We start from the raw sequence: 41,363 nt of genomic DNA on the forward strand, positions 1-41,363 counted from the left end.
GTTTTGAATATAATCTTCGAGTTTATACTGAATAGACAGTAATTGATTCGTTAGTATTCGTTCTTTAGATTGTTTAGAAGAATGCTGTAAAACAGCTTTTTTAATATCTTCTTTCTTTTTGTCATTCCAGATATCTTCAAATTTAATTTCTTTATTTTTCATATCCATTAATTTAAAAATTCAGTTATTAATTTTTGTCCTCCTTCTGGAGGTATCAGCATAGTGGTACTCTCTCCTAATCTTAAAGCGTTATATTTAGCTGAATAAACTTTCATAAGTTTAGTCTCATCTTCTTTAATTTCTTCCAAAACATCAAAGGCCAGCCATCCTTGAAAATGATCCTTCCCATTAATAAAACTCAAACGACAGGCAAAAGCTATTAAACAACCTGCTACATTTTCATATTCTTTTACTATACCTTTATTATGAGGAGCTATTTCAACAAAGGCCATATAAGGCTCAACTTTATCCTTCATTTCAAATGTTAAGCAACCTTCAATTCTTTCAGAAGTCTCTTCAGTAACCAAAACATAAGTATCGAAATTCTTTTTTTTCGAATGTTTTTTAAAATCAAATCTCCAACCGTCAACTAGAGATGGAAGATTTATTTTAAGTGCTTTAGAATTTAAAATTTTAGCATCAACTAAATTATTCCCCTCAATCTTTACTATTTTTACATTCATCATTTGGGCTGATTCATAATTAGCAAATATACAAAAAAAAATGTACAAAATGTACAATTTTAACCGTTCTGTTTTTTAGGATTGTATATTTTTAATTCAAGTAAAATCTGGACTATCTTTTAATAATTAAAAGTGGACTATGGGGATTTTTTATAATGAAGGTAAATTTGCTCTAAATTTTGAATTTGATGAACATACATTTTATACAACACGAAATATTTGAAGCTCCGGGAGCGTATTTAAACTGGGCAAAAGAGAGAAATTATCAAATTTCTTTTTCTAAAGTTTATGAAAACGAACCCCTGCCCGATTCAGCAGATTTAATCGATTTGCTAATTGTCATGGGCGGTCCTCAAAGTCCGAATACTACTTTGGAGGAATGTCCGCATTTTAATGCTGCTGCCGAAATAAATTTGATTCAAAAATGTGTTTCTGCTGGAAAAGCTGTTGTTGGTGTATGTTTAGGTTCGCAGTTAATTGGCGAAGCACTTGGAGCAAAAGTCAATCAGAGTCCCGAAAAAGAAATTGGTATTTTTCCTATTACCTTGACAAAACTGGGTACCGAAGATGAAAAAATAAACCATTTCGGCACACCGTTAAACGTAGGACATTGGCACAATGATATGCCAGGGCTGACACCAGAAAGTAAAGTTTTGGCTTTTAGCGAAGGCTGTCCGGTTCAGATTGTTTCCTATTCTAATCTGGTTTATGGTTTTCAATGTCATATGGAAGTAACCACAGAAGTCGTATCGCTTTTAATTGAAAGTGAAGATGATTTAGCCGCTGCAAGTAAAAAATACAAATTTGTTCAAAATCCCGAAACGATTCTGGCTTATGATTACAGCGAAATGAATGCAAAACTTTTTGAGTTTTTGGATAAACTTACTGCTGCATATAAAGCTCTATAATTATTGCAATTCATTGATTCTGTCCAGTAATTCAAATTCATCTACAGGAAGTAACTGAAGCGCCATTTCGAGCATTAAGGCAATATCTGTGTCTTCATTTGCATTTTGTTCTAATGTCAAAATACATGATTTCAAAATTTGTGTAATCATACAGCTCAATTCAGTATAACTTGTCAATTCAATTTTTACTTCATACCTATTTTTTTCTACCGAAATAGGTTTTAAAGTATTTAAATATTGAACGGCTAAGTTTTTAAATTTCTCTAATTCTTCATTCATTTCCATTTCTTTATTTTTTTACAAACATAAGAGTAAGAAAGCTAAAAAATAGGAACGTATTTATCCAGTCAGATTTAACTGTTTTTGTTTTTCATTAAAAAAACTTAACTAATAAATCTTGAAAATTCTCATTAAAAAATGTTACAATTAATAACAACGAAAAAATAAATTTTGTTGCAAATTATACTTATATTTGCAACCCATTTATTTTCATTTAAAAATGAAAATTTAAATATCCAAAACAATTTAATATGGTTTTATTCTGCAAGGGTAAATGATAATTTATATTTACTTAGGACTTAATATTTGCATCAAAATCAAAACCAAAAACCATAATTATCAACAGTAACTAACCATTTATCAATTAAATACAGTTATTTTGATACGCATCAAATTGTTAATAACCTCCTTTAAAAGTTAATAACTAACGAAAAAAATCGTAAATTTGCAATATGAATATCGCTACAAATAAAATTATCAATTCTATTTTATTCTTTACTAATAAGTCTGAGAATAAATCTATTAACAGATTAAAGTTAATGAAACTTCTTTGGCTGTCAGATAGAGTTCATTTAAATAAGTATGGACGATTGATTTTGAAGGACTCTTACCGAGCTTTACCTCATGGCCCTGTACCTTCTGCAACGATGGATTTCACCAAAAGCAGTAATCCTGATAACTTCAATGTTGTTGGACACGATATTAAAGCCGAAAAAGAATTTGACGAAAGATATTTTTCAAAATCTGATATAGAAGTAATGAATTCTATTTGGGAAAAATTTGGCAATCTAAATCAATTTGCTTTGAGAGATTTATCACATAAGTTTCCAGAATGGCAGAGATTTGAAAAAGACTTAAATATAGATTACTTACCAAACAGCTACAGCATGGTTATGGAAGATTTCTTTGTAATTCCTCAAGATTTAATCGACGAATATAAGACAATCTTTTATATTGAAAATGCTGTAGAATCATTAAGTCATTTTCGTTCATACAATGAAATTCAATCAAACTTAGATGCATGTCATTAATTCCGGCTCAATTTGTTATTCAAACTACATTAAAAGTCGGAGTAATTTATAAATTTATTGCCCCAGAACTTATTGGTACTGCGATTCCCCATTATTTTATAGTTGTTGCAATTGACAATGAAGATAACTATATGGTATTATGCACAACTCAATTAGATGCTAAACTAATGCATATTGCTCATAAAAGATATCATTCAGACACTTTGGCCTTTATAGCTCCAACTGAGAAAAACGGATTAACTGAAAAAACGTATGTAAATTGTAATGATTATTATACAATTACTAGAACTGAACTTATCAGAAAAATTGAAACGTCAAGCTTTGAGATTAAAGGAAATTTAACTAAAGAGGAATATGATAAAATTAGATTTTCAATTGATCTAAGCCATGTAAATGATATACCAACATTTATGCTTAAATATCCAGAGGATTTATAGATATTCAGCTATAAAAATTCAGTCATTTATACTCTAGCAAAACTGACTTGCGTTAGGTAAGAAAAAATTCATTATTTTTAAACTAACCTTCATTTTTGTACTATGGCTGATAAATCAAAATTTTTAAGTTCTATTTTTAGGCATCTTGATGGCCTTGTAACTGCTCCTGTGGCAATTGCATTTAAAAATAAATCTGTTTTAGAATTTATCTTAAATAAAGAAAAACTCACTTTATCTGAGCTTACTGCTGCTTTTAATGCCAATGAAGGATATCTGAATGTGGGTTTAAGAGTTTTGGCGTCTCAGGGTTTTCTGGATTATGAAGTTGATAATCAAACACAGGAAATTACAATTTCGGTAAACGAAAAAACCGAAATGGCTTTTTCATTGTTTCATCTTTATGAAGATGTTGTGGCTTTACTTCATTTATCGATTCAGTTCCATCCTCGTTTGTTTGAAGATGTTCCGTTTGAGAAACTCAATCTTATTTTTGAAAAATATAAAACGAGATACGGAATCGAACCGTCAGCTGATCCGTTGAAAAACAGCATTCAGGAACAGATTTTAAAACATATCGAAGGTTATTTAATTGGACCTACAATAGTTCGTCTGGCAATGAACGGCATGTTTCATAAATATTTTATGGAAACTTCTTTCAGACCCGAAGAGTTTCATAAATCGCCGGAAAACTTCAAAAAAATATTAGACTTTTTTGTTCATCTGGGCTGGTTTATCGAAAAAAACGGCAATTATCAGTTTACCGAAGCTGGTTTGTTTTTTGCCAAAAGAGCCAGCGCTTACGGCGTTACGGTTTCGTATTTACCGACATTTGCCAAAATTGAAGAATTAATTTTTGGTAATCCGGATGTGTTAAGAACCGCCGAAGGTGAAAACGAACTTCATGTAGATCGTGAAATGAATGTTTGGGGAAGCGGAGGCGCTCACGACACTTATTTTAAAGTCGTAGACGAAATTTTGATCAAGCTTTTTAATCTTCCAATTGAAGAACAGCCAAAAGGAATCCTGGATATGGGCTGCGGTAACGGCGCCTTCTTACAGCATATTTTTGAAGTGATCGACAGGCAGACTCTTCGGGGAAAATATTTAGATGAATATCCCCTATTTCTCGTTGGTGCCGATTATAATCAAACCGCTTTAAAAGTTACCAGAGCCAATTTAATAAAAGCTGATATTTGGGCAAAAGTAATTTGGGGCGATATTGGACGTCCGGACATATTGGCCAATGATCTCAAAGAAAACTATAATATTGATTTGAAAGACCTCTTGAATGTAAGGACTTTTTTAGACCATAACCGAATCTGGCAGAATCCAATTCATGTTAATAAAAACAGAGTCAGTAAATCTACAGGTGCGTTTGCTTACAGAGGAAAAAGAATCAGTAATAATCTCGTTGAAGATAATCTGCTGGAACATTTACAAAAATGGTCTCCGTATGTGCATAAATTTGGTCTGCTTTTAATTGAACTTCACACCATAAATCCTAAACTTACTGCCGAGAATATAGGCGGAACTCCTGCAACGGCTTATGATGCCACTCATGGTTTTTCTGATCAGTATATTGTTGAAATTGATGTCTTTAATGCCATTGCAGCAGAAGCAGGATTATTTCCGGATAAATCTGTTTTTAAGCGATTCCCAAATGCCGATACCGCTACAGTAAGTATTAATTTGCTGAAAGGAAAATAGAGTTCAAAAACCTTTTTAAAGCATACAAATACAAAGTTTCTATGTGTTTAAAAAAATTACTTTCGCAAAAACATTTTCAATATAGTTGACAAAAGCAACTAATTATATATATTTGCATTTCTATAATGCAATATTTTAAATTATGACTACTACAACTTCAAAAATTAGAAGTTTTAACCGTTTTTATACTTCTCATTTAGATTTATTAAGCCAGCATTATCTAGAAAGTGATTACTCAGTAACTGAAGTTCGAATTCTTTACGAAATCAGCGAGAACAAAACTATTACCGCTCAAAATATAACCGAAATCCTCAATCTCGACAAAGGATATGTAAGCCGGATTATGAAACGTTTTTTAAAAGACAATCTTATCAAAAAAGCGGCTTCACCAGATGATAAACGTGCTTTTAATATTGAACTCAGCAGTTTAGGAAAACAATTGCTAAGTTCGTTGAATGCCAAAGTAAATGAACAGATTGAAGATAAAATTGAAAATCTGAATTTCTTCGAGAAAGAGAATCTTGTCAATTCGATGCATACTATAAAAAACCTGCTCTCTGAAAGTAAACCGCTTCGAAGTGATATTACGTATCGTCATGAAATTAAACCGGGCGATTTTGGTTATATTATTTATCTGCATGGAATTATTTACAGCAATGAATCGAATTTTTCTAATGAATTTGAAAAATATGTCATTAAGACTTTCTATGATTTCTTAGAAAATTATTCTCCAGATTATGACCGTATCTGGATAGCAGAATATAATAACAAAATTGTGGGCTGTATTGCTATTCAGCATCAATCAAAAGACGAAGCGCAGCTACGATGGTTTCTACTTGATCCGTCATTTAGAGGTTTGGGAATTGGTAAAAAACTATTGACAGATGCGGTAGATTTTTGCCGTGAAAAGAAGTTTAAAAACGTGTTTCTGCTTACAACAAACATGCAGGACAAAGCGCTTGAAATGTATAAAATAGCTGGTTTTAAACTCACAGAATCTACAGAAGTAAACCAATGGGGAAAAACGTTTAAAGATGAACGTTACGATCTTGATTTAGCGTGATTTTAGTTTTTTTTAAAGCTTCAGAGAAGCTTAATATTTATAGCAATATACATTTACAATATAAAGGTCCAGCGGAGTGACCTATTTTCTAATATAGATATGCCGCTCCCCTGGGGTTTATGCAGATAAAAAACAAATATTCCTCCAGCCAAAAAAATAAAAAAGAAGCTGTTCTACATTTGGAACAGCCTTTCTTATATACAAAAATCTAAGCCAAAGAAAACCAACTTTTGACATCGTCTTCAATGGTTTCTTTTACCAAAAGATTATCAAATTCGTTGGTTGCAGGATTATATTGATACGCTTTCTGCCAATCCTGAATATTTAAAACGATTTGTTCAACGGCTTTACAAATAAACAAAAGTTCTTCATTTTTCATAGTTGGATGAAGTGAAACCCTTACCCAGCCCGGTTTTTCGGTTAAATTTTTCTGAAGGATTCCGTTTGTGATTTCGGTTGATTTTTCTTCATCAATATTCAATAAAAAATGAGCGTATGTACTGGCACAAGACCACCCGCCACGTACCTGAATTCCGAAACGGTCATTTAATAATCGTACGATTAAATTGTAATGAATATTCTTGATTGTAAACGAAACGCAGCCAATTCTTTCTGTTTTTAAATCTCCCAGAATGGTTAAACCCTTTATTTTCTGCAATTCAAAAAAACAAAGATCAAGCAGTTCTTTTTCTCTGTTTTTCATGTTTTGAACATTCATTTTATTTTTCAGTTCCAGACACAAAGCAGTACGCATAACCTGTAGAAATCCCGGTGTTCCGCCATCTTCTTTTACTTCAATCGCATCGCTGTAATGGTATCCGCCCCACGGATTGGTACATTTTACATTTCCTCCGCCCGGATTATCCGGAAAATTGGATTGGTATAATTTTTCATTGAAAATTAAAATGCCGCACGTTCCGGGACCGCCCAAAAATTTATGAGGCGAAAAGAAAATCGCATCCAATTGTTCTTTGGGATCTTCCGGATGCATATCAATTGAAACATACGGTGCTGACGCTGCAAAATCTACAAAACAATAACCGCCGTTTTGATGCATTATTTTGGCTAATTCATGATACGGCGTAATAATTCCCGTAACGTTCGAACAAGCGGTAAATGAGCCAATTTTAAGCGTTCTGTTTTCGTATTTTTTGATTTCTTCGGCCAATATCTCTGGATCGACTAAATTGTCTTTTCCGCAGGGTAAAACCACAACATCGGCAATGGTTTCGTACCACGGAACCTGATTGGAATGATGCTCCATGTGTGTGATAAAAACTACCGGCCTTTCATCTTCAAAATTGATTTTTACATTGAAAATATTGTCTTTAGAACGCAGTCCCATAATGCGCTGCAATTTATTTAAAGCCGCCGTCATTCCGGTTCCTGTTGCTACAAGACAATCGGATTCATTTGCATTTACATGCTTCTTTATCAGTTCTCTTGCGTGCTGATAAGCATAAGTTGAAGCTTTTCCGGTTTGGCTGGAAAAAGAGTGCGTATTGGCGATCATTGGGCCAATTTTTCGAAGCATAATATCTTCAATCGGGAAATATAATCTTCCGCTGGCAATCCAGTCTGCATACAGTACATTCTGCGGGCCGTAAATCGATTCGAAACTGTGATTGACTCCAATTGTATTTTCTCTAAATTCAGAAAAATAATTTTCGAGTTCGCTTGGTTTTGTATTCAAAATAGTATCCATTTCATTTATCATCTTAAAAGCATTTTACTTTTTAAAGTTTTTAATACCGCTTTGAAGCCAATTGTAATATTCTTCGATATCAGGATTATACGCTGAGGTTTCTGTTAAAGAATTATTTGCATGATCTACAATTACATAAAACGGCTGTGCATTTGCTTTATAAGTTTTAATCTGTAAATCGCTCCATTTGTTCCCGATGGTCTTAATTTTTTTTCCGGTTGTTTCAGAAACATATTGTTCACTTTCCGGCAGTTCTTTTTTATCATCAACATAAAGCGAAATCAGAACCACATCATTATTTAAAACATCAAGAACTTTAGAATCTGACCAGACTAATTCTTCCATTTTTCGGCAGTTTACGCAGGCATATCCGGTAAAATCTAATAAAACCGGTTTTCCGGCTTTTTTGGCAAATTCCATTCCTTTATCGTAATCATGAAAAGTAATGATATTCTGCGGTCCGTATTCTGCGCCTTCAGGCAAAGCAGATTTCGTTGTTTCGGCTGTATTTTTAGCACCTAATCCGTCTGGAGATTCGCTGTAATGCATTGACGGAGGAAATCCGCTGATTAATTTAAGAGGTGCGCCCCAAAGTCCCGGAATTAAATAAATGGTAAACGTTAAAACGATCAATCCGAAACTTAACCTTCCTACCGAAATATGGTTTAAAGGCGAATCGTGAGGTAAAGTAATTTTTCCGAATAAATAAAAAGCCAAAGCTCCAAAAACGGCAATCCAAATGGCAAGAAAAACTTCTCTTTCTAACCAATGCAATTGCAGAACCAAATCGGCATTTGATAAAAATTTGAAGGCTAAAGCCAATTCTAAAAAGCCTAAAACTACTTTTACGGTATTGAGCCATCCTCCTGATTTTGGCAATGCGTTTAACCAGCCCGGAAATGCTGCAAATAATGAAAACGGCAGGGCAATGGCGATTGAAAATCCTAACATTCCAACAATTGGCGCAATCCCGCCTTTTGAAGCGGCTTCGACTAATAAGGTTCCTACGATTGGTCCTGTACATGAAAAGGATACAATGGCTAAAGCCAAAGCCATAAAGAAAATACCGATTAATCCGCCTCTATCGGCTTGTGAATCGACTTTATTGGCTAATGCATTTGGCAGCATAATTTCGAAAGCGCCCAAAAAGGAACACGCAAAAACAACCAATAAAATAAAGAAAATCAGATTGAACCAAACGTTAGTTGAAAGTGCATTCAGCGAATCGGCACCAAAAACTGCAGTTACGATTGAACCTAATAAAACGTAAATAATTACGATTGAAAATCCGTAAATCATGGCATTACGAATTCCGGCTGCTTTGGTTTTACTCTGCTTGGTAAAATAACTTACCGTCATTGGAATCATTGGGAAAACGCAAGGCGTTAAAAGCGCTGCAAATCCTGATAAAAAGGCAATAATGAAAATACTCAATAATCCTCTGGACTCTTCTTTCTTAATGGGATTTACTGCTATTTTTTCTGGTTTATCTACGGCTTTTACAAATGTTACATCTTCAGCAACAGCCGAATCTTTTTTTGCGGCTGGAATTTCTTCGGCAGAAGCCAATTTCTTTTCTGCCGGAATTTTAAAAGTTAATTCTTCTGTTGTTGGCGGTAAACAATTGCTGTCATCGCAAACCATAAAATCAACATCGGCTGTAATGGATGAAACGTCAGAAATCAGTTTAATTTTTTGGGTAAAAACGGCTTTGTCTTCAAAATATTTGATTTTCATATCGAAGATTTTGTCGATCGTTTCATGACCTTTTTCTTCGGTTGTTTTTCCCACTAATTCGAATTTCTTAGGCGTATTTTTAAAGGTAAAAGCGGTTGGCGAAGGTCCTCCTTCTTCAATGTATTGTCCGTACAAATGCCAGCCTGATTGTATTACAGCTTTGGCTTTTAAAATATATTCTTTATCTGAAATTTTCTCTACAGATGCTGACCACTTTACGGGATTGTACATTTGACCAAACATACTCGCCGAAAGCAGTAAAAGGAAAGTTAATATGCTATTTTTCATTGTTTTTTGGTTTGCTTTTTTACAAAAAAGAGCTGTTGGCAAAAACAGCTCTCTTGAAGGTCTTTCATAGAAAATGGCTTACTAATTCAGATTTTAAAATGAAAATAATGAAAGACGACTATTAAAATAAATTTTAGATTGTTGATTTTAGATTTTAGATTTAGTCTCAGTATTCAGTCTCAGTTTTCAGTTGCAGTCTGCAGATTACAGCGAACTGAACACTGAGACTGAAAACTGAACACTGGAACTGTAAACTAAAAAGACTACTTTAAAGGATTCCCGTCTTTATCCAAAGAACCTGCTTTGATGATAATCATTTTGTCTAACTGGATGTATTTTTTAACGGCATCGTTTACCTGCTGCAAAGTCACTTTTTCGATATCTTTTGGATATTGCTCGATGTAATTTGGCTCCAAGCCTCTTTCTACAAAACTTAAAATAGTTCTTGCCATTCCGCTTGTGGTTGACATTCCTACTTTAAAGCTTCCAATTAAATTGGTTTTCTTGTTTTCTAATTCTGTTGCGGTGATTCCGTCTTTAACCCATTTATCTACCTGAACTTTTGTAGCGTCTAATCCTTTTTGAAATAATGCCGGATTGAATGAAGCGTTTACAAACCAGTAACCGCCTGTTGTAATATTTCCTCCTAAACCAGATGAAATACTATAGGTTAAACCGTCATTATCACGAACGGTCTGCATTAAACGTCCGGCAAAACCTGCTCCTAAAGTATAGTTAGCAATGTAAAACGGAATATAATCGACATCGGTTCTTTTTAAACCTGTGTATTGCCCAATGAATAATTCGGCACTTGGTTTTTCCGGAATTGTTACTACTTCTGTTTTTGAATTGGCTTTTACAGCTTCTTCAAATTTCATGTTTTCTACTACTCCGCCATTCCAGTTTTTGAATGATTTTTTTAAAGAAGCATTTAAATTAGAACCTTCTGTATCGCCTACAATAACTAAATGCATTGAAGCCGATCCGAAATATTTTTTATGAAAAGCTTTTACTTCGTCTAAAGATGCATTTTTAATATTGGCAATGTTATCTTCAACACTTAAACTGTAATTTGGATTTGCTTTTGGATAAATAGCCTGCGATAATGCAATGCTTCCTCTTTCGCCCGGATCGTTTAAATTCTGTTGTGTATTCCCGATAAACTGCTGTTTTAAGTTTTCAAATTCTTTGGCATCAAACAAAGGATTTCTTAATTCTTCTGCCAGTAAAGTAATCACCTGATCTAAATCTTTTTTCAGGCATTTAAATCCAATATTGATTTTAAAAGTTGAGGCATTTACGCTTAAGTTTACGCCCAATTTTTGGAGTTTTTCAGAGAATTTAAACTTGTCATTCAACGTAGTTCCTTTTGATAACATTGACGCTGTTAAAGACGGAATCATATTATTTTTACCTTCATTTGCATAATTTCCTAACGAAATACTTGCCGCAACGGTTACGAAATCTTTAGCCGAAGTTTTTACCGAAATGACATCAATTCCTGATACTTTTTCTCTTTTGTAAGCCGAAGCTGTTTTTTCGATTATTGTATCATCAAAAGCGATTTCTGTTGTGTTTTTTTGTTCCGATAAAATAGCTGATCCTGATTCTTCGTGTACATGTCCGTCTTCTGAATGTCTGTAATAAAACGGTCCGTTTTCAGGAATAAAGTGGTTTGCGTTTGCAGTATCCTGATTTTGGTTTCCTGATTGTTTCGGAATAAAATACCCCGTTGTGCTTTGGTCTTCAACTAAATATTTTTGTGCTACGCGAAGAACATCTGCCGGAGTTACTTTTTTCAATCTGTCAACTCCTGTTACATAATCTGTCCAGTCGCCGGCTGCAATGGCTTCGTTTAATTCTGATGCAATTACGCCAGAACCGTCTCTTGCTAAAATGGTCTGCGCACTAATTTTGGCAACTACTCTGTTTACCTCATCTTGTGTTACGCCTTCTTTTTGGATTTTTGCTACCACTTCGCTGATTTTTGCATCGATATCTTCATGTTTTGATGAGGATGGAAAACCAACTCCGATAGTAAAAAGACCGACTTCTTTGAAATTTGTTGCACTTGCATACGTATAAATTCCTAAACGGCTGTCAACGAAAGTTTTATTTAAAATTGCAGACGGCCCGGAACCTATAATTTCTCCTAAAATATTTAAAGCAGGAAGATCTTCGTGTAAAGCGCCCGGAATTTTATAAGCTTTGTTTATTACGCCTAATTCTCCCGGTTTTCTCACTACAATTTTACGCGCGCCATATTGCTGCGGTTCCTGCGTGTATGGCTGCGGCATTGCGTTTGGTGCTTTTGTAATTTTACCGAAATACTTTTCGATTAAGTCAAAAACGTTGTCTTTTTTAAAATCTCCAATAATGGTTAAAGTGGCATTATCAGGCCAGTAATAGGTATTATAGAAATTACGTAAAACTTCGATTGGTGCATTCTCAATATCCGATTTCCAGCCAATTGTCGAGTGATGATACGGGTGTGCAATGTATGCCGAAGCCCAGATTTCTTTGTCTAATAAGCTATTTGGATTATTTTCACCGCGTTCAAATTCGTTACGCACAACAGTCATTTCGGCTTCTTTATCTTCTTTTAATAATAAAGAATTACGCATTCTGTCGGCTTCAATTTGAAGTGCCAGTTCGATTTTATCGCTCGGAAGTGTTTCGAAATAATTCGTACGATCATACCAGGTTGTGGCGTTTAACTGCGCTCCTGTATTTTGCAAAACATCTGTAATTGTGTTTCCGTTTTTTTTGTTAAAACTCGGCGTTCCTTTAAACATTAAATGTTCTAAAAGGTGTGTCGATCCTGTGTTTCCTAAAACTTCATGTTTAGAACCTACACGATATACAATCTGCACTGTTGCAACAGGTGAAGCATTGTCCTGCAAAAGCAAAACATTCATACCGTTTGGCTGATATAAATATTCTTCTATTCCGCCTAATTCTTTTATTTTCTTGAAGTTAACTGATTTATTCTGCGCAGAAACAAGCGTGCAGAATGCTAGTGAGCAATAGCCCAGAAGGATGTGTTTTTTCATTTTTTTGAGAGATTTTTTCTTGAGTTTTCAGTCGCAGTCGCAGTTTTCAGTTATCGACTGAACAGATTAAACCAAACTGAGACTGAGACTGAAAACTGCGACTGAATACTAATTTACGATTTGCTGAAAATTTCTTTTAGTTTTGATTGTAATTCTGCTTCTCTAAGGTTTTTAGCAACAATTTTTCCGTCTGGACCAATTAAGTAATTCGTTGGTACCATTTTTACTCCGTATAAAACAGCAGCTTCGTTCTGCCATCCTTTTAAATCAGAAACATGAGTCCAGGTTAAACCGTCTTTTTCGATTGCTTTCTGCCAAAGGTTCTTTTTATCATCTAAAGAAACTCCCAAAACATCAAATCCTTTTTCGTGATAGGTTTTATAAGCTAAAACTACATTTGGATTTTCTTTTCGGCATGGTCCGCACCAAGAAGCCCAAAAATCTACCAGAACATATTTTCCTTTATAATCTGAAAGTTTCACTACTTTTCCGTCAATATCGGTTTGAGAAAACTCTGGAGCTGTAACGCCTACAGCTGTTTTTTCGTTAAGATCGATGGCTTCTTTTAACTGTTTTCCGTAAATTGATTTTTGTACGTCCGGAGATAAAACGGCATAATACATTTTTACCTGTTCCGGAGTTCCATACGATACAATTCGGTCATTGATTATTAAAGCAGCACCTACTTTATCTTTATTTTTTCGGATGTATTTATCGGTTAAATCATCAGCGAAAGCGGCAAGATCTTTCCATTTTTTATCCATCATGGTTTGCTGTTCAGCTGTTAATTTTACTTTTCCGTTTTGAGTTAAGGAATCAGATAATTTGTAGACTGGACCAGCGATATTCTGGATTTTTTTGAATTCGTTATCGTAGTATGATTTGTAAATATCATTTTGCGGCGCTCCACTGATTTTAGCTTTAAAAATAGAATCTTTTTTAGCTTCAATTTTAATGTCTTCGTTCTCTAAAAGAAAGAAAGCCCCATAATCTTCTCCTTTTAATTTAAGAGAATACAGTAAAGGTTCTGAAACTTTTCCTTCAAAAGTAAAAGTTCCTCCTTCTTTAATTTGTGCAGAATCTGCTATTTGTTTATTTCCTTTTTCATCTGTGTTTTCAAGATAAACCATTCCTTTGTCTAATCCGGCAATAGTACCGTTGATTGTGTAACCTTCTTTTTTAGAGCAAGAAGTAATTACAGATGCAAGTGCCAATACAATTAATGACGATTTTAAGATTGTACTTTTCATGTGAGTTATTTTTTTAGTTTTTTTGTCTCAGTTTTCAGTCCCAGTTTTCAGTTACAGTGTTGATTGAGACTGTAAACTGCGGCTATAAACTTAAAATTAAGATTTTAATAGTTCTTTTAATTTTGCTTCTAATTCTGCACCTCTTAAATTATCGCTGATAATTACACCTTTACTATCAACTAAATAGGTTGCCGGAATTGCTTTTACATTGAATGATTTGCTTACTTTGTCATCATCTAAAAGATTATGCCATTGCATATTTTCTTGTCCTAATGCTTTCTGCCATGCTTTTTCGTCTTTGTCAATTGAAATACTTAAAATTTCAAATCCTTTTCCAGAATATTCTGAATAGGCTGTTTTTAGGTTTGGAATTTCTTTTCGGCATGGTCCGCACCAAGAAGCCCAAAAATCAACCAAAATGTATTTTTTCCCTGCTGTAATATCTTTTGCAGCATATGGTTTTCCGTCTTTGTCTTTTAAACTGAAATTAGCAATGCTGGTTCCAATTAATGATTTCGGATTTAAATCTTTATCTAAAATTTGCCCGTAGTAACTTTTCTTTGCTGTTTCAGAAAACTGATCGTACAATGGTTTTTGTTCTGGTGTAAAATAACTGTAATTTGTCATCATAAAAAACGGTCCCCACCAGGTTTCTTTATGTTTTGCAATAAGATCTAATGTTGTTTTTTCTACTTTGGTAAAAAATGCTTTTTCTTTTGCTTCAAAAACTTTCCATTGTTCAGTGCTGTAAAGAGAGTCTAAAGCTTTTTTATTTCCTTCTTTTCTGGCTTTACCTACTTTATTGCTCAATTCATCGATTCCAACATGGTAAGCTGCATAATCTTTATCTAACTCTGTTTTAAAAGCGGTTTCTTTTACATAATAATCATGTGATTTTGAACCTGTAACTGCTATGTCTTTAAATTTAATATACTGTCCTTCATCATTTGAAACACTGCCGGAAGCAGTAATTTTTATTTTAGAATTTTCTGCCATTACAGAAATGTTTCCTTTGTTTTTGCCAAAGATAATATAGAAAAAACGCGGTTCTTTTAATTTTCCTGTAAAGGTAAATTTACCATCTTTCAGCGTAGTTTCTGCAACCGGCAGTTCTGATGAATGTGTACCGCCCGGAATTAATTTTACAGTTGTTCCTTCTTCAAGACCTGTAACGTTTCCTTCAATTGTATAAGATGCCGCTGCCGGAGCTGCTGTTTTTTTCTTTTGTGCCTGACTGTTTGAAACCATAAACAAACAGATGCACAAAGCTGTTATTTTATATTTAATTGTATTCATTTTTGATCGATGTTTTATAGAAAAGCTTCCTTTTCAGGATTCCTAATCGGGAAGCTTTTGAATTATTATTTATCTACATTTTGTGTTAATGTTCCGTTTCCTGGATTTTGTGTTGCTCCTTGTGGAAATGGCATTGTCCATAAATGAGAATCTGATTTTAAAGTATAGGTATTTCCGTTTGCTGTTTTAGTATAACTTACTTTATAAACACCTTCGGCATTTAAACGGCGTGCATCTGCAAAAGGAATCAGCGTATTAATCAGTTCGTTGTTTTTTGTTCTAAAAATAGCATCCAGAGCTGTTGTTTTATCTGAAGTTGAAATATCCTGATAAGAGGCAGGAAAAATACGGGTTTTACGTACTGTATTTAAAACTCCCAGCGCTTCACTGATCTGCCCTGCACGTGCAAGACATTCTGCTTTAATTAAATACACTTCTACAGTTGTAATACCACCAAAATTAAAAGCTCCGGACAGTGTTCTTCTATAATACGTTTCTGCTCCAACGGTGTAAATTTTCCAACGAGAAATAAAACGTGCATCTCCAGCTTCAAAACGTTGCGCGCGTTCTACCGGAATACTATTTTCTGTTGTTAAACTAGAATACGTTCCATGACGATAGGTATAGTTTTCTACATAATTATATCCCATTGGAGATACTGTTGTAGTATACGAATTAGGAATATCTATAACTGCTTTGTTTGTATTGTAATATCCAATCCAGTCGTACAATTTATTGTTTTCTGACAATGCTAAATCTGCATATTTCAGGGCTTCTGTATAATTATTCATCTGTAGATATACTCTTGCATAAAATGCGTAACCTGCCCCTAAATTTGGATGCAAAGCAGTTTGTGAAACTTTTGGCAGATATGGCAAAGCTTCTTTAACATCATTCAGGATAAAATCATAGATCTCCTGAATCGTTACTTGTTTACTTGGCGCATTAATATTGGCACTTGTAATTAAAGGAACTGATAATTTTGTTGAAGCTGTAGATGCAGTATAAGTATCTGCATAAAAATTAGCGAGATTAAAGTAATTCATAGCACGCAATACTTTTGCTTCTGCCCAGACTATTCTTTTTTCGGCATCAGTTCCGGTAGTTGTGGATAAGGCATTTTCGATAATTAAATTAAAAGTCGCAATTCCGGCGTAACCTGCATAATAAGCGGTTTCGTCTGATACTTTAAACGAAATACGATCTGCATTTTCGTCCCACATATAATTGGCATTATACAATCTATTGCTTGCTAAAGAGGCAACTGTAACATATTGATCATTTAATAATTGTGACGCTCCGGTAATATCAATTCTGTGATTGGTGTATTCGTCACGTAAAAAAGCTTCATAATCTGCTAATGTTGTGGGTGTTTTAAAACCCTTTGGCACATCATCCAGATAATTATCACAAGAGACTAAAGTCAATCCTAAAGCTATTAAGCATGCTGTCTTTTTATATATATTTTTCATCGTCTAGTCTTTAATAAATTAGAAATTAACATTTACACCCAAAACAAAACTTGGAGATATGAAACCGCCCAGCATATATTTAGCGTCTCTGCTTTTGGCAAAAGTGTATACATTTTCTGCATTTAAATTAAAACGCACTCCGTCTAGTTTTGCTCTTTTAATAAGGTCTTTTGGCATTTGATACGCCAATGAAACGTTGCTTAATCTCACATTTGATGCATCCAGAATATTAATGTTTGAATATGAATAAATAGTGTAAGAATCTGAATTAAATTCCGGATCATATTCATAAACTGCTCTTGGAACATTTGTAAATGCTTCGTCGCCTGGCTGCATCCAACGATTTGCGATATTGTTGTTTACTACTGAAATATCGGTTACGTAACCTCCTGCAGCTCCGTTATAACTATTTTTCAACATTGGCAGAAAAGTATTTCTAACTTTATGTCCTAACTCATAAACAAAAAGTGCCGAAAGTGAGAAGTTTTTATAATTAGCAGAAGTATGGAAAGAACCGCTGTGAATAGGAACTGTTGATCCATAATCCTGAATAGCATCCAGCTGGCCCGGATTGTATTTTACTGCTGTTCCAGATGCATCATAAACCTGAGGTATTCCTGTACTGCTTAAGCCTGCCCATTTATAACCATAAATTGTGTTGTAGCTGTTTCCTACTCTTGGGAAATCTTGAGGATAATCTAACTGCAGATAATAAACCGGAGCTTTTACATTGACGTAATCTACTTTGTTTTTGTTGTTAGCATATAAAACGGCTGCATCCCATGAAAATGAAGGTGTTTTTACAATAGTACCACTTAAACTGACTTCGATACCTTTGTTTGTCATTTCTCCATTGTTAAGCGTATAAGTAGAATATCCAAATCCTTCGGTTGGAATTCCCTGGCTTCTTGCTAATAGATCTTCTCCTTTTTTGTTGTACAAATCTAAGGTTCCGCTTATCCTTCTTTTAAACAATGAAAAATCTAAACCAATGTTTTTTGTTGTCGTTTTTTCCCAAGATAATTCTGGGTTTGGTCGTTTATTAACAGTTCCCTGATTTCCTCCAACATTTGAATTTGAATTGTAATAGGCTGTAAGATATGGCGCTGAATCTTTGGCAATATTTCCTCCAATACCATACGATCCGCGAACTTTTAGGGCATCTACCCATGAAACTGCAAAAAATGATTCTTTATCGATATTCCACGCTGCTCCTGCTGACCAGATGGGTTTATTTTGGTATTTGCTGTCTGTTCCCCAAAGATTAGAACGATCCCAGCGTACACTTCCAGAAACATTATATTTTTTATCAAAAGTATAACCTCCTGTTCCATAAACTGAAATATAACGATTTTGTAATTCTTTTTCCAAAGAAAACTCATCTTGCACCATGTAACCGCCAAAAACAGTTCCATAAACTTTTAGTAAATCAACCTGGTTAATAGGTGCAAAACCTAAAGTCTGGCTGTCATATCCGTATCGTGTATTGTTGCTGAACTCTTGTTTTGAATGACGAATTTCCATACCGGCAATAGCAGAAAAATCGTGTTTATCAGCAAAAATCTGATTGAAATTTAACTGCTGACGGAAATTATAAGCATTAGAAAACTGGTTGGTTTCTTTTATAATATCTCCGTAAGGCAAATTATAAACGGCTTTGTTATTGGCAATCGTTACCAATTGGTTAACTCTGTTTCTAACATAATAAGAATCTTTTTCATACAACTGGCTTGCACGATCTGAACTGTATTCGTATTGAAACATTACATTGTAAGTAAACGCTTTGCTGAATTTTACATTAAACTTGGCAAAAGTTCTGTTTAAGAAATTTTTAGTCTCATTTAAATTTCTTCCAAACTCGTCCATTGGTGTAATATCCATATTGTACAAGCCATAATTCTGCATCGATTGCAGCGTATAATTATTATAACGAGAAGCTGCTGTAGAAACAAAATTAGTTCCGTCGTTGTTTACTAACTGATTATACGGCTGATATTTAAAATACGAATTTGATAAATCAGGATTTAGTGCTAAAAAGCTTTGTGTATCGCCTTTTCCGTAATTAATATAAGTTCCTAAGTCTAAAGACAGCCAGTTATTAATTTCTGTTGAATTTTTTAAATTAATTCCCACTGACTGATTTTCAGAGTATCTGTTTTCAAGTTCATTATTTTTATAGGTAAGCGAAGCGTTAAATGTATTGTTATCTGTTGCTTTACCTAAACTAACATTATGCTGCATAAAATACTGATCGCGTTTTGCATATCTGGCAATATCATCGAAGTATTTATATCCCTGAGAACCCAGCTGGTTTAAACGATTGTTCATTTCTGTTTGAGAAATGTTTCCTGCATAACCGTTTAAAATAGTCTGCATTCCTAAACTGGTAAAAACTGCGTTATTTAATAATGATTGTGAATATGTCGCTGCATTTGCTCCTTTTAAATTAGGATTTCCATCTGCCCATCCTCTTTCTAAACCAATAATATCAGCAGAATCAGTAAGGTTTCCGGTGTAATTTCTATAAGGTGTAATGGTTAAATTACTAGAGAACGAAATGTTTGTTTTTCCTGCTTTTGCTTTCTTAGTTGTAATAACGACAACCCCATTTGCGGCACGTGAACCGTAAATAGACGAAGCTGCTGCATCCTTTAAAACCGTAATGGTTTCAATATCTTCTAAGTTCAGACTTGGAACATTTTCTTCTATTGTAGAAAACGGAGTCAATTTTGTATTTTCTATCGGAAATCCGTCAACAACATACAAAGGAGATGTTACGCCAAGCATAGATGTTGTACCACGAATTTTTCCATCCTGATAACCCACAATACGACCTTCTAAAATTTTATCTAAACTGCTTAAACGCTGTTCCTGAAAATCTTTTGCTTTTAAATTTGAAAAAGATCCGGTTGCCTGCTCAGCCGAAATATTTTGGTAACCTGTTGTTAAAACAATTTCACCTAGTTGAAGTGTTTCTTCTTTAAGCACAACATTGATTACGCTTCTGCCTTCAACTTTAATTTCTTGTCTTACGAATCCTAAATAAGAATATGCTAAAGTAGTTTCGCTGCTTACTGCAATAATTTGATATTCTCCGTTAAAGTCTGTATTTACGCCTCTTCCAGAACCATTATCAGCAACTGCGGCACCAACTAAAGGCATTCCTTTTTCATCGGTAACACGTCCTTTTACGATAAAATCTGCCTCTTCTTTTTGTGACGTTACAGGTTTTTCTGCCGGAGCTTTTTTTGCCATTAATACAATATGGTTTCCCGAAACTTTATAATCTGTTCCGGTATTGCCAAAAATGGTATTTAAAATCGTCTCGATCGAAACATTACTTTCATTTACATAAATAGTTCTGTTTAAATCAACTGATTTTACATTATAAACAAATCTGTAATTGGTAGTGTATTCTAATTTTTCGATGGCTTTTGCAACCGTCATATTATTAGCACTGAAAGACATTTTTGCTTTTTGCGAGTAGGTTACACCCGCCTGCATAACCGTGAGAGTGGTTAATAGAAATAATGTGGTCAATTTCATCTTCAAATCGAATTTCAAAAAAGGTTTGTCGAACCTAATTCTGTTCAATAGTTTTTTCATACTTTTAAAATGTTTTTTAATGTTGGTTGGTTAATTAACTGATCGCATTTATTCTACCGGGAAATGTTGGCGCATTTTCCGGTTTTTTTTATCTAATGCCGATCCTTCTTCTTTGGATTTTTGTTACATAGGCGTTTTTTTAATTGTTAATTATAAATTGTTAATTGATAATTTACTTTATTGTAATCTTGTCTCTGTCAATTATATAATCAATAGCATAACTGTCGCTGAAATATTTGAGCACCACTTCAATAGGTTCATTATCAAAACGGGCGTTAAAAATTTCTTTTCCAAGTACTTTGTTTTTATTGATGAAAGTTACATTGTAACGTCGTTCCAGTTTTTTAATAATATCATCAAACGAAGCATTTTTGAATACTAAACTTCCTTTTATCCAAGCTGTATAATATTCTGTGTTAACCTGCTCTGTTGTAATTTCTGACTGTCCTCTTTCGTTTGAGCCTTTTTCTCCAGGTTTTAAATACACTTGGTTTTCTTTGGTTTTCTGATCTTTGTATAAAGACACTTTTCCTTCAACCAAAACAACATCAGTTCTTGGATTTTCACTATACGTATCTACATTAAATTTAGTTCCCAAGACCTCAACATTTACATTCTGCGTGTTTACATCAAACGGATGTTCTTTGTCTTTTTCAACTTCAAAAAATGCTTCTCCAAGAAGATAAACTTGTCGGTTTTGATTTTTAACAAACTGAACCGGATATCGCAGCGATGTTCCTGCATTTAAATGCACAAGTGTCCCATCTGACAATTGTACCTCAAACTTTTTTCCGTACGGAATTTTGATTGTATTGTAAACTAATGCGCCTTTGGCATAAGCTTTCGTATAAACCAATCTGTCTTTTTCCTGTTTTCCAATTACATTTCCGTCTTTATCAGTTATAGTTCTGGCTTCGTTTGGGTCAAGATTCTGCGATTCGTCACCCAGCTGCAGCACAATTTCATCTTCTCTCGGAATTATTACATTTTGTTTTGACTGTATTGCAGTGGTTGAATTTTTGTAAAAATAAAATCCGCCCAAAGCCACGATCAAAATCGCTGCATATTTGTAATACGATGAAAATCTTCTTTTATAAAAAACGTTATTCTCTTTTCTGATTCTTTCTGAAAGTTGTTTTCTGACTTCGGTAGAATCAAAATTGTTCAAAGCGGTATCTATTGCGTAATTGGTTTTTACAAAATCCTTAAACACAAGCTGATTTTCATCCTCTTTTAACCATTCGGTCAAGGCTTCGATTTCCTCCTGACTCGCCTGATTTGTGATAAATTTAACAATTAGTCTCTCTGACTTTTTTACTGTCATTTTAGTTATTTTTAATATTATTACGAAGCCAAAAAACAAAACCCTAACAATTTGATAAAGTTTTTTTCATTTTGATGAATTTTTTATTTTTCACAAGTTTTTTCTTTCAATAAATTCTACTAATTTGATAGAAATAAAAGAGTAAATGTTTTTATCTTTGCATTTTTTCAGTTTTTTATTTGTAATAATTTTCAAATAGAAAATGAAAAAAACAGCTAATTTGCCTCAAATACAGCCTCTATTTAAGCCTTAAAAATTATAATTTATATATTTGTTTCTATGATAAATGCCGACTACAACAATAACGCTGTATTAATTGAGTCTCTTAAAAATGGAGATGAAATGGCATATACTTATTTAATCGATACCTATCATCATAAACTTTGCGTTTATGCTAACAGCTTGGTAAAGAATGTTTACAGTGCAGAAGATATTGTACAGAATGTTTTTATTAAGGTTTGGGAACAGCGCACGAGATTAAAACCGGAGCATTCGTTAAAAAGTTTTCTTTATAAAATGACTTATAACGAGTTTATCGATTTGTATCGAAAAAACCAGTCTTTGTTTTCATTAGAAAAATCGTATTATGACGCTTTGAACGGAATTGTTCAGGAAGAAGATTCAGAAGCTTTTCAGAGGGTTTTAAATGCGGTAAATAAAGAAATTCAGAATCTGCCTCCAAAATGCAAAGAGGTTTTTATTTTGAGTAAAAAAGAAGGTTTGACTAATATCGAAATCGCCGAGCATCTAGATGTTTCTATAAAAACCGTTGAGGCTCAAATTACTAAAGCTTTTTCTATTCTAAGAACTTCCTTAGAAGAAAAGGTAAAAAGTGTTTTGTTTCTTTTGTTTTCGGCTAAAAAAAAATTCAGACTAAGTAAATTAATCTGAATTTTCCTTTTATTGTTTTAAAGCATAAATAAACCCTGTTCCCTTTTCTCCGTTTTCGAGTTCATATTCCGTTTGAATTCGCGTATAACCGTCGCCTTCAAATTCGTCGAGATAATCCCAGTTTGCTGTGAGATCTTCAGAGAAAAGTACATAACAATTGATGGTTTCTGCTTCTTCTATATTTACAGGGATAAAACCATGATATCCTAAAGATGATCCCCAGCCTCCTTCCTGCAGTTTCCCTTTTATAATTGCTTTCTGCCATTCTCCTTTAATAGAATCCATAACCGAATGATTGGATTCGCCCGGTGCCAGCGAACCATAAATAATTAAAGCCGGCATTGATTGTAAATCTTTCATTTATGACACGTATTCCATTTTTTGTTCAAAAAATTCCAAAACCGGCATTTTCATATCGTGGTAAAAAAGCACTTTCCAGTTTTCGTCTTTTGCCTGCAGTTCCCATTTTTTTCGGGATTCCATAGCGCGTTTTCCATCAAAGTCGGTTTTGTAAGCAACGTGCATTGACCAGTATATTTTTTGAGGCAGATCGTCTGCGCCGTAAAAAACAATTTCATCATTGGCTTTGATCCAGAAAACCTGATGATATTTGGTATGTCCGGCCGAAACTTCGTAGAAAATTTCATTAGTAATCTGTCCGCTGTCATCATGCATTAATTCAACATTAGGCAGTTTTTTGAGCTCATTTAAAATCTCAAAAACATAAGACGGATTATTGATTTGTTCTAAAGCAAAATCTATTTCTCGCTCCTGAATGTAAATCTTAGCATTTGGAAAATTACAAACAAAGTTTCCATTCTCAAAATAACCAATTCCTTCGATATGATCTTTGTGCAGATGCGAAACCAAAACCTTTGTTATTTGCTCCGGAGCAATATTATTCTTTTTCAGCATTTCATGAATAAACGGGATTCCGTCATTCATAAATCCTAGACCAAAATCTAATAATATGACATCGTTATCTGTAATAATCACAAAAGGCTGAATTGCCATTTTAAGGCCTGTCTCGGTTGTTTCTTTTGTAATCAGCTTAAACTCTTTTTTAGAATCAGCTATATAATTTCCTTCTTGTAAAGCTATAATTTTCATTTTTGTTCTGCTTTAATTTTGCGACACTACAAAGTTCTTAAGATTTTCTATATTTGTAAAACCTTATTTTTCGATAAAATCAATCGATAAAACCGATTTAGAAATGGAACTTCGACAGCTTAAATATTTTCTAAAAGCAAAAGAATTACTGAATTTTACCGAAGCTGCAACTGCACTTCACATCAGTCAAAGCACTTTATCACAACAAATTAAACAATTGGAAGATGAATTGCAGGTACCGCTTTTTAATAGAATTGGAAAACGAATTACACTTACGGAAGCTGGAGATTTATTTTCGGTTTACGCGCAACAGTCTGTTAACAAAGCAACGGACGGTTTTGAACTTTTAAAAGATTTGAATAATCTTGAAACCGGAAAAGTAGCGATTGGTGTGACATACGCACTTCGTCATGTGGTTACAAAAGCGCTTATTTTATTTAGTTCTGAATATCCTAAAATTCAATTCGAAATCGTCTTTGGAACTTCGCAGGAACTGATACAGAAACTAAATCTTTTTGAGCTTGATGTGATTCTGACTTTTGAAGAAATTGCTTCTGAGGCGCATTTTAAATATAGGGAATTATTTACGTCTCCTATGGCTTTGGTTACCTCAACAGAAACATCATTTACCAACAAAAAAAGTATTTCTTTGAGTGAAGTCAGTTCCCTGCCGCTCGCACTTCCTTCAAGTGGTTTCAGTACTACACAGTTTATAAATAAAGCTTTTAAAAAAGACAATCTCAATCCGAAAGTTACGATTGAAATTAATGACATTCCCACTTTGCTGGAATTAATCAAAACGGGAAAATGGCATACCATTTTAACTAAAACAACAATCGAAAACGAAAAAGATTTGCATGCTATTCCCATAAAAGGAGAAAACATGACCAGAACCGCAATGCTGATTTCTTTGAAAGAAGTGTATGAGAAAAAAGCGGTGATTGCGTTTTTGAAAACGCTGATGGAAAATTTGAAATAAGTTTTTACGTCATTATTTAAAACTTATCATGCTTTAGTAAAAAAAAAGCCCCTTTCAATGCGAAAAGGGCTTAACTGCGTGTTGTATTTAGAGTTTAGAGATTCATTTTTTTAGCATCTTCAACAAATTGTTTCAAACCAATATCTGTTAATGGATGTTTTAGTAATCCTTTAATTGCCGAAAGCGGTCCGGTCATTACATCTGATCCTACTTTAGCACAATTTACAATATGCATGGTATGCCTTACCGAAGCTGAAAGTATCTGGGTTTGGTAATTGTAATTATCATAGATTTCTCTGATTTCTTCAATAAGATGCATTCCATCTGTTGAAACATCATCTAAACGGCCTAAAAATGGAGAAACATAAGTCGCTCCTGCTTTTGCTGCCAATAATGCCTGACCAGCAGAAAATACTAGAGTTACATTGGTTTTAATTCCTTTAGAAGAAAAATATTTACAGGCTTTTACACCGTCGCCAATCATAGGCAGTTTTACCACAATCTGCGGATGTAAAGCTGCAAGTTCTTCACCTTCTCTTACCATTCCTTCAAAATCAGTCGAAATTACTTCAGCCGAAACATCTCCGTCAACGATATTACAAATGTCAAGATAATGTTTTAAGATGTTTTCTTTTCCTGTAATTCCTTCTTTGGCCATTAAAGACGGATTGGTGGTTACGCCGTCTAAAACGCCTAAAGCCTGCGCTTCTTCAATATCCTGAAGGTTGGCTGTATCAATAAAAAATTTCATGTTTTTTAGTTTAAGTTAAAAGTTTTTTTGCGTAAAAAAACTTTGTCAAATTTTAAACTTTGACAAAGTTCTCAGCATGCTGCAGTGAGTGAAAAATGTGCATTTCGATCGATTCTAATCTTCAAAAAACCTTTAATAAAAAAATAACTCACTTATTATTTTATTAAACTGACTTTGTTTCTTTTGTTTGATTTTCAAAATAGTAACTAAACCTTCAACCTATTTTTTTAAATCTCACTTTCAAAACAAATCATAATCTTAATACACATTCTCTCAATTTTATCTCACTATATTTTTGATATTAAAATCTAAAACCAATTAAATATATTGGTTGATGATATTTTCAAACAATTCTTGTTTACCGCTTTGAAGATTTAATTCTCCGTTTTCGTGAGCGATAGTATAAAGATCTTTAAGGCTTAATTTTCCATCAGCAAAATCTTTACCTTTTCCAGAATCAAATGAACTGTATCTTTCTTTTCTTAATTTTTCGTAAGGAGAAGAAGTGATGATTTTGTCTGCAGTCAGTAAAGCTCTTGCAAAAGTATCAGCACCGCCAATGTGCGCTAAGAAAACATCTTCTAAGTCTGTAGAATTTCTTCTAATTTTAGCATCAAAGTTAACTCCACCACCTTGCAATCCGCCAGCTTTTAAGAAAACCAACATCGCTTCAGTAGTTTCTTGGATATTATTTGGGAATTGGTCTGTATCCCATCCGTTTTGGTAATCTCCTCTGTTCGCATCGATACTTCCTAACATTCCGGCTTTTGCAGCCACTTCCAATTCGTGTTGGAAAGTATGTTGTGCCAATGTAGCGTGATTTACTTCAATGTTGATTTTGAAATCTTTGTCTAAACCATAATTTTTCAAGAATCCAATTGCAGTAGCCGAGTCAAAATCGTATTGGTGTTTTGATGGTTCCATTGGTTTTGGCTCGATAAAGAAAGTTCCTTTAAAACCTTGCGCTCTTGCGTAGTCTCTAGACATTGCAAGGAATTGTGCCATGTGGTCTAATTCTCTTCCCATATCTGTGTTTAGTAAAGACATATAACCTTCTCTACCTCCCCAGAATACATAGTTTTCTCCGCCTAAAGCGATTGTTGCATCAAGCGCTAATTTTACTTGTCCTCCAGCTCTTGCTACTACATTAAAATCTGGATTTGTAGCCGCTCCGTTCATGAATCTTGGGTTTGAGAAACAGTTTGAAGTTCCCCAAAGTAATTTAATTCCAGAGTCTGCTTTTTTCTGTTTTAAGTAATCTGTAATAAAAGCCAAACGTTTTTCTGATTCTGCAAAAGTTGCTCCTTCAGCAATCAAATCATAATCATGGAAACAGAAATAATCGAATCCCATTTTGCTGATAAATTCAAAAGCTGCATCTGCTTTATCTTTTGCAGCCTGATACGGATCTGAAGACTGATCCCAAGCAAATTGCTGTGTTCCTGGTCCAAAGGGGTCGCTTCCTTGTCCGCAGAATGTATGCCAATATGCGATAGCAAATTTAAAGTGCTCACGCATTGTTTTTCCAGCTACAACTTGATCTGGATTGTAATATTTAAATGCCAGTGGATTATCAGATTCTTTTCCTTCAAATTTAATTTGGCCGATACCTTTGTAGTATTCTTTATCTCCTAAAACTATCATTTGATTTTTTTATTTATTTGTTAATATTAATTCTAATTCTTGTTTCCATTTTTTATAAGCCGTTTCGTAAGGTTCTTTGTTGTGAAGCGGTAAAAACGTCATTACATGGTCATTATCACTCACATTAGCACCAAACTTGCTGTAATCACCATCTTTTAAACCAACTGCTCTCGCAGCGCCAACAGCTCCTGTGGTATTGTAAATTTCGATTTCATGGCCAATTAAAGTCGCTACGGTATTCGAGAAAATCTCCGAACGGAAAAGGTTATCATTTCCCGCTCTAATCACATTAATCGTTGCATTGTCGTCTTTTAAACATTCCATTCCGTATACAAACGAAAAAGCAATTCCTTCAAGAGAAGCTCTAAACAAATGTGCGCTGTTGTGAATATTTAAGTTGAGGTTTAAGAAATGTGTTCCAATAGTTTTATTATTGAACATACGTTCTGCGCCATTTCCAAACGGAATCACGACTACACCTTCTGATCCAACCTCAACATTTGAAGCTTTTTCATTCATCACCTCATAACTTTCATTCCCCATATTATTACGAAGCCATCTGTACTGAATTCCTGCTCCGTTAATATTTAAAAGTTTACCCACTCTTGGCGTTTCCAATTCGTAGTTTACGTGAACGAAATTGTTTACTCTTGTGCTTTTTCCAGAAGACATTTCGCTTACCGCATAAAATACGCCCGAAGTTCCGCCCGTAGCTGCAACTTCTCCCGGATTTAAAACATTTAATGACAATGCATTGTTTGGCTGATCTCCCGCTCTGTACACAATCGGAATTCCAGCTGGAAGACCAGATTCAACAGAAGCTTTTTCAGTAACAACTCCCTGATTCGTGAAATTTTCTACGATTTTTGGCGTCAATGATTTGTCGATTCCGTAATATTCTAAAAGCCAGTCGGCTGTTTTATTTTCTTTGTAATCCCAAAGCATTCCTTCAGACAAACCGTTTTTGGTTGTCGTTACTTCGCCTGTCAATTTCAAAGCGATGTAATCTCCCGGAAGCATATATTTAGAGATTTTATTGTAAACTTCAGATTCGTTTTCTTTAACCCATTTCAGTTTTGAAGCGGTAAAATTCCCTGGCGAATTCAATAAATGCGACATGCATTTTTCTTCTCCAATTTCGGCAAAAGCCTTATTTCCAATTTCCACCGCACGGCTGTCACACCAAATAATTGAATTTCGAAGTGCGTTTCCGTCTTTATCGACAATCACCAATCCGTGCATTTGGTACGAAATACCAATTCCCTGAATTTTAGAGGCATCAATATTAGCTTCTTTAATCGCTCTTTTAGTCGCTGTACAAATGTGCTGCCACCAGATTTCAGGATCCTGTTCTGCCCAATCCGGGTGAATCGAAAGGATTTCCATTTCGTTCTGTGGTTCATTCAAAACGATTATTTTTTTACCCGTTTCTGCTTCTACCAAGGCTGCCTTGACAGAAGAACTTCCAATATCATATCCGATATAATACATACTTACAATGATTCTCTTATTATTAAATTTGTCGGCACATAACACTGCGTTTCTTCGTCATGCGTAATAAATGCCGCTGCTTTGGTTCCTAATTCTTTAAAATCAGTTGAGACAACCGAAATTCCTTTGTATATAAATTTTTTCATTGGCGTTTCGTTGTACGACAAAAACCCAACGTCTTTTCCCGGTTCAAAATCTTTCTCTTTGCACTGCTCTAAAAAGTGACCCAAAATCCTGTCGCTTACGCTTATATAAGCAATTCCTTTCTCGATATTGAACTTTTTTGGATCTGTAATTACTTCATACTCAAAGCTGAAATCGGCACAGAATTTCTTGAAAAACTCAACTGTTTCTTTGGGATGATTTGTAAAATCCGGATATACAAATTGTATCTTTTTATACTTTTTAAACAAATCAACTGCTTCTGTCAATGAATTATAAAATGCCTTTCCAAAATCCTGAAAAACATAATTATTTGCTTTATCTGCCTGAATATTCCAGTCTATCAAAAGCAGTTTATCTTTTGAAATTGCCGACAACGCAGGAGCAATTTCTTTGTGATCAAAATTCATGACCACGTATTTGTAATACTTCCCTATTCCGTTATTGATGATCGTTTTAAAAACATCAATATTATAATGATGAAACTGCACATCGGTAATCACATTATCCGGCAGATTATTGACAAATGAATGGTACAAAACTTCTTTATAGGCCTTAAAAGTGTCTAAAACCAAAAGCACTTTTCTTGTTTCGCCTGCCACATAATATCCTTTATTGGGTACAGATTCGATCGTATTTTGTTCTTTTAAAATCGTATACGCTTTAAAAACTGTATCTCTCGATAGCTGATAGGTCTTACAGATTACATTTACTGACGGAAGCAGATCTCCCTTTTGTAAAATGTTCTCGGCAATAGCATTTGTAATTCCATCAACCAATTGCTGGTACTTCGGAATATCACTATCGTGATTAATTATAAATTCAAATTTTTCTTCTTCTTTTAGCATACCGTTCTGTTCCGTTCTGTTATGCTAAAGTAGCTAAAAAACTTTTATAAAAAATCATTTTATGTATTAATTATGTTAAGTTTTTTAAATTCTATATTTCAATAATTTGGCGTGTACCTGTCCCGATAGCTATCGGGAGGCTATACATTTCATAATAATTTTGTCATTGCGACGAACGAACAGCCTCACTGCAATTTGATTCAGCAAATGTGATTGCTTCGTTCCTCTCAATGACAAAAAAAGCAAAATCAAATCAACACAACCGATTGTAATTTTTGCTAAATTTTTTTTATACAAAAAACTAATCAATTAATCTTCTTATTCCATACGGATCAATTGTTACAATCGAACCATCTTCTAAATAATCAATTTTAGTCACTTTCATGCTTCTTAAATGTGTTACGCCTTTTGACAAACTTGAATCATGATAAAATAAATACCACTCATTTTCAACCTCACAAATAGAATGATGAGAAGTCCAGCCCACAACAGGATTCAAAATTCTTCCCTGATAGGTAAACGGCCCGTACGGATTATCACCAATAGCGTAACAAATAAAATGGGTGTCTCCTGTTGAATATGAGAAATAATATTTTCCGTTGTATTTATGTACCCACGAAGCTTCAAAAAAACGACGGTTATTATCGCCGGCTAACAGGATCTCTCCTTTTTCATCCAAAATTTTTATCTCTTTTGGTTCTTCTGCAAGTTCAAGCATATCATCGCGAAGCAAAGCTACAATTGGTCCTAAAGCGGGTTCATTTTCAGAAGGTTCTTCGTTATTCTGGTCGTATACATTGTTTCTGTATTTCTGCAATTGTCCGCCCCAGATACCGCCAAAATAAATATAATGTTTTCCGTCTTCGTCTTCAAAAACTGCAGGATCAATACTGTAACTTCCTTTTATTGCATCTGGCTGAGGTACAAAAGGTCCTGAAGGAGAATCGCTGATCGCTGCTCCAATCTGGAAAATTCCATTGGCACGTTTGGCAGGAAAATACAAATAGTACTTTCCGTTTTTATGTGCTGCATCTGGGGCCCACATTTGTTTTTCGGCCCAGGCAACATCATCTACGTGAAGTGCAACACCATTATCTACGGCTTTTGCTGTTATACTGTCCATTGAAAAAACGTGATAATCTTCCATTCCAAAATGATCTCCATTATCATTAAACGGAATTCCGGCATCTATATCATGCGATGGATAAATATAAATTTTACCATTAAACACATGTGCCGACGGATCGGCTGTGTAAATATGAGAAACTAAAGGCTTTGAAATCGCCAATTCATTAATTTCATCGAAATTAATTTGTTCAATGCTGTCTTCAGGCATAGTGATATCTTGGTTTTAAATAATTAAGTTCTTCTTTGTTTTAAATCGGTTTCGATCTGTACTTCCATTTCTTTATTAATTTTATAGAAAAACAATAATCCGGCTCCTATTAAAAATGGAATTGCAGGAAAAATGCTGACCAATAATTTGATTCCGTTAATCGCGGTTTCTGTTTGTACAGCAGAGTTTGGCATGTAATGAAAAAATCCTAAAAACAATGTTGTCAAGGCACCCCCAATACTTAATCCGGCTTTTAAGCCTACCATCATGGCAGAGAAAATAATTGCTGTGGCTCTGCGATTGTTAAGCCATTCCGAATAATCGGCCACATCGGCAATCATTGCCCAAAGAATTGGGATTGTAATTCCGTAGAAAAATCCGTGCAGAATTTGGGAGAAAAACATTAAGCTGACTGATGTTGACGGAAAGAAATAAAAAGCGATAATAAAAAGCGTTGAAATGAATAAGAACAATCCAAATACATTTCGCTTTCCATATTTATCTGCCAGGTTTTTAGACAACGTGATTCCTACGATCATAAAGATAATGCCGCCTGCATTGAATAATCCAAATCCAGCAGAAACGGGATCATTACCAAAATGATTCAACCCAATAGCCGATAAAGTATCTAAAATAGGCTGGATAAAAAGTGCTAACTGATCTTTATCTACATAATTTTCAAAATAATATACATACGAACCGCCTTTCATTGCCAGTGTAATAAAAACCAAAGTCGTAAGCGAAAGCATGATTACCCAGGGTCTGTTTTTTATCAAATCGCCTAAATCTTCTTTTACACTTGATTTTTGCTCTGGTTTGGGAATGATTCTTTCTTTAGTCGTTAAGAATGTGATTAAAAGCATTATGGTTCCAATGATGGCTAAAACCGTCATTACTTTTTCGATACCAATTGCTTTGTCTCCGTTTCCGGCACTTTTTATAATTCCGAGCATAAAAACCTGAACAAAAAACTGGGCAAACATAACCGCCACAAAACGGTATGATGACATACTGTTTCTTTCAGACATATCGCCAGTAATAACACCGCTTAAAGCGGAATACGGCAGATTATTTCCCGCATAAAAAAGCAGTAACAAAGTATAAGTTACAACAGCATAAATTACTTTTCCTTTATAAGAGAAATCTGGAGTTGAAAATGCCAGTAAAGCCACAACTCCAAGCGGAATTGCAGTTGCCAGAATCCACGGTCTGAATTTTCCCCATTTTGTACTTGTTCTATCAGCTAAAACGCCAATAATGGGATTAAAAATAAAAGCGGCAACTAAACCAACAATCAGCATTATGATAGAAGAATCTGTTGGCGACAATCCATAAATATCGGTGTAGAAATAAGCCAGATACGTCATCAAAGTCTGAAAAACCAAATTGGCTGCCAAGTCTCCTAAGCTGTATCCAATTTTTTCTTTGATGGATAATTTTTGTGAAATGTAATTCATTTTATGGTTTGTGGTTAGTTAGTCTATTGTTTTAAACTTAGTTTTTTATCATTTCGAGAAACGGGAAATCAGAGTTTCCAGTGTGGTTCCCCTTCCTCAAAATGACAGGATTGTGTTGAATTAAATTTAAAACAATCGGTTGTGTAAAATTATATAAAAAAACATATTATGCAAATTCAGTCTGCTTTATTTGAATAATATCATAAAAAACAACCGTTTGTTTATAATACTCTAATTGAAAGCTGTTTAAACCCATTATTCTTCCGTTTTATTTAACTTTAAAATACTATCGTAAGCCGGTTTGTGTTTCAAATCTTTATCAAACGGAAGCGGATAATTGGTTCTTCCTTTTATAGGCCAGTCATTTAACCATGATTGTCCGTCGTAAACTCCCCAAAAAGTAACTCTGCTTATTTTATCTTTATGTTTTAAGAACAATTTAAAAATCGACGCATAACGTTCTGCCAATTTAGTCTGAACAGAATCCGGCAATGTTTTAGGATACGGATTCATTTTGGCATTTCCTTCAAAATTCTGATTTACATCGGCTCCTTTTAAATCCCACGGATTTGGTAAAACGGTAATATCCAATTCTGTAAAAGCAACTTTAATTCCTAATGCCGAATATTCTAAAATACTCTTTTCAATTTCTTCAATAGATGGACTATGCAGTCTCCAATGTCCCTGAATTCCAACACCGTCAATTTTTCCGCCTTCTGCTTTTATCTTTTTAATCAAAGCAATTGCTCCGGCTCTTTTTGCCGGCTCTTCAATATTATAATCGTTGTAATACAAGTCTACTTTTGGATCTGCCTTTCCTGCAAGTTTAAAAGCATCAACAAGATATTTTTCACCCAACGTTTTCAAAAAAACAGACGGTCTTAAAGTTCCATCTTCGTTTAAGGCTTCATTTACAACATCCCATGAATTGATTCTTCCTTTGTATTTTGAAACAATTGTTGTGATATGATCTTTCATAAAGGCTTTCATTTCAGTGCTGTCTGCGATTTTTTCCATCCAGGGCGCTAACTGACTGTGCCAAATCAAAGTATGTCCGTGAATGAACATTTTATTTTTCTCTCCGTAGGCTACAAACTTGTCCGATAAAGTAAAATCGTATTTATCTTTTTGCGGATGCGTGTACATCGATTTCATGATGTTTTCTGCTGTAATTGCATTAAATTCTGTTCGAATTAATGAATCAACTTTTGCATCTTTTTCTTCAATTTGATCTGCGCTCAAAGCAGTTCCAATATAAAAATCGTTTTTATAAGAATCTTTTAAGGTTAACGTTTCCTTGTTAGAAGAACAATTTACAAAAAATACGGTACTGATCGCGAGCAAATAAGGGTTAATAAATTTCATATATTTTGGTTAATAGTTAATACTTATTTTTTATTCTCGAAATGATAAACAGGACGTTTTCTTTTCTCATCGCAGAACTATCAGGTTTTTAAAAGCTGTCAGCTCTAACACGAAAAAATAATTACAAATTCAACTTGTAAGCAATTCCCATTTCTAAACCTCTTAATTCAGCAAGCCCTTTTAGTCTTCCTGTCAAAGAATAACCCGGATAGGTTTCTGTTGCTTCATCAACTCTGTGAAGGAAACCATGATCGGGACGCATTGGCAGGCTTATTTTGGTTTTGTTCATCAACAGCAATAATTTCTCAATGATAATTTCCATTTTAACGTCACCATTTAAATGCTCTGATTCTCTAAAAATAGTTTCGCTTTCGCGAATGGTATTTCGAAGATGTAAAAAGTGAATTCTATCTCCAAAATCGTTTATAATTTTTTCAAGATTATTTTTTGGGTCTGCACTTAACGAACCTGTACAATAACATAAGCCATTGGCAGTTGAAGGAACGGCATTAAAAATAGCTTTTAAATCGGCTTCTGTTGAAACTATTCTCGGAAGTCCTAAAACCGAAAACGGCGGATCATCTGGATGAATGGCTAATTTTTGCCCGTTTTTCTCCGCAATTAGAGTTATTTCTGATAAAAAATAAATCAGATTTTCTCGTAACTTTTGATTGTCGATTTTAGCATAGTTTTCTAAAAGAGACAAAATCTGTTCTGCTGTAAAATTGATTTTACTTCCAGGAAGTCCTAATAAAACATTTTTAAACAAAAGTGCTTTTTCATCTTCTGTCAATTGATTCCCAAACTGCAAAGCTTTTTCTTTTCCAGCCTCTGAATAATCGTTTTCTGAATTGGGTCTTTTTAAAAGAAAAACATCAAAATAAGTAAATGCATCCTGATTGTAAAGCAAAGCCCTGCTTCCATCTTCGTTGATAAAATTATGATTCGTTCGCACCCAATCCAAAATCGGCATAAAATTATAAGTAATGATTTTGATACCGCATTCTGCCAGATTTTGTAAACTGATTTTATAATTTTTGATGTATTGCAGATAATTTCCAGAAGCTCGTTTAATTTCTTCATGAACAGGAAGACTTTCAACCACAGTCCATTCCAAGCCAGAATTACGAATAATTTCCTGTCTTTCTTTTATTGCTTCAACTGTCCAAACATCGCCAACCGGAATTTGATGCAATGCGGTTACAATTCCCGCTGCGCCAGCTTGCCGAATGTCAATTAGTTTGACATTGTCGTTTGGTCCGAACCATCTCATGGTTTGCTGCATTTTTATCATACTTACTTTTTTTAATCTCGCAAAGTCGCAAAGACGCAAAGTTTTGTTTCATGCTCCCGATAGCTTTCGGGATTGCAGATTAAGCTGATTTTAATCTTTTTAATCCTTTAATCTGTGGCTTCAAAAAACCTTTGAACCTTTGAGCCTCTGCCTCTTATAAACTTTAAATTAAAACCCAATACTATTTCCGCCATCCACTGGCAAAACAGTTCCTGTTGTATATTTTGATTCACTTAAAGCAAAATAATAAACCGCATCTGCAATGTCTGACGGTTCTCCTAAATAGCCCATTGGAGTTCTTCCCAATACTTTATTTTTTCTTTCAGGATCGTTATCTAAAGCTGTTGACGACATTTTTGTTTTAATAAATCCCGGAGCAATACAATTGGCGCGGATGCCAAACTGCGCCAGCTCAACCGCCATAGCACGCGTCATAGATTCTATTGCGCCTTTGCTTGACGAATAGGCAATTACTTTTGGGATTCCGTATTGCGATGCCATCGAACTGATATTGATAATGCTTCCTCCTCCGTTTTCTTTCATGTTTTTTACCACTTCTCTGCTTACAGCAAAAACGCTCAACAGATTGGTGTGAATTATGGTTAAGAAATCTTCATCGGTAACATCTGCAAACTCTTTTTTCATATTGATTCCGGCATTGTTTACCAAAATATCTATAGGACTGTTTTTGGTGATGCTTTCGATCATGGCAGGAATTCCTTTCAAATCGTTTAAGTCGAATATTACCGGAATAGCATTTTCGCCAATCTCTCTGCAGGCATCTTCTGTTTTGTCTTTTGTTCTTCCAATAATGTAGGTTGTGATTCCGTTGTCACATAATTTCTTTGCTGTTGCAAATCCTAAACCCGAATTTCCTCCGGTTACTATTGCCGTTTTTTTGCTCATAATTTTTAAAATATATTCTTTTGGACGCTGATAAAACGGATTCGCTATCACGAAATCGCTGATTTACACGGATTTTTTAAAATTTTATTAAAAAAATCCGGCTTTTTCCGTGTCTTTGCGATAGCAAATCTGTTTTATCCGCGTTACAATTACTCAAATTTATTATCCATTTCCCGGTGCAAAAGGAAATTTTAATGATTTAAAATACTCTAAAGTTTGTGTTGGTTTTTCAACTTCAGCCGGAAGTTCTTTTCCCGAAAATTGCTGAAAATATAATAAGCAGGCATCACGCCACCATTTTGCTTCTTTATGCTGAATTTCTAATAACATTTTTACTTCGTTGAAACGTTCGTTGTCAACATACTTTTCTGCCTGATTCCAAACATTCTGCATTACTGCAACCTGATTTACACCTTCTTGGTATTTCAATGCCAAGCCGTTCCAAAGTGTTTGTCCATTTTTCAGTTTATAATCCCATGCAACATGATGAAACCATAAAAGATCTTTTTCAGGACAAGTTTCTAAATTATCAAAAAGATTTGCGACTTCTGCTGCGTATTGTGAAACGGCATTCGTACCCGATTTTGATCGATCGAAACCAATTCCGTTTTTGTCTGCTTTATGATAATAGGTTGGATTCCATTCTGGTCTTGACAAATTAGAAACCCAAGGTCCCGGCCCGTAATGATGCCCTGTATCCATAATATGATGCAAACCAAGTGGTGTCATGTAATTGACAACGGCTTCACGCGATTCCATCATGATATTTTTTACAGGTTTAATAAAATTTTCATCGTTGGAAAAGGTGCATCTTAACCATTCATCAGCAATAGTTTCAGAATCTAAATATGGATCCCAGGCCAGCCTGCCGAAGCCATACCAATTTGCCTGTAAAAAAGGATGTCCTGTCCAGTTTAAATCGTTTCCTATATTGGCAACGCCGGCAATTCCGGTTAATTTATTTTGATATAAAGTACCGTCAATAACTTTAGCAACGGTTGCTCCTTTTCCTTTTTGAAAGGTATCAGATTCTAAAACTTCCTGAAATAATTTAGGCAGAAAAACCAAATGTGTGCTAAAACCCAGATATTCCTGTGTAATTTGAAATTCCATCATTAAAGGCGTTTTCGGCATTGCTCCAAATAACGGATGAAAAGGTTCTCTAGGCTGAAAATCGATTGCTCCGTTTTTAACCTGAACAATTACATTTTCTTTGAATTTTCCATCATAAGGCTGAAATTCAGCATAAGCTTGTTTAGCACGATCATTTGCATCATGTTCTGAATATACAAAGGCTCTCCACATTATTACTCCGCCAAAAGGCGCAACGGCATCAGCCAGCATATTCGCTCCGTCAACATGATTTCTTCCGTAGTTTTGCGGACCGGGCTGACCTTCTGAATTGGCTTTCACCAAAAACCCACCAAAATCTGGAATTCGTTTGTAGATTTCTGCCGATTTATTTTTCCACCAATTAATTACTTCCGGATCTTTTGGATCGGCAGTTTTTAGTTTTCCTATTTCGATTGGTGCCGAAAATCTTGCAGTTAAATAAACTTTTATTCCGTAAGGTCTGAAAACATTAGCTAAAGCTTCGACTTTTTCTAAATATTGCGGAGTCAGGATTAAAGCGTTTGCATTTACATTGGTTAAAACTGTTCCATTAATTCCAATTAAGGCATTTGCTCTGGCGTAATCAATATATCTTTGATCGATAAAATCAGGTAATTTCTGCCAGTTCCATAAAGAGAAGCCTGCGTAGCCGCGTTCTACAGTTCGGTCGAGATTATCCCAGTGATTTAAAATTCGAAGATTTGTTTTTGGTGAATCGGCAATATTTAAACTTTTGATTGATTTATTGGTCTGCAGCATCCTCAAAAAATTAAAGACTCCATACAAAACTGCAACATTATTTTTTCCTGAAATGATAAGCTGTTTTTTATTTTTAAAAGAGATGGATTTAATAATAAATCCTTCGTTGTTTATTTTTTCAAAATCTGTCTGCAGAGCTTTTTGCAAATCGGGATTTAAAGTTTTTTGAGAACCAATAATCAGATTGTTTTCTCCTTTAATTTCTGTTTTAATTTGGGGTTTATTTCCCAGCATTCCAGCGATTCCTGTTTCTAATTCTTTTACGGAAATCTGAGAAGTTTCAGAATTTCCCAAAGAAACAATTCCCTGAATATTGTTTTTATATTCTGAAGCAATTGCCGAATTGCTGATTCTATCATACTGAAGCCAAAGTTTATAATCCTTTTGCGCTAAAGCCGAAAAGGAAATCGAAACAAACAGGAATACAAGTCTTATTGAAGTCATTTACTAATTAGTTTATTCTTAAATTTCATTTTTACTGTATCAGCATTTTACATCTTAATAATACTATTTGATAAAATTTTAATTCAAAAAATACATTATCTTAAATAAAACAACAAATGCAATCGGTTGCGTAAAAATATAGGATTGTTATTTAAGAAAAAAATTTTAGCTCTGTTTTTTTCAAAAAAATAATTTCTATAACAAATAAAAGCAGGATAATTATAAAAACTATCCTGCTTTAACGGGTTGATTTAAAGTTAAACCCTGAAATTATTATCGTTTGTAATAGGCTATGATGCTGGCTTTTGCCAAAGTCTGGTTCCAAAGATTAAATCCTACTACTGCCGGATTTGTATTTTCATCTGTTCCCAGTTTATCGGTTTTTAAGGCATAAACGGTAATGATGTATTGATGAAATCCGTGACCAACCGGCGGACATGGACCTCCAAACCCTTTAATTCCATAATCGGTTACACTTTGAACAGCGCCTTTTGGAACAAGATTTTTAGTTCCTGCACCAGTAACCAATTCGTTTACGTTTGCCGGAATATCAACTACTACCCAATGCCAGAATCCGCTTCCTGTGGGCGCATCCGGGTCGTACATGGTTATGGCAAAACTTTTAGTTCCTTCTGGAGCGTTTTTCCATGATAACTGCGGTGATTGATTTTCACCTGAACATCCAAATCCGTTGAATTCCTGAACTTTTGTAGTTTCTCCTCCTAAATCTTTACTGGTTAGGGTAAATGTTTTTTGGGCAAAAATTGTTGTTGTAAAAATTAAAGACAACACCAAAATTAAATTTAGCTTTTTCATTTTACTTGGTTTTAAAATTTAAAGCAAATTTAGATTCTGTTATGCCAGCGAAACTTTAGGGAAAGGATCAAAAACTGTTGCTAAAAGTCCAGTTTTTCTGATTTTGTTTTGGCGTTACGCCATATTTTAATTTATAAGCCTGCGTAAAGCTGGATAGGTTTTCGTAACCAACTTCAAAATATATTTCTGATGGATTTTTTTGTTCTTGCTGCAATAAATAATGAGCAAACTCCAGTCTTTTGTTCTGAAACCATTTTATTGGAGATTCGGCGTAATGTTTTTCAAATTCTCTTTTGAATGTTGAAATGCTCATATTACATAAAAATGCCAGTTCTTTTAAAGTGAGTTTACTTAAATGACTGTTTTCAATTACCTGAATAAACTTTTGCGCAGCATTATTACTGTTTACAGTTAAGGAGTACAGGAATTCTGTTCCATACTTTTCGGTAAGATAAAGCATGATTTCTTCCAGCTTAACTTCTAATAATTTGGATTTTATTTCTCCCGAAAGTTTAGAAATATCTACTAAGCTGTGTACAAATCTTTGTATGAAATCATCATAATCAAAAGCATGAACAGACTTGGCATCAACTGATTCAAAGTCTTTTATTTCCATTTTTCTAATGAAATTATGAATCATTTCGTTAGAAAAAAACAAGAGTACGCTTCTATAATTTGAGGCTTCCGAAATCCTTTTTTCTGTCATTAAACAATTTCCTGATCTCATTATTAAAAACTTAGAAGCATCTATAGACAAGGATGCATTATCGAAAACAGCTTCTTTTGTTCCTTCAATAAGAAAACTAATTATATTTTGATTTAGAATAATCTGCTGTTTCGAAACATCTTTAGAACTCCTGTAATCCACAACATGTATTTGCTGTGTTTTTTCTAAATTCATTTCATCGGGAAGTGTAATGGTATGCATAAATGACAATTTAATTCTTTCTCATTTACTCTTTACTAGATGACTCTCTGGCAAGGACTTCTGTATTTAAAAAAGTAATTTCTTTGGCATCATCATTTTTAGATGACTTTAGATTTTTGATAATAATTTCGGCTGCTGCTTTTCCCATTTTTTCTGCAGGATGCGTAATTGTAGATAAATTAGGGTCTATAATCTGTGAAATGGGATCGTTGTTAAAGCCAATTACTTTAAATTCTTCGGGTACTTTAATACCTCGTTTTTTAGCAGTCTGTACGGCGCTTACAGCTAGAATATCTCCAGGCGCAAATAATCCGTCTGGAATTGGTTTTAAATCGAATAAAGCATTGCTTGCTTTTACACCATCTTCGTAAGTAACTGAATTTAAATTGATTATCAATTCTTCTTCCACTTCGATATTATGATCTTTTAAGGCTTCTATATACCCTCTTTTTCTTTCGTTGTACAAATTCCCTAATTCTGATCCTGCTGTTAAATGCGCAATACGAATACAGCCCTGTTCAATAAGATGCTTTGTTGCTTTATAACCTGCTGTATAGTTATCGATAACTACTCTAAAAGTGTTGTAGTCTTTTGGCACCCTATCGACAAAAACCAGTGGAATATTATTGTTTGAAAACTGATGAAAGTGTGCTGTATCTCTGGTTTCCATTGCCAATGAGCAAATTACACCGCTTACACGATTGGAATACAAAGATTTCGCCATGTTCACTTCTTCTTCATACGAGTCATGTGACTGCATAATGATAACGGTATAATCCGATTTTTGGGCCGTAATTTCAATTCCGCTGATTAAAGATGATAAAAAGGGCTGTGTAACGGTGGGAATCAAAACGCCAATAGTTCTGGTTTTGTTTCCACGCAAACCTGCCGCTAAAGTATTGGGAACAAACCCCATTTCTTCTGCAGTTTTTTTCACTTTCTTAATTGTCTTGTCACTTATCGTGTGATGATCTTTTAAAGCGCGTGAAATAGTTGATGTTGCCAAATTAAGACGTTCGGCAATATCGTAGATCGTTACATGTTTATTTTCTTCCATGAAATAAAAAATAAAGATGTAAATATAAACTATTTTCGTTCAAGATGTTCTCTTGTAAAAATTGGCATTAAATAAAAGAAGTTAGAAGAAAAAGTGTTAGACAATTTGATTTGATTGTACAGCTATTGTTTCAGTAAGCCCAGCGGGGCAGAATATTTATAGAAATTCAATAA

The 41,363-nt window shown here is 34.3% G+C and carries 33 protein-coding genes (1 of these 33 only partly in view); 7 read left to right on the forward strand and 26 right to left on the reverse strand.

All coding sequences use genetic code 11. From position 1 onward, the window contains the following. Both ACTJIW_RS20065 and ACTJIW_RS20070 read right to left on the reverse strand, forming a co-directional pair. Positions 1-162, reverse strand: the 5' portion of a protein-coding gene (locus ACTJIW_RS20065) for a helix-turn-helix transcriptional regulator (protein ID WP_183044606.1). Its footprint begins 309 nt before the window's first position; only the first 162 of its 471 coding nucleotides appear in the window; the start codon lies at positions 160-162; its stop codon lies beyond the left edge, outside the window. A 5-nt stretch (positions 163-167) separates the two neighbouring features. Continuing rightward, a complete protein-coding gene (locus ACTJIW_RS20070; protein ID WP_433815784.1) occupies positions 168-686 on the reverse strand; it encodes a hypothetical protein in 519 nt (172 codons plus the stop codon). Between the two features lie 185 nt (positions 687-871). Between ACTJIW_RS20070 and ACTJIW_RS20075 the strand changes: the two genes are divergently transcribed. Continuing rightward, entirely contained in the window at positions 872-1,591 is a 720-nt protein-coding gene (locus tag ACTJIW_RS20075) for a type 1 glutamine amidotransferase (protein WP_440716831.1), read from the forward strand. Here the strand turns inward: ACTJIW_RS20075 and ACTJIW_RS20080 are convergent, their stop codons facing one another. Then, a complete protein-coding gene (locus tag ACTJIW_RS20080) occupies positions 1,592-1,876 on the reverse strand; it encodes a hypothetical protein (protein ID WP_440716832.1) in 285 nt (94 codons plus the stop codon). It lies immediately after the preceding gene. 533 nt (positions 1,877-2,409) lie between these two features. Here ACTJIW_RS20080 and ACTJIW_RS20085 point away from each other — a divergent pair. From ACTJIW_RS20085 to ACTJIW_RS20100, 4 genes are all read left to right on the forward strand, one after another. Next, entirely contained in the window at positions 2,410-2,901 is a 492-nt protein-coding gene (locus tag ACTJIW_RS20085) for a Panacea domain-containing protein (protein WP_440716857.1), read from the forward strand. Further along, positions 2,892-3,338, forward strand: coding sequence for a hypothetical protein (locus ACTJIW_RS20090; protein WP_440716833.1), 447 nt, complete (start codon positions 2,892-2,894; stop codon positions 3,336-3,338). The genes ACTJIW_RS20085 and ACTJIW_RS20090 overlap by 10 nt, the downstream gene beginning before the upstream one ends. 102 nt (positions 3,339-3,440) lie before the next feature. Beyond that, on the forward strand, positions 3,441-5,045 hold the full coding sequence (locus ACTJIW_RS20095; protein WP_440716834.1) for a class I SAM-dependent methyltransferase: 1,605 nt from the start codon (positions 3,441-3,443) through the stop codon (positions 5,043-5,045). 142 nt (positions 5,046-5,187) lie between these two features. Then, positions 5,188-6,108 carry a bifunctional helix-turn-helix transcriptional regulator/GNAT family N-acetyltransferase gene (locus tag ACTJIW_RS20100; RefSeq protein WP_440716835.1) on the forward strand — a complete coding sequence of 307 codons (921 nt, stop codon included), beginning with the start codon at positions 5,188-5,190 and terminating at the stop codon, positions 6,106-6,108. Positions 6,109-6,316: 208 nt separating this feature from the next. On the opposite strand, the gene ACTJIW_RS20105 is transcribed toward ACTJIW_RS20100, so the two are convergent. The 8 genes from ACTJIW_RS20105 to ACTJIW_RS20140 all read right to left on the reverse strand — a co-directional run bounded on the left by ACTJIW_RS20105 (position 6,317) and on the right by ACTJIW_RS20140 (position 21,839). Beyond that, complete coding sequence (locus tag ACTJIW_RS20105; protein ID WP_440716836.1) at positions 6,317-7,825, reverse strand: aminotransferase class V-fold PLP-dependent enzyme; 1,509 nt, start codon at positions 7,823-7,825, stop codon at positions 6,317-6,319. A gap of 12 nt (positions 7,826-7,837) precedes the next feature. After that, positions 7,838-9,838 (reverse strand): cytochrome c biogenesis protein CcdA, encoded by a 2,001-nt coding sequence (locus ACTJIW_RS20110; protein ID WP_440716837.1) that lies wholly within the window; start codon positions 9,836-9,838, stop codon positions 7,838-7,840. A gap of 263 nt (positions 9,839-10,101) precedes the next feature. Further along, positions 10,102-12,891 (reverse strand): M16 family metallopeptidase, encoded by a 2,790-nt coding sequence (locus tag ACTJIW_RS20115; RefSeq protein ID WP_440716838.1) that lies wholly within the window; start codon positions 12,889-12,891, stop codon positions 10,102-10,104. Positions 12,892-13,004: 113 nt separating this feature from the next. Beyond that, a complete protein-coding gene (locus tag ACTJIW_RS20120; protein WP_440716839.1) occupies positions 13,005-14,141 on the reverse strand; it encodes a redoxin domain-containing protein in 1,137 nt (378 codons plus the stop codon). A 96-nt stretch (positions 14,142-14,237) separates the two neighbouring features. Then, the gene (locus ACTJIW_RS20125; protein WP_440716840.1) at positions 14,238-15,437 is read right to left on the reverse strand and encodes a redoxin domain-containing protein; all 1,200 of its coding nucleotides are present in this window, start codon (positions 15,435-15,437) and stop codon (positions 14,238-14,240) included. Positions 15,438-15,502: 65 nt separating this feature from the next. Further along, complete coding sequence (locus ACTJIW_RS20130) at positions 15,503-16,909, reverse strand: RagB/SusD family nutrient uptake outer membrane protein (protein ID WP_440716841.1); 1,407 nt, start codon at positions 16,907-16,909, stop codon at positions 15,503-15,505. Positions 16,910-16,927: 18 nt separating this feature from the next. Beyond that, entirely contained in the window at positions 16,928-20,515 is a 3,588-nt protein-coding gene (locus ACTJIW_RS20135; RefSeq protein ID WP_440716842.1) for a SusC/RagA family TonB-linked outer membrane protein, read from the reverse strand. Between the two features lie 172 nt (positions 20,516-20,687). Beyond that, on the reverse strand, positions 20,688-21,839 hold the full coding sequence (locus ACTJIW_RS20140) for a FecR family protein (RefSeq protein WP_012024079.1): 1,152 nt from the start codon (positions 21,837-21,839) through the stop codon (positions 20,688-20,690). A 279-nt stretch (positions 21,840-22,118) separates the two neighbouring features. Here ACTJIW_RS20140 and ACTJIW_RS20145 point away from each other — a divergent pair, with 279 nt between their 5' ends. Further along, positions 22,119-22,730: an RNA polymerase sigma factor gene (locus ACTJIW_RS20145; RefSeq protein ID WP_012024078.1), complete on the forward strand. Its 612-nt coding sequence runs from the start codon at positions 22,119-22,121 to the stop codon at positions 22,728-22,730. Between the two features lie 9 nt (positions 22,731-22,739). Here ACTJIW_RS20145 and ACTJIW_RS20150 read toward each other — a convergent pair whose 3' ends face one another. Further along, positions 22,740-23,090, reverse strand: a complete 351-nt coding sequence (locus ACTJIW_RS20150) for a gamma-glutamylcyclotransferase family protein (RefSeq protein ID WP_440716843.1) — start codon at positions 23,088-23,090, stop codon at positions 22,740-22,742. Next, positions 23,091-23,840, reverse strand: coding sequence for an MBL fold metallo-hydrolase (locus ACTJIW_RS20155; RefSeq protein ID WP_440716844.1), 750 nt, complete (start codon positions 23,838-23,840; stop codon positions 23,091-23,093). 103 nt (positions 23,841-23,943) lie between these two features. Between ACTJIW_RS20155 and ACTJIW_RS20160 the strand changes: the two genes are divergently transcribed. Then, the gene (locus tag ACTJIW_RS20160) at positions 23,944-24,819 is read left to right on the forward strand and encodes a LysR substrate-binding domain-containing protein (protein ID WP_012024075.1); all 876 of its coding nucleotides are present in this window, start codon (positions 23,944-23,946) and stop codon (positions 24,817-24,819) included. Positions 24,820-24,913: 94 nt separating this feature from the next. Here the strand turns inward: ACTJIW_RS20160 and fsa are convergent, their stop codons facing one another. The 13 genes from fsa to ACTJIW_RS20225 form a co-directional block, all read right to left on the reverse strand. Continuing rightward, positions 24,914-25,570, reverse strand: coding sequence for a fructose-6-phosphate aldolase (gene fsa, locus ACTJIW_RS20165; RefSeq protein ID WP_012024074.1), 657 nt, complete (start codon positions 25,568-25,570; stop codon positions 24,914-24,916). Between the two features lie 318 nt (positions 25,571-25,888). Continuing rightward, a complete protein-coding gene (gene xylA / locus ACTJIW_RS20170) occupies positions 25,889-27,214 on the reverse strand; it encodes a xylose isomerase (protein WP_440716845.1) in 1,326 nt (441 codons plus the stop codon). Between the two features lie 9 nt (positions 27,215-27,223). Beyond that, complete coding sequence (locus tag ACTJIW_RS20175) at positions 27,224-28,705, reverse strand: xylulokinase (RefSeq protein WP_440716846.1); 1,482 nt, start codon at positions 28,703-28,705, stop codon at positions 27,224-27,226. A gap of 2 nt (positions 28,706-28,707) precedes the next feature. After that, positions 28,708-29,715, reverse strand: a complete 1,008-nt coding sequence (locus ACTJIW_RS20180) for a GntR family transcriptional regulator (protein ID WP_440716847.1) — start codon at positions 29,713-29,715, stop codon at positions 28,708-28,710. A 301-nt stretch (positions 29,716-30,016) separates the two neighbouring features. Beyond that, positions 30,017-31,051 (reverse strand): glycoside hydrolase family 43 protein, encoded by a 1,035-nt coding sequence (locus tag ACTJIW_RS20185; RefSeq protein ID WP_012024070.1) that lies wholly within the window; start codon positions 31,049-31,051, stop codon positions 30,017-30,019. 23 nt (positions 31,052-31,074) lie between these two features. Beyond that, on the reverse strand, positions 31,075-32,508 hold the full coding sequence (locus ACTJIW_RS20190) for an MFS transporter (protein ID WP_440716848.1): 1,434 nt from the start codon (positions 32,506-32,508) through the stop codon (positions 31,075-31,077). 255 nt (positions 32,509-32,763) lie between these two features. Then, positions 32,764-33,873: an endo-1,4-beta-xylanase gene (locus ACTJIW_RS20195; protein WP_440716849.1), complete on the reverse strand. Its 1,110-nt coding sequence runs from the start codon at positions 33,871-33,873 to the stop codon at positions 32,764-32,766. Between the two features lie 121 nt (positions 33,874-33,994). Continuing rightward, the gene (gene uxuA, locus ACTJIW_RS20200) at positions 33,995-35,158 is read right to left on the reverse strand and encodes a mannonate dehydratase (RefSeq protein ID WP_121362907.1); all 1,164 of its coding nucleotides are present in this window, start codon (positions 35,156-35,158) and stop codon (positions 33,995-33,997) included. A 177-nt stretch (positions 35,159-35,335) separates the two neighbouring features. Next, positions 35,336-36,073 (reverse strand): SDR family oxidoreductase, encoded by a 738-nt coding sequence (locus tag ACTJIW_RS20205; RefSeq protein WP_121362908.1) that lies wholly within the window; start codon positions 36,071-36,073, stop codon positions 35,336-35,338. A gap of 162 nt (positions 36,074-36,235) precedes the next feature. Then, positions 36,236-38,389: an alpha-glucuronidase family glycosyl hydrolase gene (locus ACTJIW_RS20210; protein ID WP_440716850.1), complete on the reverse strand. Its 2,154-nt coding sequence runs from the start codon at positions 38,387-38,389 to the stop codon at positions 36,236-36,238. Between the two features lie 273 nt (positions 38,390-38,662). Continuing rightward, a complete protein-coding gene (locus ACTJIW_RS20215) occupies positions 38,663-39,205 on the reverse strand; it encodes a YbhB/YbcL family Raf kinase inhibitor-like protein (protein ID WP_440716851.1) in 543 nt (180 codons plus the stop codon). 67 nt (positions 39,206-39,272) lie between these two features. Next, entirely contained in the window at positions 39,273-40,133 is an 861-nt protein-coding gene (locus tag ACTJIW_RS20220) for a helix-turn-helix domain-containing protein (protein ID WP_440716852.1), read from the reverse strand. Between the two features lie 25 nt (positions 40,134-40,158). After that, complete coding sequence (locus ACTJIW_RS20225) at positions 40,159-41,190, reverse strand: LacI family DNA-binding transcriptional regulator (protein WP_073411840.1); 1,032 nt, start codon at positions 41,188-41,190, stop codon at positions 40,159-40,161. Positions 41,191-41,363: the final 173 nt, after the last annotated feature.

The sequence above is a fragment of the Flavobacterium sp. 22659 genome, assembly GCF_052044235.1.
Taxonomy (GTDB): domain Bacteria; phylum Bacteroidota; class Bacteroidia; order Flavobacteriales; family Flavobacteriaceae; genus Flavobacterium; species Flavobacterium johnsoniae.

What these genes read in the sequence shown, in the direction of transcription:
- ACTJIW_RS20140 (WP_012024079.1), bottom strand. Translation starts at nt 21,839, where the DNA reads ATGACAGTAAAAAAGTCAGAGAGACTAATTGTTAAATTTATCACAAAT.
- ACTJIW_RS20080 (WP_440716832.1), bottom strand. Translation starts at nt 1,876, where the DNA reads ATGGAAATGAATGAAGAATTAGAGAAATTTAAAAACTTAGCCGTTCAA.
- ACTJIW_RS20195 (WP_440716849.1), bottom strand. Translation starts at nt 33,873, where the DNA reads ATGAAATTTATTAACCCTTATTTGCTCGCGATCAGTACCGTATTTTTT.
- ACTJIW_RS20180 (WP_440716847.1), bottom strand. Translation starts at nt 29,715, where the DNA reads ATGCTAAAAGAAGAAGAAAAATTTGAATTTATAATTAATCACGATAGT.
- xylA (WP_440716845.1), bottom strand. Translation starts at nt 27,214, where the DNA reads ATGATAGTTTTAGGAGATAAAGAATACTACAAAGGTATCGGCCAAATT.
- uxuA (WP_121362907.1), bottom strand. Translation starts at nt 35,158, where the DNA reads ATGCAGCAAACCATGAGATGGTTCGGACCAAACGACAATGTCAAACTA.
- ACTJIW_RS20205 (WP_121362908.1), bottom strand. Translation starts at nt 36,073, where the DNA reads ATGAGCAAAAAAACGGCAATAGTAACCGGAGGAAATTCGGGTTTAGGA.
- fsa (WP_012024074.1), bottom strand. Translation starts at nt 25,570, where the DNA reads ATGAAATTTTTTATTGATACAGCCAACCTTCAGGATATTGAAGAAGCG.
- ACTJIW_RS20100 (WP_440716835.1), top strand. Translation starts at nt 5,188, where the DNA reads ATGACTACTACAACTTCAAAAATTAGAAGTTTTAACCGTTTTTATACT.
- ACTJIW_RS20150 (WP_440716843.1), bottom strand. Translation starts at nt 23,090, where the DNA reads ATGAAAGATTTACAATCAATGCCGGCTTTAATTATTTATGGTTCGCTG.
- ACTJIW_RS20220 (WP_440716852.1), bottom strand. Translation starts at nt 40,133, where the DNA reads ATGCATACCATTACACTTCCCGATGAAATGAATTTAGAAAAAACACAG.
- ACTJIW_RS20115 (WP_440716838.1), bottom strand. Translation starts at nt 12,891, where the DNA reads ATGAAAAAACACATCCTTCTGGGCTATTGCTCACTAGCATTCTGCACG.
- ACTJIW_RS20215 (WP_440716851.1), bottom strand. Translation starts at nt 39,205, where the DNA reads ATGAAAAAGCTAAATTTAATTTTGGTGTTGTCTTTAATTTTTACAACA.
- ACTJIW_RS20105 (WP_440716836.1), bottom strand. Translation starts at nt 7,825, where the DNA reads ATGATAAATGAAATGGATACTATTTTGAATACAAAACCAAGCGAACTC.
- ACTJIW_RS20155 (WP_440716844.1), bottom strand. Translation starts at nt 23,840, where the DNA reads ATGAAAATTATAGCTTTACAAGAAGGAAATTATATAGCTGATTCTAAA.
- ACTJIW_RS20070 (WP_433815784.1), bottom strand. Translation starts at nt 686, where the DNA reads ATGATGAATGTAAAAATAGTAAAGATTGAGGGGAATAATTTAGTTGAT.
- ACTJIW_RS20125 (WP_440716840.1), bottom strand. Translation starts at nt 15,437, where the DNA reads ATGAATACAATTAAATATAAAATAACAGCTTTGTGCATCTGTTTGTTT.
- ACTJIW_RS20110 (WP_440716837.1), bottom strand. Translation starts at nt 9,838, where the DNA reads ATGAAAAATAGCATATTAACTTTCCTTTTACTGCTTTCGGCGAGTATG.
- ACTJIW_RS20120 (WP_440716839.1), bottom strand. Translation starts at nt 14,141, where the DNA reads ATGAAAAGTACAATCTTAAAATCGTCATTAATTGTATTGGCACTTGCA.
- ACTJIW_RS20085 (WP_440716857.1), top strand. Translation starts at nt 2,410, where the DNA reads ATGAAACTTCTTTGGCTGTCAGATAGAGTTCATTTAAATAAGTATGGA.
- ACTJIW_RS20090 (WP_440716833.1), top strand. Translation starts at nt 2,892, where the DNA reads ATGTCATTAATTCCGGCTCAATTTGTTATTCAAACTACATTAAAAGTC.
- ACTJIW_RS20130 (WP_440716841.1), bottom strand. Translation starts at nt 16,909, where the DNA reads ATGAAAAATATATATAAAAAGACAGCATGCTTAATAGCTTTAGGATTG.
- ACTJIW_RS20175 (WP_440716846.1), bottom strand. Translation starts at nt 28,705, where the DNA reads ATGTATTATATCGGATATGATATTGGAAGTTCTTCTGTCAAGGCAGCC.
- ACTJIW_RS20190 (WP_440716848.1), bottom strand. Translation starts at nt 32,508, where the DNA reads ATGAATTACATTTCACAAAAATTATCCATCAAAGAAAAAATTGGATAC.
- ACTJIW_RS20160 (WP_012024075.1), top strand. Translation starts at nt 23,944, where the DNA reads ATGGAACTTCGACAGCTTAAATATTTTCTAAAAGCAAAAGAATTACTG.
- ACTJIW_RS20095 (WP_440716834.1), top strand. Translation starts at nt 3,441, where the DNA reads ATGGCTGATAAATCAAAATTTTTAAGTTCTATTTTTAGGCATCTTGAT.
- ACTJIW_RS20135 (WP_440716842.1), bottom strand. Translation starts at nt 20,515, where the DNA reads ATGAAAAAACTATTGAACAGAATTAGGTTCGACAAACCTTTTTTGAAA.
- ACTJIW_RS20225 (WP_073411840.1), bottom strand. Translation starts at nt 41,190, where the DNA reads ATGGAAGAAAATAAACATGTAACGATCTACGATATTGCCGAACGTCTT.
- ACTJIW_RS20145 (WP_012024078.1), top strand. Translation starts at nt 22,119, where the DNA reads ATGATAAATGCCGACTACAACAATAACGCTGTATTAATTGAGTCTCTT.
- ACTJIW_RS20210 (WP_440716850.1), bottom strand. Translation starts at nt 38,389, where the DNA reads ATGACTTCAATAAGACTTGTATTCCTGTTTGTTTCGATTTCCTTTTCG.
- ACTJIW_RS20185 (WP_012024070.1), bottom strand. Translation starts at nt 31,051, where the DNA reads ATGCCTGAAGACAGCATTGAACAAATTAATTTCGATGAAATTAATGAA.
- ACTJIW_RS20075 (WP_440716831.1), top strand. Translation starts at nt 872, where the DNA reads ATGAACATACATTTTATACAACACGAAATATTTGAAGCTCCGGGAGCG.